We start from the raw sequence: 57,671 nt of genomic DNA, 5'->3' as shown, positions 1-57,671 counted from the left end.
TCGATTGAACGATGGCTCCTCAGTTGAGAGACCGATAACAAGAACGAACGCTATAAAAGACTCCAAGCAAAATACTCGAATAGTCTACTGGGTCTCGAACCCGCATTACGCAAGCAAGGGTTAGCTTATTATGAAAAACACAATCAATCAAAACATTAATGTCGGTGTTGATACCGGTAAATTTCAATTAGATATTTATCTGCGTCCAATTGATATCTATTTTACCGTTTCAAATGATGAAAAAGGTATCAATGAAGCGATTAGTACCATTAAAAAATACAATGTCGAGCGCATTGTCATTGAAGCAACTGGCCGCCTGGAAATGCCTTTTATTATGGCTTGTGCTAAAGCTAAGCTACCGTTTGTCATTGCTAATCCTATTCACATCAAACGTTTCGCTGGTGCCATTGGACAACGTGCAAAAACAGATAAGCTTGATGCACAGCTTATTGCGCACTACGGTGACGTGATAAAACCTAAACTATCCCAATTAAAGCCAGATACCATGCAAGCAATGAGCGATTTAGTCGCCAGAAGAAATCAATTATTAGTGATGCAAACCATGGAAAAGAACCGCTTACAAATTTTACCTAAAGAGCTAGCCATGACCATCAAACCTATCCTCACCGCCTTTAAGCAACAGATAATCAAGATTGAAAAGAAACTCATAGCACTCATTGAATCTTGTCCCGATTATCAGGCGAAGAACACAATCCTACAAAGCATGACTGGGATAGGAAAAATAGCCTCAGCATCCATTATCAGCAACTTGCCTGAATTAGGTTACATGACAAGTAAACAAGCCAGCAGCCTCGTAGGCGTTGCACCGATGAACCGAGAAAGTGGTCGGTATCGAGGTCAACGTAAAATCCAAGGAGGCAGACACCAAGTACGTACGGTTTTATACATGGCGATGATGTCAGCGATTCAAAGCAATCCTATTTTTAAAGAAACTTACCAGCGATTAGTTGCCGCAGGTAAACCTAAGAAGGTGGCAATAATTGCCTGCATTAGAAAGATGGTCGTGATATTAAATTCAATGCTTAGAGACGGTGTTATGTGGCAAGCGCCAAAAACTAAAATTTAGCTATTGACGCCATAGTCTCTTGTTAGGTGCTATTTTCTATAAGCAGGTGCCTACAGAATCAATTGAACTATCACTTAAATCGCCATTATTATCCAATTGAATCTTTAAAATGATATTCCAGTTTGAACAAGGAAAACCAATTCCAGAATCTTCAATTGCTTCAACGTTAGCATATAATATTTTTGTTTTAGGGTTCTCAATAAATTCAATCGAGTTTTTTAACGCCCATTGTTGAATTAATTCTATTGAAGTTCCCTTAGGTATATTTTTCTCGAGAGATGCTTCCCAATATCGCATTCTCTCTTCAAGTTTCTGATTGCTAATTTGACTGCAACCAGATAGAAAAATAATTATCAAAAATATGAAACTGTGCTTCATTTTACGATGGCACCTAACGCCCGGTTATGGGGCGAGTATTAGCTTGCTAAAATGGTGAGGAACGAACCTGAGCAAGCAAATACGAGTCCCATCCATAAACCGCTTGTTATGTTTCTTTTACCTTAATACTCCATACAAGTACTTATAAAAGTCCTAAATGCATAATATTCATAGATTTTTAACGTATCGTGCATGTAATTCGCCTAATTTGCTGAAGTCCTGAGTATTGCCATAGCCAAATATAACCATCCAAGCAGAACCGTCATTAAATTTAGTTGGTGTTGAAGACCAGTAAGAACGAAATTCATCTTCCACAAAAAATATATTTGCATTAATCGAAGGGTCATAACAATTAGATTCAAGTATAGTCATAAGCTCTTTCATATTTGGTAGCCTCCAGCTATCACCTTCATTCAGTGAAAATTTAGATGCCGCTATTACAGCCTCCCCCCATGTATATAAGCCTGACTCTCCTATACACTTTTTACCATCCCAAGTCTGACCAGCATTGCATCTAGACCAAATTAAGTTTGTCAATTTATCTGTAGCAGTGCCATTCCCATTCAATATAAATCGTTCATCTGGCGCTGATTTTTCTAGGTTTCCATTACAAACCATAGAATATGAAGTGTATGACAATGTAAGCGTAAACAAACCAATCAACCGAATTAAAAATATTCTATTCATTTTATTTTACGTTCCAATCCTGCAATTATTAAAACTTATTCAGATACTGTTCTTACTAAACGAGAATAATATCCAGAGTGAAAGTATCCACTACCGCTGAACCCATTTTCGTAACTAACATAAAAAATCCACGAAATATCTTTTGGGTATCTCGTCGCACTTATATAACTACTTGTAAGTGTTTCAAAACTAAAAATTTGAGTATTAGGAAAAAAATTAGTGTCAATAGTTAATTCACTTTGACCAGAACTATAATCTACTATTGATATTAGCTCCATACGAGTCGGAAGTCTCCAATCGTTATGGCCACATAACCCAACTTCATTAACTTCAGAGACAAAACTGCTAGTATCACAAGAGTTTCCTGTACATGTTCCGCCATTTTTTGTCCCTTTATTGACTCCAGAATACATTGGATCATAAAAAGAGTACGTATTGAATTTATCTCTCAACCCTCCATCAGAGCTTTTTACTTCCCACATTAATCCCGTAACGTTATCTAATACGCATGTCCATTCAGTAGACTCAACAGGAAGAGGGGTTCCTTTTTCACTAACTTTAGTAAAGCTAAATCCTGCATGTCCGTCTAGGTCAAAATTAGAATGATTATCTCTTCCAAAGTCAGCATCCTGTCCATCAGGAATATTTTCTCCATTCTCACCTAATTCACTTTCACACGATTCATTATTATTAGCTCCCGTACTACCACATAACAAAACCCCGGTATCATTTAATTTCTCAGATATTTGAGGGCTTATTGCTACTGATATTTTTTCACTATCATATAAACCTCCTTCGTCAATTACCATTAGTTCAAATGTTATAATCGTAGCTACATCAACATGCGGAACATTAAAAGTAATCACCTCTAGGTTAGGTTCACTCAACTCAATTATTAAGTTAGAGTTATCAATCTGTGACCATTCATATTTAAGTAAAGTACTTTCAAGATCATTAGACGAATTAGCTCTTAATTCTGCCATTTCACCACTTTTCAGAAATATAGTTCCTTGAGCACTTGCAATAGGGCTTGTATTATTTTTGACAACCACATCGACAGCATCTTTCGATGACTTACCTTCGTTGTCAGTAACTGTGAGTTGAAAACTTAAAGTTATCGTATCTTCAACCTGTGGGGCCGTAAATGTAGAGTTTTTTGTTTCAAGACCACTTAATTCTACCTCTGTACCTGATACTTGCTTCCACTCATATTTCGAAATACTACCATCACTGTCCGAGCCAGAACCTGACAATGTCACTTGTACGTGTTCGAATACCTCTTGGTCTTCTCCTGCACTAGAAAGCGGAGCTTGGTTAATTGTTGCAGGAGGAGTAGAGCTCTCTCCACTTCCACCACATGAAATAACCGAATGAAAAATAAGTGTGATCAATAAAAATTTACTAATAAAGGATTTATACATGCATACTCCAAACTTGCCTTTTGATTCCATAATTTCGAATTTCCACCTGAGTCTCAAACCCGATTAGCAAAGAATTATTAAATAAGTCCCCAATGCTAGAATCCTGCTTATGAAACATAACGCCACATTAAGCGGCTATTTATTGTTGGCTAAAATATGTGAGGCACGAACAAAAGCCAACTGTAAATTGTCCGATTGAATGCCTTGTTATATATTTTTTAATATGTGCAACCAAACCAGTTAGTTACACTACGTTTTACTACTATAACTGCAACACTACCGCAACGTAAACCTGAACGCGAATACTATAGAATTTACAGCTTTATTTGCCGAAGCATTGCAAAACTAAACCTAAAAATATACCCAAAGAATTCACTACTAAATGCTAATAAAAACGAATAAACCTGATAGCGTTTTATATTGAATTAGTTGCGGTATATAACGCCTCGTTAAGAGGCAAATAATATGTTGGCTAAAATAAGCGACGTAGGAGCAAAAGCCAACTGTTATTTGTCCTACTTTAATGACTTGTTAGATTTACTATCTTGATTTTCTTCTATTTTGTTTAAACCTAATATTTCACGATAATCATTTAAACGTTCTTTAAAGGGCTGTGGGTTATCTTTAATTATGTCAAGGTTCAAGCCAACACCGTTATTTTTTCGATATCTATCGAACGATTCTGCAAATCCTACCGCTGACTTAGCGTTAATAACCTCTTGTATAAATTCATTCGGTGACAATTTATAGAGATTCATAATATCAGTAGCTAAGGTGTCATCTTTAAGTTGATCAACTTGGGAAATACTAGCTAACCTAGTATCTTCAGCTTTATTATCAATTTTATACTCAATCAAAAAATCCATTTTTTTTAGAGATAACTCTTTTGAAGATATAGCGTGAGTTCTATACGTTAATAAACACCCCCCAAAAACAGCACCGAAAATCAAAGTTAATAACTGGAATATAGATTCAATTTTTTTTTCATTTAAAGAAAGGTGACTAATCAATTTTAAAGTTTGTAAGTCTTGTTCATTTATAGGACTAATTCTAGAGATTTTTAAAGCATCTTCATGCTTCTCAGTTATTTTTCCTTCATCTATAAGCTTTGAATATTTTTCATTAGAAATATATTCAAAGTCATCTTTATATCTTTTTTTATAATCGCTTACCGCAGATGCATACAATAGTTTGTTTTCATTAAGTGCCTTTCGTTCTTCAGAGAGTAGTTTGTTAGCTATATCTGGTGCGAATGTTAGAAAAAGTAATATAAGAAATGTAATGAATGCAATGAATATGATCAAAAGCATATTTGAGGCATCTTTTCGATGATCATTTATATCTTTGTCAATAATTTCTAATATATCTTTCATGAACTCTCATGCCTATGTTGAACGAAAATCTAACGCCCACATTAAGGGGCTTTTTATTAGTTTGCTAAAATTGTGTAGCGCAGCGAAACCGAGCAAACTGTAAAAAGTCCCGCTTTAATTGCTTGTTATATGTTAAACCAAGCTTTCGCGGCAATGCCGCAAACACCTGAGCATTTGATTAAACCACATAGTTTAAATTTATAAACACACTTAAAAGTTTAACCGGCTAATAGAAAAAGAAATGTGACGTTAATCCATTAACCTGATTGAGTAAATACCTTTTAAGTGTGCCCTAACCTAATGTTACTTTGAACAAATTTGTTAAACAACATCAAGTTTAAAACCTTAAATAAACCCTTTGATAAAACCACGTTAAACCTTTAACGAAGCAACCAACCATAGAATTCATGAAAACATATAACGCCCCATTCAGGGGCTTTTAATTGTTGGCTAAAATAACGAACGCAGTGAGAAAAGCCAACTGTTAAAAGTCCTGCACTGCAATGGCTTGTTAAGTTACTTTTTACCAGTGGGAAATGCTATCGGTAAGTTGAACTTTAACCTACTACTATTATTTAGTTCTTCCGAATTTTCACCATTTTTATTCAATGAAATACCTAGAGCCTTAACTCCTATTCCTTCTTTACCATTATCTTTTTTGGTTGCAGATACAGCGATATCAAATTTTAATAAATGAACAGGTCTAGTTGTTTTATCGCTATCAGAGTTTAGATACATATGGCCATAAATATCATCTCTATCATCGACACTTACGACTGAAGGGTTCGAGATTACACCTAATTCAGAAAGCTCAATATTAGTTTCATCTATTGCTTCTGAAATATCTTTGATTGCTTCTTTGATAAATTCTTTGAGTTCCATGCTCGATCTCGATTAGTAACTTAACGCCCCATTCAGGGGCTTTTAACTGTTGGCTAAAATAACGAACGCAGTGAGAAAAGCCAACTGTTAAAAGTCCCGCACTGCAATGGCTTGTATGGATAATAACAGCCAAATCTTATTATTCTTTTTAATCCTTTTCGGGTAGTGTGAGGCCCAAGCTTTGGCTGCAACCAAAGCCTTTTTATATGGTAGTTCGATGATTGGCAGGCTCCTCTATTGAGAGACCGATAACAAGTACGAACGCCATATAAAACTCCAAGCACTAAACTCGGATAGTCAACTGGGCCTCGAGCCCGAATAGCAAGGCAGAGTCAGCTTATTATGAATAACAAAAATAATCAAAACGAAATAAATGTTGGTGTTGATACTGGTAAATCACAACTCGATATTTACATACGCCCGTTAGATATTTATTTCACCGTGACTAACAACGAAATAGGTATTAAAAAGGCGATTAAGGAAATCAAAAAACATAAACCAACACGCATCACTATTGAAGCAACTGGACGTCTTGAGCAAGACTTTATTATGGCTTGCGCAAAAGCTAATTTGCCCTTTGTTGTAGCCAACCCTGCACATATCAAAAAATTTGCAGGTGCCATAGGCCAGCATGCAAAAACAGACAAATTGGATGCACAACTTATTGCTTATTACGGTGAAGCGATAAAGCCCAAACTTTCAATGCTAAAGCCCGCTACCATGCAATTGATGAGCGACTTACTTTCTCGTCGTAGACAGTTAATAGGTTTACAAACCATGGAAAAGAACCGTCTAAAAATCATGCCAAAAACAATCAGCAGTATGATTAATCCCATTTTAACTGCCATTAAAAATCAGCTCGATAAGCTAGACCAAAAACTACTTAAACTAATGGAAAGCTGTGATGATTATAAAACTAAAAACATGATAATCCAGAGCATGCCTGGTGTTGGTAATGTCGTCGCTTTCAACTTACTAAGCGATATGCCTGAGCTCGGTTATCTAACGAATAAACAAGCATCGTCATTGATTGGTGTTGCGCCATTTAATAAAGAAAGTGGTATCTATCGTGGCACAAGACAGATACGAGGAGGACGTCCCAAAATTCGAACGGCAATGTACATGGCGATGATGTCCGCAATCCAATGTAACTCAGTTTTTAAAGGTACTTACGAACGGTTATTAGCGGCAGGAAAAACCAAAAAAACAGCATTAATTGCCTGTGTAAGAAAGATGATTGTGATCTTAAATTCAATGGTAAGAGATGGTGTCATGTGGGATCCTAAAATGAGTTGAGAATTAGGAATTGACACCATAGTCACTTGTTAGTTTTTAGAACTGAAATCGAGCTTAATAGCTTTTACCAAGAATTTTGGCAAAACATCCAAAAACTTACCCGGTATATAACCTAAATAGCATACAGGACCGAAAACAATTAAGAGTAAAGCTATTTGTAAAGTAACATCTAAAGGAAGGTGATTACGCAAAGTGAAGATATTTAAAGCTAACATGAATATTATTAATATACATAACAAAGCCCCTAATCCTCTCATCAATTTACTAATTTTAATATCTGCTTCCATTCCCATTTAAACTCCATTATTGCCGTGTACGATTAAAAACTAACGCCCACATTAAGGGGCTTTTTATTAGTTTGCTACAATGTGTAGCGCAGCGAAACCGAGCAAACTGTAAAAAGTCCCGCTTTAATTGCTTGTTATATGTTAAACCAAGCTTTCGCGGCACTGCCGCCAACACCTGAGCACTTGATTAAACCACATAGTTTAAATTTATAAACACACTTAAAAGTTTAACAAGCTAATAGAAAAAGAAATGTGACGTTAATCCATTAACCTGATTGAGTAAATACCTTTTAAGTGCGCCCTAACCTAATGTTACTTTGAACAAATTTGTTAAACAACACCAAGTTTAAAACCTTAAATAAACCCTTTGATAAAACCACGTTAAACCTTTAACGAAGCAACCAACCACAGAATTCATGAAAACATATAACGCCCCTATTAACCTGCAAAAACTTGTTGGCTAAAATCACGAAATGATAGCCAGTGAGTTTTTGTCAGGTTGAATGGTTTGTTATACCTACTTTTCAATTGCGACAGCCTTTAGCTTCATGTGTTGACCAGCGCAACCGTCAACATAAAGCCTGACTTTTGAATTAGCGTGAAATGCGGATAAAAGCACTGATAAATTTTCTTCAAACAAAGGGGTTTCTGTTAACATAACTGCCGTTCCCGTACTACACCCCTCCGCATTCAGTTTTTCTGTTGTGGTTATATAAATACCTTCTCCAGTCCACCCCATTGAAACACCCACAATAGTTTGAGAAGCCAGCTTAGTGCCAGCAAATGTGGAGAACGAAACAATTAAAAAAGAGAATAAAAAAAGTTTTTTCATGCACTATTCCTTAGTAGGTATAACGCCGCCATATGGGGCGCACAAATGCTTGGCTAAACTTAGCGAAGAATGAGCGCAAGCCAAGCGTTTTGCGTCCAATTGCCATGATGGCCTTGTTATATTTACCTTACTCAATTCCTTACAATAGAGATAATTAAAACAATAACCAAAATTACTAACACTGAATAGAAAGGCATTTTATAAACTCTTGAAGTCCTAGCATCGCCTGCTACTGTAAAGATGTTTACTAGTTTTGACTTGAGGCTAATATTCTTATTTTCAAGAGAGTCACCTTTACTAACTTTGTGGATTTTCCACTCGACAAACTTACCACCATAGCAGCTTGTATCTTCGATCAATTCATTTTTTATTTTTAAAATTGCACTTTCTTCATATTTAATTAGCTTGGTAATCCTTAAATGAAAAGCACCATTTTCTAGCTTTTTGATCGATGGCTCATACTGAGATACACGTTCATAATGTTTCTTAAACGCACCTCTTAATGAAGGTAAAGACTGAAATTCAAAAACAAACATAATTGATTGCTGTGAACCTTGTTCAAATTTCAATATGACATCCTTTTCCTAAAGTCGAAGTACATGTCTTGCCAGAGGTAAATATAACGCCCTAATAATGGGCAAAAAATTGTTTGCTAAAATGTTGAGGAACGAAAACAGCAAACTGTTTTTTGTCCTTATTAATTAGCTTGTTATAAGTACTAACCTACCAAACTTATTGTTGAAATAACAATAGCTATTAAAGAAAGCGTTGTAGAAAGCTTAAACCCAGCTTGCCCCTCGTAGGATGAAAGCATTTTTTGTGCTTCATCTAAACTTGTTAAAGTTAAATTTCGAATAGAAAAAGTAACTGATAATTGACCGGATACCATTTTGACAGAAGTTATATCACCGGGGATTTTAGTATGTGGCTCTAGGCTATGATCAATCTCAGTTAGCGCTTTTCTAAAATTAGTGAGTTGAGAACTATAGCCTTTTAACTTACCGTTTTTGAAAACGTGATAAAACCGTGGAGTAAATTCAGCTAACTCATTTAGAGTTTCGACTATTTTGTTGTTTAGCTCCAAAAGCTTTCTATTGATTTCGTTCACCTAACCTCCTTGTACTTATAACGCCCGCATAAGGGGCTGATAATAGTTTGCTAAAATTGTGTAGCGAAGCGAAACCGAGCAAACTGTTAGCAGTCCCGCTTGAAATTCTTGTTAGGTTTCAGTTGCTAATAACTCCATTGCGACAGCTAGCTTTATTTGTTGGATCTTACTTAATTTATGGCGATATTCTAGAAGAGTAAAAGTATCCATGCCTGTACATTCGGGACAATCTAGCTCGACTTCTACTCTACCAACCATCCGTGATTCTATAAGTAACCAATAATAAACAATTCTGTCATCAGGAAAAGAGTCTAAAACAATGACTTTAGTTGTATCTAAGTCATTATCTAAAAAGAAGGTTTTTACGTGAGACTCAGCTGATTTTGAAAATACAGATGAAGTGTTTTTTAAAAGCTCCGACTTTATTTCCTTTTCAGTTTTAGAGCCAACCAATTTCACAACATTCTCCTTGAAACCTAACGCCCGCATAAGGGGCTGATAATAGTTTGCTAAAATGTGAAGCGAAGCGGAACCGAGCAAACTGTTAGCAGTCCCGTGCTTAATGCGCTTGTTAGGCTTACTCTACTTTATCCTTTAGGGCTTCAAAAAGCTCTAAGTAACCATTAATCCTTTTTAAAACGGTGTACTCATCACCATTTTTCATTCTCAAATAAAAACCTTTTTTATCAATCTCGTCATCTCCATCGCTATCTGGAGCTTCTGATAATTCACTTATCTCGCTCCATTTATAGAAAATAGTATTCTTTTTATAATTAACGCTAATCCCACTTTCATAAGTACTAATAACGGGAAATATATTTTTGTCTATCCAACCTAACCAGAAAAGTAACACCGTAAATAATATTGTTCCACCAACTACTAGTAACCAATCAAAAGGCGCACCTCGAAGCCAGCCTCCAATGAAGCTCACACCACCTAATAGAAATAAATATTTACCGTGATAAAAGTGCTCGAACAAATCAACCTTTTCATAATCAAAGGTTTTAATCATTTCACTGCTGTTATAAGTCATTTATAGTCACAAATTTTAATTTGATAGTGATTCCGATTGAAGTAAGCCTAACGCCCCATTCAGGGGCTGATAATAGCTTGCTAAAATTGTGTAGCGAAGCGGAACCGAGCAAGCTGTTAGCAGTCCCGTTACTGTAATGGCTTGTTATATGTTTTAACTCTGACAGACTTCGTGATCACTATCCCTGCATGCGAAAGGCTTTACGATTTCTCCAAGTTTTTCAACCAAAAAACGAGATACTAACTCAGCATCTTTAACTATCGATGGATCCGTCTTTTTCTCAAAACCTTTGTATTTAAATCCAACTGTAAATTGTGTTTGTGAATAATTGTCGGACGTATCTACTTGTGTTTTTATATTGTAAGTGATTCGTTCCTTTTCAAAAGTGCCTGCATATTTAGGAAACTTTTCATCTAAAGCTTTGTAAAGATCTTCAGTAAACATTTTCTGAGATATTTCTTTCAAATCACTTTCTGTTAAATTTACAGCCTTTACTGTTGAGAAGGTAGATTTGGTGCAATCATCGCACTCTGAACTCCAAAAATACATGAATAAACCCAATGCAAATACAACTAGTAAAAACTTCTTAAATGGCGGTGCCACGATTCCTCCTTAAACATATAACGCCCACATTAAGGGGCTTTTTTATTAGTTTGCTAAAATTGTGTAGCGCAGCGAAACCGAGCAAACTGTAAAAAGTCCCGCTTTAATTGCTTGTTATATGTTAAACCAAGCTTTCGCGGTATTACCGCCTTAACCTGAGCGCTTGATAAAACACATAAGCTTAAATATTTAAATAAACCTAAAAGTTTAACTGGAATAGAAAAGTGAGTATTGAATTCACTCCCTGAACATTAAGGCTTATTCCTTTAAATTAATGCCATACTTTAAATTCTTAACCACGTTTTAACAACGAATATTTTCAAGAATTCTGAACAACATATAACGCCTACTTAAGCGGAAAAATATAGTTGGCTACAATGTTGAGCGGAGTGAAAACAGCCAACTGTATTTTTTCCGTTTGAAGTTCTTGTTAGCTTTTTAGTAATCCACCATAACCCAAGAAGGTCTTTCGCGATCACTCCAAGCATTGCAGTCACCAGCACCTTTTACAGTGACCGATTTCCCTTGAGCTGCTGCGGATAAAAGTAATGCATACATTGCCTTACCATGATCAGTATTAGCATCAAATGCCCATTCATGACCAGGGCAGCTGGATGGTGGCGTTGTGTGATTTTGCACTGCAAACATAATGACACCCGCACCATTATTTTTTTCATGAGCATAAATACGTGTCACTTTTCCTGAACCATCTCCTGCAAATGCAGAAGGTGAGATCAACACAAAGATCATAGAAATAAATAATTTTCTCATCGGTAAATCCTAGTTATATTGAAAGCTAACGCCACATTAAGCGGCTATTTATTGTTGGCTAAAATATGTGAGGCACGAACAAAAGCCAACTGTAAATTGTCCGATTGAATGCCTTGTTATATATTTTTTAATATGTGCAACCAAACCAGTTAGTTACACTACGTTTTACTACTATAACTGCAACACTACCGCAACGTAAACCTGAACGCGAATACTATAGAATTTACAGCTTTATTTGCCGAAGCATTGCAAAACTAAACCTAAAAATATACCCAAAGAATTCACTACTAAATGCTAATAAAAACGAATAAACCTGATAGCGTTTTATATTGAATTAGTTGCGGTATATAACGCTTTGCTAAGGGGCAATTGACTGTTGGCTATACTTGCGCGAAGCGCCAAGCCAACTGTTAATTGTCCCAGTGAGTTTACGAACGAACTTGAGCAACTTGTTATGCATTCTCTGCTACCAAGTAGTTCCCAATCTCATCATCTGTTTTAAATAGCGATAAATAAGTATCTATAAACCACTCTTTAGCGCCATTAACCGCCAATACTTGTTCGCGTGTAACTTGATAACAGTCGAAAATATCGTCATTACTAAATGGAGAGTCCTCACCATTTTGAATTGTGAAAATTCGACCTTTTTCATTTGTATAGATATGACAAGTGACTGCGCAATCTTCTTGATTGGTGTTTGGCCATTCACCTGTAATAAATGAAAGCCAAATATGGCGGTCGTTTTGATGCTCAAGCATAGCAAGACAAAAAGCAGTTTCACCTTCATCACTATATTTAAACATACCACGGATAAATTTATTCTCGTGATCTCTACCGCACTTACATTTGCGATAATATTCTTTTCGATTCTCAATCATCGGCATTTTCGCCATACTTCCGTGAATGCATAACGCCCTGTTAACAGGCAAAAAATAGTTGGTTAAAATTAGCGACGACGGAGCAAAACCAACTGTTTTTTGTCCTTGTTTAACAGCTTGTTAGGGTTTCTTGTTACAAGCCCCAGCAAAACCACAATCACCGTTTATAAAAGCTAAATCAGTAATTTCTAGATTTGGATATGCTTCAGTTCTACGACCAAAGCCAATAATACCAACTTGACGATTTATTAATGTTAAATAGACCGCAGGGTAAGGCGTTTGTTGGAAAAATAGTACAACATATACGTTTTCAAATTTATGAGTAAGTAAATTTAACTCTTTAACCGTTTGTACTTTATAAGTCCCGAATTCGTCTGCCCACTCATGATAACCACGAGAAATATTATCATTTAATAATTTTATACGTAGGTTATTACCTATGATATTTATTTCTTTATCGATGTCCCAACCACAGTTTTTAGTTATGCTAATTACATCAAACATTTGTGTTCTACACTCTTGTTTTTCTTCATCAACAGAAATATTTACCGTTGTGCCATAAATTGTTGAGTACTCATATTTTTGAGCAAAGGATGTGAAAGATAGAAAAACGATTAAAAATGCTAGATATTTGATTGGAACCTCCCTGAAACCCTAACGCCCACATTAAGGGGCTTTTTAATAGTTTGCTAAAATGTGTAGCGCAGCGAAACCGAGCAAACTGTAAAAAGTCCCGCTTTAATTGCTTGTTATATGTTAAACCAAGCTTTCGCGGCACTGCCGCCAACACCTGAGCACTTGATTAAACCACATAGTTTAAATTTATAAACACACTTAAAAGTTTAACAAGCTAATAGAAAAAGAAATGTGACGTTAATCCATTAACCTGATTGAGTAAATACCTTTTAAGTGCGCCCTAACCTAATGTTACTTTGAACAAATTTGTTAAACAACACCAAGTTTAAAACCTTAAATAAACCCTTTGATAAAACCACGTTAAACCTTTAACGAAGCAACCAACCATAGAATTCTGAACAACATATAACGCCCCTGTTAAGCGGATTAAAAATGTTTGGCTATAATCGCGAAGCGATGGCCAAGCTTTTTAAGTCCGATTGAACGCCTTGTTATATATTTTTTAATATGTGCAACCAAACCAGTTAGTTACACTACGTTTTACTACTATAACTGCAACACTACCGCAACGTAAACCTGAACGCGAATATTACAGAATTTACAGCTTTACTTGCCAAAGCATTACAAATAATAAAATCTAAAATATACCCAAAGAATTCACTACTAAATGCTAATAAAAACGAATAAACCTGATAGCGTTTTATATTGAATTAGTTGCGGTATATAACGCCCACATTAAGGGGCTTTTTATTAGTTTGCTAAAATTGTGTAGCGCAGCGAAACCGAGCAAACTGTAAAAAGTCCCGCTTTAATTGCTTGTTATATGTTAAACCAAGCTTTCGCGGCACTGCCGCCAACACCTGAGCACTTGATTAAACCACATAGTTTAAATTTATAAACACACTTAAAAGTTTAACAAGCTAATAGAAAAAGAAATGTGACGTTAATCCATTAACCTGATTGAGTAAATACCTTTTAAGTGCGCCCTAGCCTAATGTTACTTTGAACAAATTTGTTAAACAACACCACGGTTTAAAAACCAAATTGAATTGTTTGATTGCACAAAGTTAACCTTAAACGAAGCAACCAACCACAGAATTCATGAAAACATATAACGCCCCATTCAGGGGCTGATAATAGCTTGCTAAAATTGTGAAGCGAAGCGGAACCGAGCAAGCTGTTAGCAGTCCCGTTACTGTAATGGCTTGTTAGCTCTTCTCTTTAAGAAGCCTTTTAACTTCAGCTATTTGTTTAGAACAACTATCGTTAGCTTTTCTATACAATTTGAGATATTTATCCTCAACGTTTTTTATTGAGCCTTCATCATGTCCTATATTTTTGTACACACTTGTTAATAAAGCAGTTGCTAATACTGGGTTTGATTTTCCACTTTCTAATTCTTTTGTAGCTATTTCATTTAAGCAATCACCTAAATTAGTCAAAGCTATTTCGATATCGCTTTGAGCAAAACTAACTCCAGATAATGGTATATATAATAATGCACATAGTTTCCAAATTTTCATCATACTTCCTTGAAGTGCTAACGCCCTAATAATGGGCAAAAAATTGTTTGCTAAAATGTTGAGGAACGAAAACAGCAAACTGTTTTTTGTCCTTGTTTATTAGCTTGTTAGGTGAACAATACACCAAACTACGCTTTCGATTGTATTTTATGCCCACACTTGCAGCAATAAAAATATTTATAAACAAACTCATTAGGTAAAAGCCAAGTTTGGAATTTACTACGATTAGATTCAAGTAGCTTAACTACAGTACCAGAATGAACTAAAGCTCGTTTATTACAACTAGGACATTTATAAAAAGCTGTAATCATGATCGCCGACCAGCCAAGAGCGACTACAAAAATTATAAAAGGGATAAACAGGTTTATTGCTATGAAAATAATAGGAAGAATAAGCCAAAACAATTTAGCTGTAATTGATGATGCTAACCAATAATAATTAAACAAAAACTTATTCAAAACACCAATCCCTGTAGTTCACCTAACGCCCCATTCAGGGGCTGATAATAGCTTGCTAAAATTGTGAAGCGAAGCGGAACCGAGCAAGCTGTTAGCAGTCCCGCTACTGTAATGGCTTGTTATATAACTTTGTTACCACAAGCCGGACAATAACATTGCTCAGATTTCTTACCAAGCTCTAAGACTATAGGCACAAGGTTAAGATTACATTTGGAACAAGTTAAATTGTTTTTACGAGCGGTACGTACAAAGTAAAAACTTAAACCAAGTACTAGAACGGCTACAATTACAATTGGAAATGCGTAATCTGGAAACCAAACTACACCTGCAAACATTAAGAATAAAACAACCCATAAAGTATTTGCCGCATTTTGATAAATTTGCTGCTCTTTTAATATTTCGTCTCTATCTTCCTGATAACTCATGAGCCTTCCATAGTTATATAACGCCCACATTAAGGGGCTTTTTATTAGTTTGCTACAATGTGTAGCGCAGCGAAACCGAGCAAACTGTAAAAAGTCCCGCTTTAATTGCTTGTTATGTGGTTAGCCCAACTCTCGCGGCACTGCCGCCAAAACCTGAGCATTTGATTAAACCACATAGTTTAAATTTATAAACACACTTAAAAGTTTAATCGGCTAATAGAAAAAGAAATGTGATGTTAATCCATTAACCTAAATAAAAAATACCTTTTAAGTACAACCTAACTTGATGTTACTTAAAACGATTTGTTTAAACAACACCAAATTTTTAATGCGTTGCGAATTATTTGATTGAGCAAATTTGATGCTTGAACGAAGTTGCTAACCAGTGAATTCTGAAAAACACATAACGCCCTGTTAAGGGGCTGATTAATGTTTGGCTAAAATGTGTAGCGAAGCGAAACCGAGCCAAACGTTAGCAGTCCCGTGCTTAAACAGCTTGTTAGGTGCCGTTTTGGTAATTATCCAATAGAGCGAAAAGCTCTTCTGATTTTTCAATATGGACAGGAATATGGATTTCACCTTTTTTACCTGCATCGACAATTACAACTGGCATTCCGTTACTATTAAATGGAAACGCTTTTTTGATTGAAACTAATTCAAAACTTCTTTTGAACAGCCAATAATTTCTACCGGTTATTACCCCATTTTCTATTGTAACTCTCGCACATTTTAATAGTACGCTGATTAAAAACGCGAAAGTTAAGCTAAAAACGAAAATGATAAGAAAAGCGATTGGAACATGAGATAACTTTATATGCTCAAAAGTCACGGCTATATCGAAACCTGTAGAAACTAGTCTAACTAGCATCAACAGAATAAATCCCACGGACAGAATAACAAACAGCTGCCGCGTCATAAATTTCGCTAGCTCTTTCCATTTAACTTCGTAGACTTCCAACTACCTCTCCTAGGCACCTAACGCCGTAATATGGGGCGTATAAATGCTTGGCTATAATCGCGAAGAATGAGCGCCAGCCAAGCTTTAGACGTCCCATCCATAATTACCTTGTTATATTGCAAAGTTTACTACTATCCATTTGATAAAATGAACTATTAAATGGAAATTTGTCAGGAAAACCACCTGTTAAATCAACAAATTCTGATTTAGTAATAACTTCACGTTCTAGCTCGAAGTACCACCACATACCGTAGAAAGCCCTAAACCAATAAAAGAAAAACACGATACCTACGAATACGAAAATCCAGTTACTCTTTGTAGACCTAGTTACTACTTTTTTGCTCAGCAATAAAAACCAAACAAAAAATAGAATAGCAATTCCGAGAAAAACAAAATAAGGATCAAAGTAGCTATTGGTAGTCAATTGCCATTTCAAATAAATACAACTTCTTAAGTCGTTCGTTAACGACAAAATTAGTTCCACTTTAAATAAGAAATAGATTACTACTATGGGACTAACGAGATAAAAAACCTCGTAATCTATTTCTTTACTGCGCTTGTTGATTTAGACGCACTCCTTTGCAATATAACGCCCACATTAAGGGGCTTTTTAATAGTTTGCTAAAATGTGTAGCGCAGCGAAACCGAGCAAACTGTAAAAAGTCCCGCTTTAATTGCTTGTTATATGTTAAACCAAGCTTTCGCGGCACTGCCGCCAACACCTGAGCACTTGATTAAACCACATAGTTTAAATTTATAAACACACTTAAAAGTTTAACAAGCTAATAGAAAAAGAAATGTGACGTTAATCCATTAACCTGATTGAGTAAATACCTTTTAAGTGCGCCCTAACCTAATGTTACTTTGAACAAATTTGTTAAACAACACCAAGTTTAAAACCTTAAATAAACCCTTTGATAAAACCACGTTAAACCTTTAACGAAGCAACCAACCATAGAATTCTGAACAACATATAACGCCCCATTAATGGGCAAAAAATTGTTGGCTAAAATAGCGACGAAGGAGCAAAAGCCAACTGTTTTTTGTCCCTGTTTAATGGCTTGTTATAAGCCTATTCACCATTTGGGATAGCTACTTTTCCAATCACATATTTATGAATTAAAATATAACTAGCAATTAATATTGAGCAACCAAGAAGTATTAAACTAAAGTTTTCATTAATTAGAATTTTACTTTCGTTAAGAAGTTCACGATACCCGATATTTTCTGATGATACTCCAAGTTGGTAACCTACCACAGTAAGAATAACAACCCAAATACAGGAGCCAAGCGAAGTAAATATAGAAAACCGGTAAAAATTCATTTTTGATATTCCAGCAGGAATTGAAATAAGTTGCCGTACAACAGGAATAAGCCGACAAACAAAAGTTGCCAAATCGCCATATTGACAAAAAATAGATTCCGCTCTTTTTAATTTATCTGAATCAATGAAAAAATACTTTCCCCAGCGATACAGGAAAGGACGTCCAAGCTTAAGAGAAAGAAAATAATTGATGGAAGCACCTATTAGTGAACCTGCTACCCCACCTAAAACTATTAAAGCAACCGCATATTCTATGTCAGTTCCTGGATAGAACTCCCCCCTCGCAGCCATAAAACCCGCGGGAATAATTACAATTTCACTTGGAAAGGGAATAAAAGAGCTTTCTATCGCCATTAAAGCTATAACGATTAAAGGGCCCCAAGTTAAACAGAGACGAGATAATTCTTCGACAAAAGGCAATAAATATTCAATCAAAACATCTACCCATGAAATTACTCCAAACTTTAAAGGCTTATAACGCCTCATTAAGAGGCAAAAAATTGTTGGCTAAAATTAGCGACGAAGGAGCAAAAGCCAACTGTTTTTTGTCCTGCTTTAATGACTTGTTATACGTTATTTTCTCGAACCCCGTTCTTTATGCCAATAGGCAGCTTCCATAGAGGTTTGCTTAATAATCTGATCCTGACTTTTCTCTTGGGGCCAAATTTCGATGAGATACTTTTGCCCTGGTACCGGCTTTTGAAAATATTCATCATCCTCTTCATCATAGTCGTAGTCGTTGTCTAAACCGATAATAGAGTAACGAACTCGATACTCACATTTCTCTAGGTTTAGAGGATATACTTCTTCGTGAGCCCACTGGCATAGAAAAACAGGTTCTTCACCTGGGCGATATGAAACTTCAACTATATCTGTATACTCTTCATTGATTTCAGGCTTTTCCGCGTAAAGATTAATATCGAGATCAATGACTGAATCCTTTGGCCTAGCTGTAAAAAATATGCGTTCTGGAGTAGCAGCACCGCAAAGCCCATTATTTTGACCCTTAAATTGTTCTTCACAAGAATCATAATCATCGGGATCTTCTGACTCTATATAGAATTGACTGTAACAAACGTCAATAAGTCCAGAGAATAATTTTTTATACTTCAGTTCTGCCATGATGTTCCTATTAACGTATAACAGCTTATTAGTAGGAATAATTCTCGGTTTCTGTCGTAAACCTGTCTACTAATAATTTCAATTTAATTGAACACACATTAATACATTAATATCTTTATATCAATAACTTATTCAAATATTACACCTACGATCTAGTTGTAGAAAGCGAGAAATTTTCTCGTTTTCTGGCGCAAAGCGGGAAAACACCTAAACTGTATATTTATACAGCAATAAAATTTCAAGGAGTAATTAAATATGCCTTCACCATTTTTACAGATGATTGCTGAAAAAATGCATACTCAACGCTATGCAAAACGCACAATTAATACTTATCTTTACTGGATAAAAGGCTATATCAATTTTTGCCATAAATTACACCCCAACCAGTGTGGTGATAGTGAAGTAGAACAGTTTCTAAATTACCTAGCGAATCAGGCAATGGTTGCTCCCAAAACTCAAGCGCTAGCATTAAATGCCTTAGTTTATATGTATAAACAAGTGATCGGTTGTCCATTGTCGATTAACTTAAGCTTTAACAAATCTAAAACCTCTCCTAATCTGCCGGTAGTACTAACAAAAAAAGAAATAATCGAGCTGCTTAACGCAGTGGATTCGAATCATGCGCTTATTTGTCGATTAATGTACGGTTCTGGATTACGTGTAATGGAAGCGGTGAGATTGCGAGTGCATGATATTGACTTTGATTACCATACAATTCAAATATGGCGCAGTAAAGGTGGCAAAAACCGACGAGTTACCTTAGCTCCCGAACTTGTCGGTGAATTGAAAACACAAATTAAACTCGCCAGAGCATTATTTGAGCGAGATAAAATGAGCCCTAATTATTCAGGGGTTTGGCTCCCCAATCGACTAGATAAAAAATATCCCAATGCCCCATTTGAATTTGGCTGGCATTATCTGTTCCCTTCACAGCGGTTAAGTATAGAAGCTAATAGCACGAAAGTAAGACGCCATCATATTGATGAAACTTGCCTGAGAAAAGCACTGAAAAAGGCTGTCGCCAAAACGCATATTGAAAAACGTGTAACTTGCCATACCCTGCGTCATTCCTTTGCCACGCATTTACTACAACGTGGGGCAGACATTCGCACTGTACAGGAACAATTAGGGCATACCGACCTCCGTACTACGCAAATTTATACCCATGTCATCGAATGTGGTGCTAATGGCGTGCGCAGCCCGTTGTCTGATATTTATTAAGAATCCTTAATACAACAAAAAAGGCTATGCATTACTACATAGCCTTTTGATGTTTCATTCTATTTATTGATTACAATAAGCTTGAAAGAATGGTATTTAAGGTTTCACTCGGGCGCATCGCTTTCGCTGCTAATTCAGCATCTGCAAAATAATATCCGTCAATATCCATAGCCGGACCCTGAGCACTGTTTAACTCAGCAACAATTTTTTCTTCTTGCTTAGTTAACGCTTGAGCAACCGCAGTAAAAGCGGTTTTAAGTTCTTCATCTGCTGTTTGCTCTGCTAATGCCTGTGCCCAGTACATCGCTAAATAGAAGTGCGAACCACGGTTATCTAACTCACCTACTTTACGTGATGGTGATTTATTCTCATCCAAAAATTTACCGGTTGCAGCATCTAAGGTATCAGCTAATACTTGTGCCTTGGCGTTCCCTGTTGTTACTGCTACATGTTCAAGTGATGCCGCTAATGCTAAAAATTCACCTAAAGAGTCCCAACGTAAGTGGTTTTCTTTATTAAATTGCTGAACATGCTTAGGCGCACTACCACCAGCACCAGTTTCAAATAAGCCACCACCGTTCATTAATGGCACGATAGATAACATTTTCGCCGATGTGCCTAATTCTAGAATAGGGAATAAATCGGTTAAGTAATCACGTAATACGTTACCCGTTACCGAGATAGTATCTTCGCCATTTTTACAACGGGCTAAGGTAAATTTACACGCATCCACTGGCGCCATAATACGAATATCTAAACCACTGGTGTCGTGATCGGCTAAATAGGTATTAACCTTTTTGATCATTTCCGCGTCATGACCACGGTTTTCGTCTAACCAGAATATTGCAGGTGTATTCGTTGCTCGAGCACGAGATACTGCTAATTTCACCCAATCTTGAATCGGCGCATCTTTGGCCTGACACATACGGAAGATATCACCTTGCTCTACGTTTTGTTCAATCAAGGTCTCTCCGTTAGCATCGACCACACGCACTTTACCGTTTGCCGCCATAGTAAAGGTTTTATCGTGTGAACCGTATTCTTCGGCTTTTTGCGCCATTAAACCAACGTTAGGCACTGTACCCATGGTCGTCGGATCAAACGCGCCGTGTTCACGACAGAAATCAACAACCGCAGAGAACACTCCCGCATAGTTACGATCTGGGATCATAAACTTGGTATCTTTTTGCTTACCGTCCGGGCCCCACATTTGACCAGAAGCACGTAATGCCGCAGGCATAGAAGCATCAATAATGACATCGCTTGGTACGTGTAAGTTAGTGATACCTTTATCAGAGTCAACCATCGCCATTTCTGGACGAGTGCCGTAAACTGCTTGTAAGTCGGCTTCAATCTCTGCTTTTTTCTCAGCAGGTAAACGCTCAATCTTAGCGTAGACATCACCAATACCATTGTTAGCATCAACACCTAACTGCTCAAACGTTTCAGCATGTTTTGCAAAGACATCTTTGTAGAACACTTTTACGCAGTGACCAAACATGATCGGATCGGATACCTTCATCATGGTCGCTTTTAAGTGCAATGAAAGTAGTACGTCTTGCGCTTTAGCGTCATCGATTTCTTTTTCGAAAAACTCAACTAAAGCATTTTTGCTCATCACTGACGCATCAATCACTTCTTTATCTAATAACGCTAAGTTTTCTTTTAACACCTTAACGTCACCATTTTCTGCAACAAATTCGATATTAACCGACATATCACCATTAATTGTGACAGACTTTTCACTGCCATAAAAATCACCTGACGCCATATGCGCTACATGTGATTTTGACTCTGTTGACCAAGCTCCCATTGAGTGAGGATTTTTCTTAGCATAGTTTTTTACCGAAGCTGGCGCACGGCGATCTGAGTTACCTTCACGTAAAACAGGGTTTACCGCAGAGCCTAATACTTTGGCGTAAGTTAATTTGATTGACTCTTCCGCTTCATTTTGTGGCTCAGCCGGATAATCCGGTAAGTTATAACCTTTAGCTTGTAATTCTTTAATTGCTGCTTGCAATTGAGGAATAGATGCCGAAATATTCGGTAATTTAATAATATTCGCTTCGGGTGTTTTGGCTAATTCACCTAATTCGCCCAATGCATCACCAATGCGCTGCTCTGGTGTTAAATATTTAGGGAAGTTCGCGATAATACGACCCGCTAAAGAAATATCGCGTGTTTCCACATTGATACCAGATGAAGCTGTGAAGGCTTTTACTATGGGTAATAATGAATGCGTCGCAAGCGCTGGCGCTTCATCGGTAATGGTATAAATGATGTTAGATGATTCTGTGGTCATTTTTTATCCTACGTTAATCAGCGAGTATGCAATAAAGTGAATACAAAACTAAAATATCAGCATAGATATTCGCTTTATGAAAATTTTTTTTGCGCGCGCATAGTATAGGATCCAGGTAGCTAACACAAGAACCGCCTATACGGCCAAATAAAAAAGCAAGCTATCCTACAACAATTCACTTAAGGTAGAAAGAGCCGACCTCGCCAGGTCGTACCTGTTATAAATCCATCAACAACCGTATACCGCAGTATTTAATTTAGCCCTTGTTAAATGATAACTAGTGCATAAATCCCAATATCGAGATTTAAGTAGCTGTTTTTTTATCCCACTTTCGAGACTCGTTTACAAAACAACAACACCTCAACCGGTTAACTCATTGTAATTTCTAAATATTGTTTATTTGGTACTCCGCATGCACTGCTAATACAAAGTTTGCATTGAGAAGCTAAATGGATATTGTCAGAAAAAAAACGAATCGCACGCGCATCTCTTATAAATCAGTAATAGTTGCATGCCTAATCATCGCGCTTAGCTGGGCATTGTTGTCGGCTGCTAGTTCACAACGTAAGGTTTCGGCAAGTAACGTCTTGCTCGATACAGTCAAACAGGGAACATTACAAATAGACGTACGCGGTATTGGGGTATTAGTGCCAAAAGAAGTTTACTGGGTGGCCGCTGAGGTTAATGGGCGAGTAGACAAAATTTATATAAAAGCCGGCGCAGCGGTTAAAAAGGGCGATTTAATCGTTTCAATGAAAAACCCTGCCCTTACCCAGCAACTGGAAGAAAGTCTATGGGAGCAGGAAGAGATGCAAGCCCAATTAAATGCCCAGCGCGTTGCACTGGAATCTCAGTTACTTGATCAAGAAACGCTGGTAGCAAACAGTAAATTAAATTATGAACGAACGCTACTAACACTCAATGCCCAGCAAACCTTGCTTAAACAAGGCATTGTTGCCATTTCAACCGTTGAGCATGAAGAAGTAAAAATTGAGGTCCAACAATTACGGCAACGCTGGCAACAAGAACAAAAACGTTTAGCAAAAGCGAAAGAAAATTTAGCCGCCCAGAATCGAGCATTTAATGCCCGGCTTAAACGGATGGAACGTACCGTTGCCCGTATGCAGCATTTAGTGGATAGCTTAACCGTCAGAGCAAGCATCGATAGCATTGTTCAGGAAATGCCCTTGGAACTTGGTCAGCAAGTATCATCAGGCACCAATATCGCAAAACTTGCCCGTAACGATGAGTTCATTGCCGAAATTCGCGTACCGGAAAAACAAATTTATCAAATAGCGTTGACACAGCCCGTCACGCTGGACACCAAGACCAGTAAAGTTTCCGGTATTATCACTCGCATTGAACCTGTAGTGGTTAATGGCACTGTTCAAGTCGATGTCGCGATTACCGGCCAACTGCCTAAGGAAGCTCGGCCTGAGCTTACCGTTGATGGCGTAATACATGTTGCCAACCTGGAAAACACCGCCTATATCAAACGACCAATGTTTGCCAAGGCTAATTCTACCGGCAAGGTCTACATGGTTGATCACGACACCAGAGAAGTCGCACTTACTGAGGTGCAATTTGGGCGTTCATCACAAACTCACATTGAAATTTTAAACGGTCTTGCTATTGGCGATAACGTGGTAATATCCGACGTATCGTCGTGGAAAGAAAAACAAATACAAGCGATACAATAAGGAACTGTTATGAAAGAATCATCAAATAACGCTTTGGTCACCCTGACCGCACTAGACAAAGTATTTTACACCGACGATGTTGAAACACACGCTTTAGAACAGGTAAACCTGACAATTAATCAGGGTGAATACGTGTCAATTTCCGGCGCTTCAGGCTGTGGCAAGTCCACGTTACTTTCCATTTTAGGTTTACTGGATACGCCAACAAATGGTCAATATCATTTATCGGGGCACGATGTCACTAGCCTGGATAAAGATCAACGGGCAGCAATTCGTAATGAAAAGATTGGTTTTATCTTTCAGGCATTTAACCTGATCAGTGATTTAACTGTGGAAGAAAATGTCGAACTGCCATTGTCATACCGTGAAGACATAGATAAATCAACACGTAAAAAACTGGTTAAAGAAGCCTTAGCACAAGTCGATATGCAACATAGAGCAAATCATTTTCCGTCACAGTTGTCAGGTGGTCAGCAACAACGTGTCGCCGTAGCCAGAGCAATTGCCGGTAAACCTGCCATTTTGCTGGCTGATGAACCAACGGGTAACCTTGATTCAAAAAATGCGGGGGCTGTTATGGACCTACTGGACAAGTTACATGCCGGTGGGGCAACTATTTGTATGGTTACCCATGACCCACGTTCAGCAAGTCGAGCCGACCGAATTATCGAAATATTTGACGGTAAAATAGTTGCTGACCAAATTTCTGAAACCACAAATGCCATTGCCGTTTAGTATTTTTTAAGGACAAAATTATGGTTTCAATAGAGCTAAAATATTCATTACGCATGTTACTGAAAAAGCCGTTGTTTACGGCGTTAACTGTGCTAATAGTTGCGATCGGCCTTGGCCTCACCGTTTACAGCTTTTCATTGCTAAACAACCTGGTTTTTAAACCTTTATATCTCAACAGTGAAACTGAAATTTTTGCTGTCGAGGGAGAATTTGACCATAGCCATTTATTCCGAACCCGTGTAGACCCATATCATGTTAATCAAGCGGTTGCACAGTCAGGCCTGTTTGAACAACACGGCTTTTACTCAAGAGGAACTACATTTATTGGGGGTGGTTCCAGCAAGCACAGTGCATTATTCACCGCTCAAAAAATGAATGCCAGTTACATAAGCTGGAATCTCGCAAGTTTTACCGGTATACAACCCCACTTTGGTCGTTTTCTAACAGCCGATGATTTTGCCGAAGGCGCTGAACCTGTCGTGGTACTGAGCTATCCGGTTTGGCAGAAATATTTTAATGCTGACCCAAACGTAATGAATCAACAACTGGCATTAGACGCTTTACCCGGACGTATTGTCGGTGTTATGCCACAAGGATTTTCTTTTCCGGATTATGCAGAAATTTGGCAGCCCTTAACTGAAGCGCTGGTTAACCCAACGAAGGCCTCTTACAACAGCTTATTTTCCTATGCAAAATTAAAAGCTGGCGTATCACTTGAGCAAGCTAAAACGGCCTTTGCTAATTTCAATAAAGAACTTGCCACCACGATAGAAGACGATTACCGATATCGTATCCCTAATAGTGGTGAATATTTACAAATCACACCATTTAAAAAAGCCAGTATCACCCAATACTACAATGTCTTTATCGCCCTTTTGTTAGTGGTATTTCTCATCTTGTTATTGGCATGTATCAATGTCAGCAATTTATTACTTGCCCGCGTAAATGAGCGTATTAAGGAAATTGCCATTCGTGTTGCCTTGGGTATTCCACGCAAAAAACTAATCATTCAGATGCTATGGGAAAGTGTTGTTATCTGTAGTTTGGGAGGAGCACTCGCACTGCTATTCGCGGCATATGGCATAGAATTGACCAATCAAATGTTTGAAGCAACCTTCGCCGTTAACCACGAAAAACCCTTTTGGTGGGCATTAACCATCGACAGTACCTGTATATTGATACTGATTGTTGCTGTGGCGGCAATGATTTTAACTACCGGCCTGATCCCGGCGATTAAGGCGTTGCAGAATGATTTTAACGCGGTAATTCGGGATGGAACTCGTGGGGCACTAGGTAAAAAAGCCGCCGCTTCGAGTAAATTGTTAGTGACTTCTGAAATCGCCCTTTCCTGTGTTGTCTTGGTGCTAGCGACGCTTTTACTGTCAACCGGCTACTTTGCCAGCATAGCAGACTATGGTGTTGAAACGGAGCAACGCCTGACAGCCGAATTACAACTTCCACCGGAGAAATACCAGTTACGCCGAGATACCGAGTTTGAACATCAGGATCGTGTCGCCCGTGCTCAACTTTTTTATAAGATCAAAGCTGCAATTGAAAATATGCCAAACTTTAAAGCGGTTGCCATGATGAGTCAGTTGCCAGGAACGGGAGAAGGTACAAGTTACTTTGAAATAGAAGGCAGAGCAGCTGAAGTATTTAATGAAAACCCTTATAGCAATAACGAAGTTATTGCCCGAGGCTCATGGCAAGCCTTAGGCATGCGGATAATTCAGGGGCGTGATTTTGATCACCGGGACGGTGAAGAAGATTTGTATAATATTATTATTAACGAATCAATTGCCCGCGATTTTTTCCCCGATGGTGACGCCGTTGGCAAGCGAGTGCGCCGTGTTCATCGTACTGGAGCAAGTGATACCTGGAATACAATTGTCGGTGTAGTTTCTGACAGCTATCATGGTTCTACCATGCGCTCTTCCAGCGCGTCATATAATTCCTATCATCCCAATGACAACATTGGTTTTATGAGCTTATCGATCGCCATTCATTATAGCGGAGATCAGGTAGAAGCCATTCGTACGCTTAACCAGGCAGTGGCAAATGTTGACCCGGACGTTGGTATTTTTCATGTGCAAAGCTATGACAACTTGATACGACAACCCGTCAAAATGCTATTATCGGTCACAAAAATATTCATGTTTTGTGGTATTGTTGCCGTCATTTTAGCGGCGAGTGGTATCTATGCCATGTCTGCGAACAGCATTATTCAACGCACACAGGAAATTGGCATCAGACGCGCCATCGGCATACCTGATAGAAAAATCATCCATATGTTTTTAAAACAGGCAGGCACTCAGCTCCTGATAGGTTTATCTGTCGGCGTTGCCTTGTCTGTTGCCATAGCAAATTATATATCTGACACCATTATCATCAATCCGGAAAGTTATGGTATTGCCCTGTTTGCTATTCCAACATTGATTTCTTTAATGGTTTTGTTAGCCACCATTATTCCAACCCAAAATGTTTTAAGGTTGGAACCTAGTGATGCTCTGCATTATGATTAGGGCGTGATAAGCTGTCAGTTGATACATGGCGAAGCACAACGATTGGCCGGAAAATGTATCAAATAAAGGCACAGCACATTCTAACAAGAATAACGGCGGTCGAATGACCGCCTGTTTTTAACGAAAATAAAAATAATTTTATGACTAATTTGCCTGCAAATATTTTAATTGCTGACGACGATTCCGATATTTTATCTGCCTTATCATTAGCGCTAAAAGGGAAACAATACCGGGTGACAACGGCCAGTACTCCCCATCAAGTGCTGACGTTATTGTCTCGCAAGCAATTCTGTTGTTTACTCATCGATTTAAACTACAGCCAGGACACCACATCAGGCAAGGAAGGTATTTCTCTGGTTCAATCAATACGTAAAATTGATAAACATGTCCCCATTATTGCAATTACCGGATATGGTAGTATTGATATTGCCGTATCGGCGATGCAGTCAGGAGCAAATGACTTTATTGAAAAGCCCTGGCGTAATAACCAGCTACTGACGAAAGTTGGGCAGCACACAGAACATGTAGCAACCCTAAGAAAAAATCAAAAACTGCTTCAGGAAAATCAGTTACTAAAACAACATAAACAAGTACCGCTTATCGCCCAGTCTCAAGCTATGCAAACGCTGCAAGAACAAATTAACCGTATCGCACTCAGTGATATGAATATTTTACTGACGGGAGAAAACGGTACTGGCAAATCATTATTGGCTTCTTATATTCATCAGCAATCTAAGCGTAACGATCACAGCTTTATTACAGTGAATATGGGCGGCATAAGCGAGAGTTTGTTTGAAAGCGAAATGTTTGGCCATGTAAAAGGCGCGTTTACCGATGCCAAAGAAGATAGAGTTGGCCGTTTTGAGCTGGCATCGCAAGGCACTTTATTCCTGGATGAAATAGCTAACATCAATATCAACCAACAAGCTAAGCTATTGCACGTACTGGAAGAGCGAAAATTTGAACGCGTCGGAAGTAATATTACGTTAGATAACGATGTACGCTTAATTTCCGCAACCAATGCAGACTTAACCGAGATGATCAATGATGGCCAGTTTCGCCAAGATTTACTGTATCGGCTAAACACCATCGAACTGCGTGTTCCACCACTAAGAGAAAGAACTGAAGACATCTTGCCATTGGCGGAGCACTTCCTGGAAAGATTATGCAATAAATACCATTTAGATAAAAAAGAATTAGCGCAGCAGGCTATTGAATTTATGCTGCTTTATCAGTGGCCAGGTAATATTCGAGAACTGCATCACACCATGGAGCGGTCAATATTTTTATCGAACAGTGAATACATAGAGTTGGCACACTTAAACTTACCAGGCGAGCAGACATTAGCTAGCAAAAACAGCCATGAACCTTCAGACTTAACATTAGAGCAAATTGAAAAAAGCGTGATCATTGAGCGATTACAACGATTTAACAATGATCCTTTACAAACCGCGCAATCTCTAGGCTTATCTCGAAGTGCCTATTACCGTCGGCTCGACAAATACCGATTAAACGTCTGCTAAATGAAAAACACGAACCGCCATGAGTCGTTTGAACGACAAATCACCAAAACCAGCCTTTATCTGTCGCTTGTGCCCGGTCTGCTGTTAGCGGTATTTCTTTATTTGGCAGAGATATCAATTTACTTAAAAATCATTATCTTTGTGTTTTGTAGTAGCGTACTCTTCATCGGCCATATATTTATCTGGCGCCGACTCAGCAATCAATTAAGAACGACCACCAATGTTATCGAATCATTAATTGTGGGAGACACTACATTAAGGCCTAATTCCGCGGTGAAAAGTGGCGCGCTAGCCGAACTCAATCAGGTGATCAATATCGCTGCAGAACAGCTGGCGGAACAAAGGCTGCTATCGAAAGAGCATCACATCGCGATGTCTAAAGTATTAGAGCATATCAATGTTGCGGTTATTTGTGTTGATCACAATGGCATCATCACCCTGCTTAACCCCAAAGCCGAACAGTTATTCCATCTTCAGGAAGAGATGATCGGCATGCCGATTGAAATGCTCGGGTTACAAAATAATGTGCTGGAGCAAAGATTTCAGCAGATTGTGACCTTAACGACGGATAAAATTCAAAAGCGTGTATTCTTGCAGAACGACAATTACCAGCTTAATGGCCAAAAGCATACCTTGTTATTCCTAAATGATGTACAGAAATTACTGCAAAATGAAGAGCGTGTCGCTTGGCAACGTTTGCTTCGTGTCCTTAGTCACGAGATAAACAACTCCCTGGCGCCAATATCCTCCATTGGTGAATCACTCACCAATATCCTAAATAATGAAACTGGCCAGTTCGAAGGTAAATCTGATATAAGCGATGGTCTCGCGATAATGACACAACGAGCACTCATGCTTAATAGTTTTATTAAAGAATACCAATCATTAACCCGACTGCCTGAACCGGAAAAATCAGTTTTTTCTTTAATGCAGCTGATAAAACAACAAGTATCCCTATTCCCCAAATTAACCGTTGATGCTAACGCGGTAGAGGATACGGATATCTACGCAGATCCAAATCAGATTGCTCAGGTAATCGTTAACTTGCTAAAAAACGCTCTGCAAGCAATGGAAGGCAATAAAAACCCGAAGGTGGCGATTACCCAGCAATTATCTGGAGAGTATTTACAACTCAATATCATCGATAACGGTAACGGTATCAGCAACCCCGACAACTTGTTCATACCTTTTTATACCACTAAAAAAGATGGTAGTGGTATAGGCTTGGTTTTAAGTAGGCAAATCATGTTTAATCATGGAGGAGATTTGTCTTTAATCAATAAGCCAACGAATGACGGTGCGATAGCAAGCATATTATTACCTTACATGCTTAAATCAAATTAAAAACATGAAATTAATCATAGGTAACAGCAGTCGTATTTTGTAAAATACCAACATGAAGCAAACTAAAAAGAAATTAGCAACCGCACAACGTCAGCACAATCGCTCACGCCCAAAAGCCGTTCACACTTCACGAAAGAAGCCGCCATATAGCAAAGCAGCCAAACATAATCAGTTAATCGTTTTGTTTAATAAGCCTTTCAATGTACTTAGCCAGTTTACCGATGATGAATCGTTAAAATCCCAACGTAAAACGTTAAAGGACTTTATTGCGATTCCTGATGTCTATGCTGCTGGCAGGTTGGATCGTGACAGCGAAGGTTTATTGCTATTAACCAATGACGGTAAATTGCAGCATCAACTGGCTACCCCAAAAAAGAAAACCGCTAAAACGTATTGGGTACAAGTTGAAGGTAGCCCGCTGGAAACTGACTTGGATAAATTACGTAAAGGCATTGATTTAAAAGACGGCCCAACAAAACCGGCCAAGGTAAAAATAATGGATGAACCAGATATTTGGCCTCGCACTCCGCCAATTAGAGAGCGCGCCAATATTCCCACCACCTGGCTAAGTATTAGTATTACCGAAGGAAGAAACCGGCAAGTTAGGCGGATGACCGCACATATCGGTTTTCCAACCTTAAGACTGATCCGTTATAGCATAGGCAATTATACCATTAATGGCATCGACAACGGTGCCTACAAAGAGGTTAACAATGATAACAACGGCTAACCCACACTCAGAACAACAATTTAAGCCTAATACTACAGTCGCTGTAGTCGTACATTGTCAGGGCAAGTTTTTATTAGTGGAAGAAATAGAAAATGGCGTACATGTTTTTAACCAGCCAGCGGGACACCTGGAAGCGAATGAAAACCTGCTAGCTGCCGCCAAAAGAGAACTACAGGAAGAAACAGGGCTGGAACTTACCCCCGACTATTGCAGCGGCATTTATTATTTTCACCGCCCGGAGCTTAACTTATATTTCCTACGTTTTTGCTTTGTTATTGAACTTAACGAGTTTCCTGATACCTGCCCGCAAGACGAAGAAATATTAGCCACACATTGGCTAACGTTAGCAGAAATTAACGCTAAAAAAGCACAATTACGTAGCACTATGGTACTTGATTGCATTAAAGATTATTTGAACGGTCAAAAAATTCACTTAACTTTATTCAAATCTAACCTTTAATCTCATAGCAGGTACTATATCCGGTTAATACTCCGTGCTATAATTTCGCGCCATTTTATTAAGACTCATAATTTTAAATGTCACCAAACGAGCAATTAGTAGTGAAAGATCCCAAAAATACCAAAGTTATCGTCGGTATGTCTGGTGGTGTCGATTCTTCTGTTTCTGCCCACTTGCTGATCCAACAAGGATATCAAGTCGAAGGCCTGTTTATGAAAAACTGGGAAGAAGACGATACCGATGAATACTGCGCCGCCGCTGAAGATTTAAAAGACGCCGAGCAGGTTTGTCAAAAGCTTGGTATCAAACTGCACACTATTAATTTTGCCACCGAATATTGGGACAATGTCTTTGAGTACTTTCTCGCCGAATATAAAGCAGGCAGAACCCCTAACCCTGACATCATGTGTAATAAAGAGATCAAGTTTAAAGCATTTTTAGAATTTGCTTGCGAAGATCTTGGCGCCGACTACATCGCGACTGGTCACTATGTCAAACGTGAATTTCGTGATGGCAAATGGACCATGCTGCGCGGTTTAGACAATAACAAAGACCAAAGCTACTTTTTATATACCTTAAGCCACGAGCAAATAGGTAACACATTGTTTCCGGTCGGTGATATTGAAAAACCACAAGTGCGCGCGATTGCTGAACAGGCAGATCTGGTGACAGCTAATAAAAAAGACAGTACCGGCATTTGTTTTATCGGCGAACGTAAGTTTAAGGACTTTTTGCAGCAATATTTACCGGCACAACCGGGTAAAATTGAATCTGCCGAAGGTGAAGTAATTGGTGAACATGATGGATTGATGTATCACACGTTAGGTCAGCGCAAAGGATTACGTATCGGTGGATTAGCCAATGCCGGCGAAGCCCCTTGGTATGTAGTAGATAAAGATCTTGATCGTAACGTGTTAATCGTCGGTCAAGGACATGATCACCCTCGGTTGTTTTCCAACGGTTTATATGGTGACCAATTACACTTAGTAAAACGTGAACCATTAACCGGGCCAATAAAATGTACAGTGAAAACCCGCTACCGTCAGCAAGATGTCAGTTGTACCTTAACTCCTGATAGTGACAACAGCGACGCGTTCACTGTCATGTTCGAGCAAGCGCAAAGCTCAGTCACACCTGGACAATCAGTGGTTTTTTATCAAGATGATGTCTGCTTAGGTGGCGGCATTATCAATACGCTTATTCGTTAAGTCTTCTTCAGGGTTTTATAATTTTTATGCAACAACTTAATGAACAAACGCTCACTTTAGCAGCTATCTGTCAGGTAGCAGAGCTAGTACAAAAGCTTGCGCGTCAAGGCCAGTCAAATGAGCAGGATTATACCAGTCTGCTTAACAGTATCATGGTTACGTCGCCAGATAATACCTTAGAGGTTTATGGTGGTGAACTCGCTAATTTATCGCTCGGTTTAAAAACATTAGTGACCCATTTAGGTAATCAGGCCAAACAAAAAGATCCTGAAATTACCCGTTATGTGGTCAGCCTGTTAAGTTTAGAACGACGATTAACCAAACAGCCGAAAAAACTCGCTGCCCTTGGCCAACGAATTGAACAATGCCAACGTCAATTGGCTCACTATGATATTAACAGTGAGACCTTAATTGCCAGCCTCGCCAGCATTTATAGCGATATTATCAGCCCGCTAGGGTCGCCAATACAAGTTGCCGGCAACCCGGAAATACTGAAACAATCAGGCAACCAGCATAAAATACGCGCCTTATTATTAGCCGGTATTCGTTCTGCTGTTTTATGGCGCCAAGTCGGCGGTAAAAGGCGAAACATATTATTTTCACGTTCAAAAATTGTTGAATGTGCCGAGCAATTGCTCAAACAGGTTTAATTTTTTACACAACTTTTTAATCGATAATTTGTAAGTTAACTCAATTAGGAACTTATTATGGAACTTTCAGCTTTAAGTGCAATTTCACCAGTCGATGGTCGTTACGGCAGTAAAGTCAAAGCGCTTCGCCCTATTTTCAGCGAATTTGGTTTAATCAAATACCGAGTCACGGTAGAAGTACGCTGGTTACAAAAATTAGCCGCAACCGCACAAATCCAAGAAGTTCCAGCATTTTCGGCCGACGCAAACGCGGTATTAGATGCCATAGTAGCAAACTTTAGTGAACAAGATGCCCTACGCATTAAAACCATTGAAGCGACCACTAACCATGACGTTAAAGCCGTAGAATATTTCTTAAAAGAACAAGTGGCTAATAATGAAGAATTAAATGCCGTCACTGAGTTTATTCACTTTGCCTGTACGTCTGAAGATATCAATAATCTGTCTCACGGTTTAATGCTAAAAGAATGTCGTGAACAAGTACTCTTACCGGTAATTGATGAGATTTTAGCGGAAATTAAAGCATTAGCGATTGAATATCAAGCCATCCCTATGATGTGTCGTACCCACGGTCAACCTGCGTCACCATCCACTATGGGTAAAGAATTTGCTAACGTTTATATTCGCTTAAAACGTCAACGCGAGCAAATTGCTAACATCGAATTTTTAGGTAAAATCAATGGCGCGGTTGGTAACTACAATGCACACCTTTCTGCTTACCCTGAAGTTAACTGGCACAACTTCTCTGAAGAATTTGTTACTTCATTAGGCTTAACCTGGAATGCCTTTACCACACAAATTGAGCCACACGATTATATCGCAGAATTATTTGATGCCGTTGCGCGATTAAACACAATTTTAATCGACTTTGACCGCGACGTTTGGGGCTATATCGCCTTAGGACACTTCAAGCAGAAAACGATTGCTGGTGAAATCGGTTCATCGACCATGCCACATAAAGTTAACCCGATTGATTTTGAAAACTCAGAAGGTAACTTAGGCATAGCTAACGCATTATTTAGCCACCTAGCACAAAAATTACCTGTATCTCGCTGGCAACGTGATTTAACTGACTCTACCGTATTACGTAATCTAGGTGTTGGTTTTGGACATTCATTAATCGCTTATGCTGCCACCTTAAAAGGCATTAGCAAATTACAAGTAAATGAAGAAAATTTACGTGCTGAATTAGATCAAAACTGGGAAGTACTCGCAGAACCGGTACAAACAGTAATGCGTCGTTACGGCATCGAAAAACCATACGAAAAATTAAAAGAATTAACCCGTGGTAAGCGTGTTAATGGCGATTCAATGCGTGAGTTTATCGACAATCTGGAATTACCAGAAGCGGCAAAAGCTTCATTACGTGAAATGACACCAGCAAGCTACATAGGCCGCGCTGTATCATTTATTGCCGAATTAGACTAATGCCTAAATGACAAGTAAATTTTAAAAGGAACCAAGAGGTTCCTTTTTATTTGCCTAAACTGATGGAAGATAACATGACATTTGCAATTAACTGGGGGGACTTAACTCCCGAGCAGTTCTTAACAGAATACTGGCAAAAAAAACCTCTCCTTATTAAGAGTGCTCTGCCAGGGTTTCAGGGCACAATTGAAGCCGATGAGTTAGCCGGACTTGCGATGGAGCAGGAAATTGAATCTCGTATCGTTGCACAAGACGAACAACAACAATGGCAAGTCAGTCATGGGCCGTTTGAAAGTTTTGAGCAATTTGGTGAGCAAAACTGGACCTTATTAGTACAGGCTGTCAATAACTGGTCACGGCAAACTAACGATTTAATTTCATTAATTGATTTTATTCCTCGCTGGCGCATCGATGATGTAATGGTCAGCTTTTCAACACCTAATGGTGGTGTCGGTCCACATTTGGATCAATACGATGTCTTTATTTTACAAGGTAAAGGAAAACGTCGCTGGCAAGTCGGTTTACCTGATACTACCTTAGCAACCCAATTGCCGCACCCAGATTTAAAACAGGTCAGTGATTTTACCCCTATCATTGATGAGATCACAGAAGCTGGCGATTTGCTTTACATTCCCCCCAATCATCCGCATAACGGTGTGTCGATTGAAAATTCATTAAATTTTTCTATTGGCTTTCAAGCACCATCAAGCCAGGATTTATGGTCGGGATTTGCTGATCAGCTAATCGATAATAATATTGGTGAACAGCGTTTTGGTGATCAACAGCGCCAAACAACTAACGAGCCAGAAATACTGGCATCGGATGATATTGCGGCCTTAAAGTCTTTTATGCTGGCAGAAGTGAATAATGAACAATTATTTCCGCAATTTATCGCCCGCTACCTGACACAAAGTCATCATGCGCTAGAGTTACTGATCCCAATGGAGCCATTTACCGATGAACAGGTCGCCGGTTTTACTGAAGATGACAGCATTCAATTTCTGCCAGTTTCAGGCATCAAAGCATTGATCTGTGACCAGCCAGATAAAAACCTTTTTATTAACGGCGATAAATTCCAACTAACTGATGAAACAGAAGAATTAGGAAAATTACTTGCAGGAAGCGCCCCTTTGACCACAAAGCAGGCAAAAAGTTTCATGGATAGTTTGAAAAATAACCAGTTGTTAACTAGAGTTTTAAATAAGGGATACTGGTATATAGATTAGAGCGATGTCGTTTAGTATTTGTCGAGTTCAGTGGGAGCAAGCCGCTCCCCTGCTCAAAGATGTCAGAGAAAAAGTATTTGTCTGCGAATGGCGCATTCCTAAAAAGGTTGAGTTTGATAAAAAGGATCGCTATGCCTATCACATGCTGGTCTGTGATGATGTCACTCAAGAACCGGTAGCAACTGGCAGGATCCTCTCCACGGGTGAAATTTCTCGCATCGCAGTATTAATGTCCTATCGTAAACATAATGTCGATCACAAGGTAATGCAGGGATTATTATCGATTGCCAAAGATATCGACTTAAACGAAGTATTTATCTATAGTCCGCTCGAATCTGTTGAATACTTTAGAAAGTTTAATTTTATCAGTGCCGGTGCTGTATTTATGGAAGCAGGCATGCCACGGCAACGTATGGTATGTTCAGTCGACAGTATCAAACAAGCCAACTATTACCTCACACATTAACGCACTATTCTAATAAATATCCCATCCATTAGACCTGTATAAATTTAGCAACAAACACGCAAATAATTGGTCGGTTTTTTTTAATTTCCAAGCTAGCTATCCCCTATTCTTAATGCTATTGTGCGCACCAAGAAATATTACAACATAAACTACATTATTAATTCTAACCACGGAGAAAACGCAGTGGCATTTTTCGATTTAGTAGATTTCGACGATCATGAACAAGTTGTATTTTGTAGCGATGAAAAGACTGGCTTAAAAGCAATTATTGCCGTTCACAGTACCACACTCGGTCCCGCAGCTGGAGGCTGTCGTTTTTGGAACTATGCTAGTGATGAAGCTGCATTAACCGATGTTCTGCGCCTTTCTCGCGGCATGACTTATAAAAATGCAATGGCAGGATTAAAACTAGGTGGCGGTAAAGCAGTCATTATCGGCGATCCTAAATCGATTAAATCAGAAGAATTATTTAAGGCGTTTGGTCATTCAGTGAACAACCTTAATGGTCGTTATTATACTGCCGAAGATGTCAATATCACCACTACTGATATGGCAACCGTTAATCAGGTAACTGATTTCGTCGCTGGCCTGGATGGTAAAAGTGGTAACCCTGCACCATTTACCGCATTAGGTACTTTTTTAGGCATTAAAGCTGCGGTTAAGTTCAAACTAGGTAAAGACGATTTAACCGGTATTAAAGTCGCGGTACAAGGTCTTGGCAGTGTCGGTTATAATCTTTGTGAAAAATTACATGCAGCTGGTGCTGAGCTAGTAGTGACTGATATTAATCAAGAAGCACTGGACAAAGCTGCAACAGAGTTTAATGCCAAAGTAGTAGGCCTTGATGAAATATACTCACAAGACGTAGATGTATTTTCTCCTTGTGCGCTAGGCGCATCGATTAATGACGATACCATAGATCAACTCAAAGCATCGATTATTGCTGGTTGTGCGAACAATCAATTGGCACAAAACAAACACGACCAGCTGTTAAAAGATAGAGGTATTTTATACGTGCCAGACTACGTTATTAACGCTGGCGGTATTATTAATGTCTCATTAGAAATTTACCCTGAACCTTATTGTGCAGAAGAAGCGACGCGTTTAGTAGAAAAAATCTACGACACCTTAATGACGGTATTTGAAAACGCAGCCAAACAAGATAAGCCAACAGGCGTTGTTGCCGATGAAATGGCACGGGAGATTATTGCTAACGCTGGCAAATAACGCCAAATATAGTTAGCTGAACGAATAAATCTTCATAAAATAAAAAGCCGGTGATACCATCGGCTTTTTTTATTTCCGGTATAAAATCATGTCATCTTTTGCCAAAAAGTGCTTGCTGAGTGTTTATCTTTTTTTCAGTGTTTGTTGTTTAAGTGAAGCTCATAATGTCGACAAAAGCTTTGCTAAACTCAATATTTTAGATCAACAGGTTTATCAATTAACAATTGAGTTTGATACCCTGCATCTAGCAAAAGCGGCGTTAGACTTTCAAGGCACAGATGCAGAATTAACAACAGAACTCACCGCTTTATCGCTCAGCGAGCTAAAACAACTGCTAGCAGCGATAAAACAGGATATTCAAAGTAACAGCATACTATTAGTCAATGGTCAGTCAACGCCACTACCCGAGTTTCACGGTTTAACCTTAGGTGAAGTAAGATCGCTGTTATCAAATAGTTCAAGGCTTAATGGCTTTATTTTACCGCTGACCACCTCAGGGCGCATTCCAAAAAATACCGAACACATTGCCATACGTTTTGCTCCTGCACTTGGTGATGTCATTTTAACCGTTGCTAGGCCCAGTAAAAGTCTGGTCAGCATGAATACCGTTAGCACGCCGATTGTACTAAAACAAGACGACCAGACTGAACAAGCCCTGTCACAGTGGCAAACTGCGATGACTTATCTCTATCAAGGCTATGTTCATATTTTACCGAAAGGTTTAGATCATATTTTATTTGTCTTGGCGTTATTTCTGTTAGCAAAAAAAGCGTCAAGCCTGCTTTGGCAAATCAGTGCCTTTACCATCGCACATACCATCACTTTAGCTTTAGGTATTTTTGGCATTGTTAACCTTCCCGCCAATATCGTTGAACCTATAATCGCGTTATCAATTGCTTATGTTGCAATAGAAAATATTTTTCAGCAAAAACTTACCCACTGGCGACTACCTTTGATTTTTGTCTTTGGCTTATTACACGGCTTAGGTTTTGCCTCGGTATTATTAGAATTAGGGTTACAGCCAGCGCAGTTTATTACCAGCCTCGTTGCCTTTAATCTTGGTGTAGAAATCGGTCAGTTAACCGTTGTTGCACTAGCCTTTGGTTTATTGTCATGGTTTTATCACCGCCCCTGGTATAGACAGCGTATTGTTATTCCACTAAGTGCCGTAATCGCGTTAACCGGTAGCTATTGGTTTATTGAACGAATTGTTTAAGCTTTGGATAAAGAAAGTAAAAAATTAAAGGTAACGCTTAGTAAACGCTTTAGGCGTTACCTTGGCAATCAACTTGATCTCTCGATACATATGCGCTTGATCGTTATAACCGTATTCAAGCGCTAACGCAGCCAGGTTCGCATCCGTATTATGTTTCAAATATTCAAGCGTCTCTTTAACTCGCCATATCCGCTGATAATGTTTTGGTGTAATATCCACCCACTGTTTAAATTGCCGCTCCAACTGACGTTGCCCAATAGTTAATTGCTGTGAAAGAGCGGCTAAAGTATCGCAGGTTTTTATCTTATTTAGTGCAACTGTTAGTGATATTGGTCTCAACTGAATATCATTCACTGCGTCACTGCACCACAGATAAAGCTGATAGATCCGGCTATAATGAAGCTGCGTGTGCAACAGCGCAAGATACAGTTGATTGAGCGCTTCTGATAAATGTTCAAGCGCCTGAATAGACTGTGGCTGACTAAAATGTTGACCTAATAAGCCAAATCCTATGCCGGAGTGAAACCTGATACCAGCTAAAACAGTACCAGGAGATAAAATCAAGGTTTGCGCTTCTTTACTGGTTGGCGAAATGACGACACCTTGGGAATAGAAAGCGTCACCAAACTTCACTTTACCAGCTAAGACAAAAGTGATGCCAGAGCAGGCATCACTTAATAAGGTGCGACACACAGCCTCTGATGCCCATTGAGGCACAGAAGCTGACCATATTCCCTGAAGGTACGGAGATAACTTTCCTTTCGGTTGAAATAAGTGAAAGTTTAACGGCGTTGCCACATTACCATCCAATCAATTAGGTTTATAACTGCCAATTTCAGGTTTAAAGATTTTGGCAAAACGATTCCAACTATTGATCGCATTAACGGCTATTGTCAAATTGATCAGCCCTTTATCACCAAAAACAGATAGTGCTTCTTGATATCTTTGCTCATCAATTCGCTCACCGGCAGTTAGCGACTCAGCCCATGCTAAAGCAACAGATTCAGCTTGTGAATAAAACGGCATATCACGCCAGGCGTTAAGTCCATATAATTTTTCTACACTAACTCCCTGCTGCACGGCTTCATGATAGTGCATATCAAGACAGAATGCGCATTGATTAATTTGTGAAACACGCATTTTAACTAGTTCCCATAAACCGACCGTCATAGGTAAACCATCAATAAACTCAGTTTTTAAATAACTCTCCTGTGCGAGTAAAATTTCCAATGCTTTCGGTGCTAATTCAACATAATTTAATCGTGCTTTCATTTGATTCTCCTGTTAAAACATTAGTTAACTGAGTAATAACACTCAGGACGATTAGCAGAATAAATGACACTTAATGATAATTATTGGATATTTTCGACATTTCTGGGCTATAACTATAAGATGCTGGCAGAAAATTTCGACCAGATAACTACCCTACTAGTCAGGCAATATAATAATGACAAATAACGATCCACTCCATACTAAAAAACAACGCCCAAAGCTATTAGCGCTGTTCATAGTTAGCATGTCATGGTGTTTATTCTGCCAGGCAGCAGAGCAAAAATTAACGAGCATTGAAATTATTACCGGTGAATACCCGCCAGCGATCAGCCAGCAAGCACCCGATAATGGCTACGTTGCGCGTTTGGTCTCTGACGCTTTTGCGCTGGCAGATATTAAAACCACGTTTACTTTTCGCCCTTGGGCAAGAGGGATACGTATGGTCAGACTGGGTAACAACCCCGTTATTATGTATTACGGAAAAACACAAGAACGATTAGATTCATTCTATTTCAGTGACCCTTTATTCCAAGAACAATGGTTTCTTTTTCATTTGAAGTCTACTCGGGTCAATTGGCAAAAGCTAATCGATTTATCCCGTTTTAAAATAGGCGCGACACTCAGTTACTCCTACACCAAAGAGTTTCATGATCTGGCAGATAAAAACGTCCTGAACGTAAACTGGGTCAGCAGAGACGAACAAAACTGGCATATGCTAATGGCAGGACATATCGATATTTATCCGGCAACGAATGCAGGCTGGTATCAATTAAATAAGCTCTATAGTAAAGAAGCAGTGGATCTTATTACTACCCACCCTAGCCCGTTTCTTACCCACTTAGCCTATTTGCTATTTTCTAAACGGCACCCACAAGGAAAATATTTAAGAGATCAATTTAACAAAGGCTTTGCTAAATTAAAGCAATTGCATCCGCTGAGCTATTACATTCCTAATAGTGAAAACCAATCATGGCCATCCGAACCAATAAATTAATCAAAGCTTAACAATCACAACTGCCCTTAGGCGAGTAAAGCTTTTAACTCATCAAGATAGGGGGCAAAGTGCTGCCACTGCTCCAGCCCTTTTCTATTAATCGGCTGTCTTACTTGCTCTGAACTTGCGGTACGTACCGCTCTATCCGTTTTATAAAATTCAAAACAACTCGCTTCCACCGGTAATTCAAGGTAAGTGAATATATCTCTAATGGTTTGCTCAGATTCAGCGACTAGCGTTTCGTAATTCACGGTAAAAATCTCGCCTGGATATACCTGATGCCAGTGCTCCATTAATGACTGATAACCTTGATAATAAGCGGCAATATCAGCAAATGAATAACTAAACTCCTGACCTTCAGCAAACAATTGCTTAAAAACACTGAAACAGCAAGATAAAGGTTCACGCCGGGTATCAATGATCTTAGCATTAGGTAAAATCGATTTAATCAGCCCAATATGTCTGAAGTTATTCGGCATTTTATCAATAAAGTAAGGTGCACCTTGTCGATAAACCTGAGTTTCAGCTAAATAACGCGCACCAAAATCGGCTATATCCTTTTCGGAAAGCTCAGCTAATATCTTGGGGTAGCGAGCATCGCTGTGCTTAAATTTACGACCATTAAGTTCCTGAACATAAGATAATATTTGAGGCAATTCTAAGGTACCGTCGATTTGCGAATGTGAAGATAATATTTGCTCGACTAAGGTTGAACCGGTACGCGGCAAACCTAAAATGAAAATAGCATCATTTGCCTTATGCCCTGACGCCTTTAATTTTTGTGCTCGCTCAGCGCTAAAAAATGCTTGTTGTAAATCAAAGTTATGTTTCATTACCCCAGCATCATAGTTAATTAACTGACGTTTAATTGTATTGCCTTGCTGATAATGAAAAAATGATTGTTCAAACTGTTTGAGATTTTCAAAGGCCTTACCCAAAGCAAAATGTAGTTGTACCTGATCATCTTGCGTTACGGCAGGTTGTTTAACAACGTGCTGCATTTTCTCGATCATCTCTGGCACAAAGCTGTAAGTTTTTAAATTGGCTAAACTCCAATACGCATCGGCTAATCCGTTATCAGCAGTTATTGCCGCCAGATAACTGTCGATCGCTTTACCCTGATCGCCGATAGTTTTATAGACATGACCCATTAATAATGGCACAACCGGATTTTTGCGATCCTGAGCCATTAGATATTGATAGTGCTCAAGCGCGCTGTCATATTGACCAATCGCCGCTTCCTGATTTGCCAAGGTTAACAAGCTAGTGTAATCATCCGGCAGTGATTCAGATAGCGCGAGTGCTTTCTGGTACGCCAGTTCAAACTTCTGACGTCGGTGTAAGACATTAATATAGTCAAATTGCACCCAGCGATTATTCGGTGCTAATTGGTAACAGGTTTTTAATAAGAATTCGGCATCATCGAGCACATGGTGTTGCTCGGCAATTTTCGCTAATAATCGCATCGCTTCAACATGTTTTGGCTGTTTCATTAAAAAATGCCGACATAACTTTTCCGCTTTATCGAGTTTATCTTCTGCAATAAAACTGCTGACACTGATCAACTCTTTCGGCAGCGTTTTTAAGTAATCGAGATTATTCGTCGCTGTGCTTAATTGTTCCTGATCCTGGCTAAACTCTTTAACTCCTAACCAGCTAGCATAAAGGGACGGATTGCATTTCACCGCTTTAAGGTAATATTCCAATGCTTTTTGTTGGTCATTGAGCGCGCGATAAACATGTGCCAACTCCTGATAACCCCGGCCATAACCAGGTGATAGCATAATTAATCGTTCTAAATATGAAATCGCTTGCTCATAGTCAGTTAAATAACGACAACTCACTGCCGCTAAATACAAGGCATCGCTATTATCACTGTGTTGTACTAATAGCTGCTGAGCGAGCTCAAGTGCCGATTTAAACTGCCCTTGTTGGACATATCGCTGAATAGTGGAAATATTTGCTGTGTGCATAGACAATTAAAAAGTCCCGCTGAGCGGGACTTTAGGTTAACTAATGTTGATTAATAATAACTGTAGCTAAAAGATAAGCCAATCGTTCGCGGTCTATTTGTCGTGACTCGCGGAATATCATCCTGATTATTAATAAATAATTCAGCGCGCTTATCCGTTAAGTTATCAATATAAAATTTCGCGGACCAGCTGTCTTTTTCAATTCCGATTGAAGCATTTAATAAACTGTAGCTATCTTGTTTTTGACGCTCACTGGCAACAATTGAACTGTACGAGCTACCGGCATATTGAGCCGCTAACTGCCAGTTAGCGTAATACTCGCCAACTTCCCAGTCATAACGTGCGCGAAGGTTTCCTTGAAACTCAGGCGTTAATGGCAAAGTACTGCCAATAGGAGCCATTTCAATCACTTCAGCTTTTAACGCCGTTAATTCAGTTTCATTGTATGAAAACGCGCCGTATAACGTTAAATTATCAGTTGCCTGCCAGGTGATGTCACCTTCAAAGCCTTTGATCTCAGAATCTGCCGCATTTTCAATAAAAGTCAAAATAGAAACATTAACCGGATCAAAACGTGATACCTGCATGCTATCCCATTCGATAAAATAAACATTACCATTAAAGCGTAATGAGTTATCCATTAACATTGCTTTCCAACCAAACTCATAGTTGGTGACATCATCGGTATCATAAGTCACTTCAACGTCTGGAAATTCTGGATTTGCCGAAGGAATTCCACCACCACGGTTAAAGCCACCAGGTCTGAAACCTTCGGAATATGTCGCATATAATAAGACATCATCGTTTGCCTGATAGCTCAGGTTGATTTTAGTGATAACATCATCGGTTTTTAATGGCTCTTTTGAATGACCACCTGATGCATCATAATCACGACCACTATCGCCATCAACGCCGGTTTGAGCAAAGTTTGAAGACCCAGTGAAATCAGATTCAATCTCATACCAACGTAAGCCACCAGTTAAGGTTAATGAATCTGTTAAATCATAAGATAACTCACCAAAAAGCGCGATTTGTTCTTCCGTTCGGGTGATATCGTTAAAGAATGCAACACCCGATGGACGTGCATTCGGATTGATACTATTTGCCGTGGAAATTGGCGCATTCGGCGCAAAACCTAATTCAGGTGTGGCAACATAAACATAATCATCTTGCGTTTTGATGTCAAAATCATCATAGAACACACCACCAATAAAGCGTAATTTTTCATTGGCGTCGGTCGCGACACGAAACTCATGGGTACTACGCTGTTGTTCTTGCTGACCTTTAAAACCTTTAGTCGGATCTAAACATTCACGATAGCTCACTTGTTCTGACGCATAACTACAGGTGTACCAAGGAATATAACCACCGCTGTTGTTATAACCGGTATAGTCAATAGACTGCTCAACTTCACGATCTAAAAATGCGCCGGTATAAACAATTTCAAGCTCATCAATAAAGCCTTTTACCGTCCAGGATGTCTGACCAAATTCATCTCTTAACTTATCTGGGAAATAACGCTGAACTTCTAACTCACCCAATTCAGGATCGTAATCAAAGACCCCATCAGCACCTAATTCTTGTTGAGTATGCTGAACTAACAATTCCCAACTTTCGTTGATCTCATATTTAAGGCCAAAACGACCGCCAGTATAAAAGCTGTCATTAAAGTCTTTTTCCACTAGGTCAGTATTATTTGCCGTATGATAAACCGTATCACTTGGTAAACCTTTCACACTGTCTGCAACATTGTGATTAATGCTTGGGTCTAAAGTAAATTCACCATAGACATTATCAATATAACCACCTTTATGAACACTGTACATCGCCGCTCTAAAAGCAATATCATTTGTTAGTGGTAAGTTGATGTAAGCTTCTACATTGTTGCTCATTTCTCCTGATTTGGTCGAAGATAAGCCAGAGGTAAAGCCTGCTTCAAAACCAGAAAGATCTGGCTTTTTAGTAATATAACGTACCGTACCAGCCTGTGAGCTAGCACCAAACAAGGTTCCTTGTGGCCCCGGCAATACTTCGATACGTTCTAAATCTGTAGCGTAAACATCCAGGTTACGACCTGGTGCCGTTACCGGTTGTTCATCTATATATAAAGCAACATTTGGGCTTGTTCCTTGAGCGCCAGATAACATCACAGTGATCGGTTGAATAGCCATACCACGAATAAAAACATCAGCCTGTCCTGGCCCTCGTCCACCAACAGTAACATTAGGCATATAACGAACAAAATCGTCAAAATTGCCTATATTATTATCTTTAAGATCTTCATCACTCATCGCCTGCACAGCAACTGGCGTTGATTGAATATTTTGCGTTCTTTTCGTTGCTGTTACTTCAATAACTTCTAATTCTTTAGTATCAGCATAAACAGATAAAGAAGTGGATAATCCCAGAGCGGAAAGTACGGCACATGTAATGGCCTTGCGTTGAAACATAGTTCTCCCATTGAACAGTTTTTGTTTTGTTACCTAGAACGTATGCGTGTTTATTACTTGAGTGTTGTTTTGTGCTCACGCTTGCAAATAACATTTGTTTGGTATTTCTAATACGCTATGGCTTGCTTTAAATCGCATTGCTGCGACGCTCAACTATCACCTCGGCCCTACAATATTCTAAAGTGTCATGCAAAAACGCATTATCTTCAAATAAATAGCAAACAAATTACTGCAAAAAAATAGACTTAACAGCTCAATACGTTCTTATAATTTCAACTCTAACCAATCATATTAGTTATTTTTAATAATCAAATTAAAGTTAATTAGTTTGTATTATAACATTTAATTCAAAAGTAAACACCTAATAACAAACACAAACTAGCGCACATTTTCTTCCTTTCACTGGTGAGTTAACGATATAATACTATGAACTCTAATTTTTAGATGTATGAATGTTTAATGAAAAAAATCAACACAACAATTAATCCTTCAGTATTTTTTACCTCGACACTGATCATAGTGTCCTTGTTAGTGATTTCTATTTATTCACCACAAGTGGTAAATAAGTTTTTTTCTAGCGCTCAGGAAAGCATCACCACTAATGGCAGCTGGTTTTATGTATTAACGGTTGGTATTATTCTCGGCTTTGTTATTTACCTCAGTATGTCTAGATTCGGCTCAATTAAATTAGGACCGGATCACGCCACGCCAGACTATAAACTCTCCACTTGGATCTCGATGCTATTTGCCGCAGGTATGGGCATAGGTTTGATGTTTTTCGGCGTTGCTGAACCCATCATGCACTATTTGTCGCCGCCAACCGCAGATAAAGGGTCACTGGAAGCAATCAAAGAAGCGATGAAAATCACTTTTTTCCACTGGGGATTACATGCCTGGGCGATTTATGCCATTGTCGCGTTAATTCTGGCGTATTTTTGCTATCGTCATCAATTGCCACTGACCTTACGTTCAGCACTGCATCCTATTATTGGTGATCGCATTTACGGCTGGCCAGGACATTTAGTGGATATTTTTGCGGTAGTAGGTACGGTGTTTGGTGTTGCAACGTCATTAGGGTTAGGAGCAACTCAAGTGAACGCCGGCCTTAATTATCTATTTTCTATCGACATCAGTCAGTCAAATCAACTAGTGATCATGTTGGTAATTACTGCAATGGCATCAATATCTGTTGCAACCGGTTTGGATAAAGGTATTAAAATTTTATCCGAAATCAACATGCTGCTCGCTATCGCTCTGCTACTCTTTATTTTCATATTAGGGCCTACGGTATTTTTACTCAAAGCTTATGTACAAAATATCGGCGGTTACTTGTCTGATATCGTCTCCAATACCTTTAATTTGTTTGCCTACGAAAAGAAAAACTGGATTGGCGGCTGGACCATATTTTACTGGGGCTGGTGGCTAGCATGGGCACCATTTGTCGGGTTATTTATCGCCAGAATTTCAAAAGGCAGAACCATACGTGAATTTGTCTTTGGCGTGATGATAGTGCCTACCGCTTTCACCCTGCTATGGATGACGATCTTTGGTAATGCTGCTATCTATCAGGTAGTTGAGTTAGGTATCGATAAATTAGCGGTCATGATCAATCAAAATTCCGCGGTTGGTCTGTTTGTCTTTTTAGAAAGCTTTCCGTGGTCGAGCGCACTAACGGCATTGTCTTTACTTATGATAGTGATATTTTTTGTTACCTCCTGTGATTCAGGCGCTATGGTAATTGACATGTTATGTTCAAATGGTCGAAGCGATACGCCACTATGGCAACGACTTTTTTGGGCGATTTGTGTTGGTGTCGTCGCCGGAGTATTAACGTTAATTGGTGGTCTGGACGCACTACAAACCATGACTATTGCCAGCGCCCTGCCTTTTTCGATAGTACTGCTACTTGCCTGTTTTGGTTTAATTAAAGCACTGCGTATTGAATCAGCAAAACGAGACAGCCTGCAAATTAACACCGTACCAACTAATTACAATGACGATGCAGATAACTGGCAGGAAAAATTAGATAATATTTTAGCGACACCAAATAAGAAAAACGTCGATATCTTTATTAAAACCCGGGTCAATAAAGCATTTGAAAAAATCATCGAACAATATCAGGTGAATGATATTAAAGCCGAGATTTCCACTGTTGCAACCGGAATAGTCTTAACGGTATTTCACGGTGATGAACAAGATTTTATCTATGGCGTTCATAAAAAGCAGCATACTCAGCCGGATTTTAATGCTGAAGAAAATAACGATAATGAAAGCTATTACCGTGCAGAAGTACACTTGTCAGAAGGTGGGCAGGATTATGATATTATGGATTGGTCAGAAACAGCAGTCATTAACGACATTATTGATCAATACCAAAAACATATGCACTTTTTACACTTGCTAAGAGAATAATTAACAAAATGAAGATCAACTCGAGATAATCGCTTATTCATTATCTCGAGTTAAACTGAACTATTCTTTGTGCTGAACTGCACTCATATGCATTGAGTTTAGTTCTAATACCGGCGCTGCATCCAACTCATTGGCATCCATCATAGTGGCAATACGTTGCATCGAAGAAAGCAATAAGGATTGCTCCCAGTCAGCTAAGTTACAAAACTGCGAAATAAAATGCTCTTGTAATAACTGAGGCGCATCAATCAATGAATTACGACCTTTTTCAGATAAATACAAACTAACACGACGTTTATCTTCTGAGCTTCGTACCCGCTCGATTAAGCCACGGTTTTCTAATCGATCTAATATATTAGTTACCGTTGCGGCACTTAAATTAATTTGCTTAGCGACCTGACTGGCAGTCACGCCTTTAATTCTAGCGATTTCCTGTAAGATCAATAACTGAGGCCCAGTTAAACCGGACAACTTATTAAGTTGCTTGGAATGTAGATCTATTGCGCGGATCACTTTGCGAATAGAAACTAGTAGTTCTTCGTATTTTTCCATTTACCCAATTTATATTATGACTAATTAAAACTAGTGTAACATTAAACCTGCCAGACAAAATATAGCGAAATGCTAACACGTTGAAAAATTGTGCTAACATCGCGCTAATTGGGCAAATATAAACCGAGCGTTATTATTAATTGCTACACTTTACGCCAGCGCTGTGCTTGTTTAATCGCGTATTGCAGTAAAGGCCAATTCAATAAACTTTGCTGATATTCACCCGCTTTACCTGCCAATTCAACACCGTAAGTCTGTAACCTGAATGCTAAAATGGCATAAAAGGCATCAACTATGCCTGATCGCTCAAACATAAACGGCAACTGCGCACTTGCAAATATCTCACTTATACGTTCAAGCTCAGCCGTCATTTCACTGGAATATGTTGTTAATGGTGTAACTTCATCGAGCGTAAACGGGCATACAGTTCTTATCTGACTAAAACCTGAATGCATTTCACTGCATAAACTTCTCGCTAATGCCCTTTCATTAACAGCTTGCGGGTAAAGTAAACCATCTGCATATTCATTAAAATATTCTACGATGGCTAATGAGTCGTGAAGCACCAGTTCATCATGAATCAATGCAGGGACCAGTCCCGTGGGAGAATACGTTAAGATCTGCCGTTTATAGTTATCAGCAGTTAAATTGATCACTTCAACATCGAATTTGATGTTAACCAATTCAGCACAAATAAGCGCTCTTAATGACCAAGTAGAATCTGTCCCCACAACTAACTTCATCTCATTATTCCTTTTGGGTTATTTATCCGCTATTTCACTTGCTATATTATCAAGCAATATTTTCCAATAAGACTTCCACTGGATGTCGAGTACTAAGCTTTCCTAAACGCTTAGTTTGTGAACGGCAAGAATAACCAGTCACCACCAGTTGCTCTTCATTGAGTTCTTTTAGCTTAGGCTCCCAGCTTAACTGATATAACCCTTTTGAATTGTCTAAATTCGATTGTTCATGTCCATATGTGCCCGCCATGCCACAACAACCAACGGAAACACTTTCAAGTGTTAAGCCAAAAAATGCAAATATCTGCTGCCATTGTTGCTCACTGCCAGCAAGTGCTGTTTTCTCAGTACAATGAGCAAACAACTTATAAACCGTGGTATTTTCGCCCGAATATTGATGATTTTTTATTTTTTGATACTCGATCACCGATAACAACCATTCATGGGCCAACAACACCTTAAACTCACCACGGCTAGCTTTCAATGACTGTTGATATTCATCACGATAGCACAGTGCTAATGATGCATCTAAACCTATCATTGGAATATTCAGCTGCTGTAATTGATTTAAAAATGCCGCGGTATTTTGCGCAGTTTTAGCAAAGCGTTTTAAAAAACCTTTAACATGCTGCGGCTTACCGTTTGGTTTAAACGGCAGTAAAACCGGCTTAAAACCTAGTCCGGTGGCAAGCTTCATCATATTTTCCACCACAGTAGCATCATAAAATGAAGTAAAAGGATCCTGTACAATAAACACATAATCCTGACGCTGTTCTGTCGACATTTGTGCAAATTTAGCTAAATCAAAGTGTTCAAAGCCTTGTTGTTTAACACGTTGTTTTAATGTTGGCACTGATAGTAATGGCGTATCAACATAGCCAATTGTCGCTTTTGAGGCCTTATCATATAACTTGCTCGACAACACCTTATTCACTAACTTCGGCGCTTTTGCCATTAACGGCGTTAAGGTTTCAACATTAGCCACTAAATGATCTTTTAACGGTCTAAAATACTTTGAATGGTACAAGTTGACAAAGCGCGCACGAAAATCGGGAACATCCACCTTAATTGGACACTGGCTAGCACATGCTTTACACGCTAGACAGCCTGACATGGCTTCCATCACTTCATGAGAAAAATCATCCTGATTGCTGTTAGTTAGTTTATTACGCACTTTATCCAGCAGCTGCTTGACCGACCAACCACTAACTTGCTGCTCAAGCGCTAAGACATCAATACCTTTATTCTCTAGCAATCGTAACCATTCCCGCATCAAACCAGCACGACCTTTTGGTGAATGGCGGCGATCCCGAGTAATTTTACTGGATGGACACATAGGGCTAGCTGCATCGTAATTAAAGCATAAACCATTACCGTTACATTCCATCGCCGATTTAAATGAGTCTTTGACCTTTACCGGAATTTGACGATCAAAAGTACCACGTTTGATACCATCAACCGAGACCAATTGCTCATGGGAATCTATCGGGGTGCAGATTTTACCTGGGTTCATTTTATTAAGCGGGTCAAAAACGGTTTTAATTTTTCTTAATTCTGTAAACAGCTCATCACCAAAAAATTCCGGTCCATATTCACTGCGATAACCTTTACCATGTTCACCCCACATTAAACCGCCGTATTTCGCGGTTAATGCCACCACTTTATCGGAGATTTGTCGCATAATTTTTTCTTGCTCGGGATCGCACATATCCAGTGCCGGACGAACATGCAATACCCCAGCATCGACATGACCGAACATGCCGTAATGCAATTGGTAGCTATCTAACAACTCTCGAAACTCAACGATAAAATCCGCTAAATTCTCAGGTGGTACAGCAGTATCTTCGGCAAAAGCTAACGGTTTTTGATTGCCCTGAGTATTACCTAATAAACCAACCGCTTTTTTACGCATCGCATAAAGCTTATTGATACTAGCAAGATCAGAAGTGACCTGATAACCAATAACGCCAGTTTCAGCGGCAATATCTTTATCCAGCTGCGCCGTAAGTTTTGCCACCTCGACAGCTAACGCGTCTGCAGATTCACCGTTATATTCCACAATGTTAATGCCATCCATAACCTTATTATCAACATCACAAAGTAAATCACTAACCGAATGCCAGATAATGTCCTGCTTGGCGAGGTTTAATACTTTGGAGTCGATCGTTTCAACAGAAGTAGCATTCGCAGCCACTAAGGTTGGCGAATGACGCAGCGCAGAGTCAAAGCTATCGTACTTAATATTAATTAAAGTTTTCGCTTTTGAGATCGGCGTTAAATTAAGTTTTGCTTCACAAACAAAAGCCAATGAGCCTTCAGAGCCAGTGATCAAACGGCTTAAATCGATAGTTTGCAAATCTTCACTAACGGCATGTTCAAGATCATAGCCAGTTAAAAAACGGTTTAAACGAGGAAACTTAGCTAATATTTGCTCACGTTTATCAATACTAGTAGCAATAACCTGCGCTAAGATTTTACCTAGCGTTGTCTCCTGATTTGCCAGTTCTTTGGCTTGTTCTAGAGCTAATGGACTAGTTGATAACAGTTCACCATTCGCTAACACTGATTCTAACGCTAAAACATGGTCTGAGGTTTTACCATACACTAACGAACCTTGTCCTGAAGCGTCAGTGTTGATCATCCCACCAATGGTTGCCCGGTTACTGGTGGATAAATCAGGCGAAAAGAAAAAACCAAAGGGACGCAAATAATCATTAAGTTGATCTTTTACTACGCCGGCTTCCACCCGTATCCAGTTTTCTTTGACATTAATTTCTAAAATACGATTCATGTATTTTGATAAATCCACCACTATACCTGGCGTTAAACTTTGGCCGTTAGTGCCAGTACCACCACCTCGGGCGCTAAATTTTATTGCCTGATACTTCTGCTGATTGGCCAATTGCGTGATCACCTGAACATCCTGCTTAGTACGCGGATGTAACACCAGTTGCGGCAATTGCTGATAAATGCTGTTGTCTGTTGCTACCGCAAGACGTGCGCTGTACTGGTTACTAACCTCACCAGTAAAGTGTTGCTGGGCAAGTGCATGAGCAAATTCTTGATAAAGCGGATCAATAAGTTCTTGGGGATCTAACCGAGGTAACATAACAGCATAATAATAGACAAATTAAAGTTGTTTGCAGTATATCACCGCTCAAAATGAAATTTTAGCTTTATAGCGCATAGGCTAAGAACTTTTTACGCTAATAGTCTGTTGTGAAGTTCTTACGGTTAAGCCAGTAATTCAGGTTAAAACTTACCGCCAATGTTTTAGCTGGCCAGAACTAAACGAACAAAATAAACGGCTTTTGTTCGCTTTAACAGCCATTGGCCATTACTACCATTCTTGAACTAAATTAATTAAGCTGAATTCGTTAAGTTAAGCCCAGCCTAACTGTTGAAGGCTAATGGTATCATTCCAAATTTTAGTCATATGATTTATCACACCACCCTCAAATTGCATGACATAAACGTAATCAGCTTTAATCGTTTTCCCTGTAGGCTCACCTGGACCTCCGGGGCCTGTTTGTGTTCCATGAAAAACGGCATAGGCCGCAACAGAATTACGTTCTTGATCTTCCGCAAAAAAACGTAACTCATAACGACCATCAGGTATTGGTGTAAGTAAACCTTTCATCCAATCAGTGTACGCCTCGAGGCTTTTTATTTCAGCTAGCGCCGCTGCTTGTGCCGAAAAAGTTGCATTTGGCGAGCAAAATGACTTACAGACATCCCACCCCTTACCGGTTTCACAGGCTTCAAAAAATAATTTGCCTTGTTCTAGCATGTGGCTCATTTTACTTTCCTCATTTGAAAAGTTAATAGACAAATTAAATTATGGCTCAACACCACGACATATCAAGCTCTCTCAAACATTTAACGCAGGTTGAATTTATTATAAATGAAACAAGACCAAATGCCTTTTCGTGTGGTATTTCAGCTATATTATCGCGATATAGATGCCGATAATAATTAATTCATTTTTGTTAACGCCTGCCATTTCTCAACCGCCTCTGGGTGACCATTTTTTGCTTTGATATAAAGGTTCAGTAACCTTAGTTCGTTGCATTGTTTTTCTTCAGTGGGTAGTGCTAAAACTTCAATTAACTGAATGCCCTGACCTTGCAAGCTTTGCTCAAATACTTTTTTAAAATCAGCAACTGTTTGGCAACAATAAGAGTGGCCCTGATATCCCTTTACTACACTATGGACATCAAATAATTCGCTGTTGCAATGATAGATACTGGAGTCGCCACTTTTACCTAAATGAAAAACATTGTTACGCATATAAATAATAGTGACGTCAGTTTGATCTTTTAAGAAATGGATCAGTTCATTTAACTGAAAATGGAACCCTCCATCACCAATGATCACCACAGCACGGTCATGATTACCAGTTGCTTTGATTTTTTTAGCGACGGCTCTGGCATAAGGCAATGCTGTGCCCATAGCGCCATACCAAGGATTGGTCAGCCAAGCACGACCTAAACTACTTTGACGAACCTTTAAACTGTAACTGGCAAAGTAGGAATTTCCGACTTCAGGCAAATAAACAAAAGGGGTTGTTTGCTGCTGTTGCAGCTCATTTAATACGGGTGCCAGATTATTAAAATCAATCGGCTCAGCGGGGTTAACTTCATCTGCCTGAGTTTTAGCTTGCTCAAGTGAAAATTCAAACGGCGTGATATTCGCATTGATTAAATGCTCAAACACTTCAATAATGTCCCGCTCTAAGACCGTGCCCCCTTTAAGTAAGGTACGATTGTCAAAATTTTCTATTTTGTGAGTGCCTGTACCAAACGCGGTATTTGTATCTTGCGCGTAAATACTAGTCGCCACATCCAACACATAATCTACCTGTTGATCTATATATTCACCACCGATAGTTTGAGTAAAGACACCGTTATAGGCTCCCAATGATAACGGATGAAATTCATCAAATAATCCTTTAGCAAACCAACTGGTAGCAAATGGAATACGATATTTTTCCGCAAACGCCAAAATCAAAGATTTTAATTTTTCATTGTGTTTGAGCTTATCGCCCAAATACAACATAGGTGCCTGTGATTGCTCTAACTTACTGATGATTTTAGCTGCGATCATTTCACTACCACACAGCACATTGTCACCCCAGTAAATTGACTCAAGCGATGGTGGCAAACGTAGCAACTGGGTTTTACTAAACACCAGATCTCTTGGCACTTCAATAAATACCGGTTGTTTGGTTTTATAGGCTTGCGCCACTAAATGAAAAAAACGATTTCCGGCAACATTCGGCTGACTGCTGGCTCTATCGCCTTGTAGACGTTCAACTTTCATCCCAAGCGCAGCAAAAGCATTTAACGCATTGTCGTATTCCGTTTTCCAGGACGCATTCGGATGTACGGTATGATGAATCGCCTGCTGATGAACCTCAACCTCACCCGGCGCACCGGAAATAAACACAACAGGTAGACCTTCGGTCACAGCTAACGCCGCGGCGCTGGTACAAGGTAAACTACCAACCGTATAAGTAGTTAAACAAAAGCCTAAACCATCAATTTCTGCCTGAGCACAGGCGGAAAAACCGGCATGCATTTCATTACTGGACGGACAGATATCTAATCGCTGCTCCATCGCAGCAATTAAATTAGCGGCAAAATCACCGCCGACGCCATAAACAGTGTTACCACCAAAAAACTCAATCACATCTGCCATAACAGCGCCTAATAACGGCAAACTGTCACTGTAATCTTTACCAAAATTTGATTCGTATGAAGTCGTCATAATGTCTTCCCAATTGAACTAATGACGACACCATAAAGTCAGCCTAAGGTCACTACCCTGATCGAGATCATATTTTCGCTATCTAGCTTGACATTGTGCTCTAGCGTAACGTAATGAAAGGTTTACAGCCGTTGTAAATAGCATAAAAAAAGCCCAACGCACATTAATACGTTGGGCCTTATTATTTAAATAAGGATGATTAAGCTTTACCGTGTTGTTCCGCTAAATATAACCAGGTCGGTAGCACCGTATCTGGATTTAATGAAACGCTATCAATACCCTGCTCAACTAACCAGGCAGCAAAATCAGCATGATCTGATGGCCCTTGCCCACAAATACCCACATATTTGCCACGGGCTTTACAAGCTTTAATCGCCATAGCCAATAACGCTTTAATTGCAGGATTACGCTCATCAAATAAATGCGCAATTAAACCAGAATCTCTATCTAAACCTAATGTTAACTGAGTTAAGTCATTAGAACCGATAGAAAAGCCATCGAAATAATCAAGGAACTGATCCGCTAATAAAGCGTTTGATGGTAATTCACACATCATAATGACCCGCAGACCATTTTCACCGCGTTTTAAGCCATGCTCAGCTAAAATTTCAATAACCGCTTGTGCTTCTTCCAAAGTACGAACAAATGGGATCATCACTTCCACATTAGTTAAGCCCATGTCGTTGCGCACTCGTTTGATCGCTTCACATTCCAGGGCAAAACACTCACGGAAATCTTCAGAAATATAACGAGATGCACCTCGATAACCTATCATAGGGTTTTCTTCGTCCGGCTCAAATTCCTCACCGCCAACTAAGTTCGCATATTCGTTTGATTTAAAATCAGACATCCGAACAATAACTTTTTCCGGCGAATAAGCCGCTGCCAGCGTCGAAATTCCTTCGGTTAATTTAGCAACGTAAAATTCAACCGGATCGCTATAACCCGCCATGTAATCGTTGATTTCTTCTTTAAGCTCGTCTGATTGCTGATCATAGTTAATTAGCGCTTTAGGATGAACACCGATCATTTTATTAATGATAAATTCTAAACGCGCCAAACCAATACCTGCATGAGGTAATTTTGCAAAAGCAAACGCTCGATCCGGGTTACCAACATTCATCATGATTTTTAATGGTAATTCCGGCATATCATCTACGGTAGAAGTGGTCACTTTAAAATCAAGCAAGCCTTGATAAATAAAACCAGTATCACCCTCGGCACAAGAGACGGTGACTTCGTCACCAGCGGCTATTTTACTGGTAGCATCACCACAACCGACTACCGCAGGGATCCCCATTTCACGGGCAATAATCGCGGCATGACAAGTTCTACCGCCACGATTGGTCACGATCGCTGACGCTTTTTTCATGATCGGCTCCCAGTCAGGGTCTGTCATGTCAGTCACTAGTACATCACCGGGCTGGATCTTATCCATTTCTTCTAGTGAAGCTAACACTTTAGCTTTACCACTACCGATTTTCTGACCGATAGAGCGGCCCTGACAAATCACCTCAGCAGTAGTTTGTAACTGGTACTGTTCCATCACATTGCCACTTTCACGACTACGCACTGTTTCTGGGCGCGCCTGAACAATATAAAGCTTGCCGTCTAAGCCATCTTTAGCCCATTCGATATCCATTGGACGCTGATAATGCTGTTCAATGATCACTGCTTGTTTCGCTAACTGCTGTACTTCTTCATCAGTCAATGAAAATTGGTTAGAAAGGTTTTCTTCAACATCCACCACTTCCACTTGCTTGCCGTGTTCCTGAGTGTTGGTATAAACCATTTTGATCGCTTTTGAACCAATATTCCGACGTACCACTGCAGGATTGCCGTTGGCTAACGTTGGCTTATGAACGTAAAATTCATCCGGGTTTACCGCCCCTTGTACTACCATTTCACCTAAACCATAGCTTGAAGTGATAAAGACCACATCTTCAAAGCCCGATTCGGTATCGATAGAAAACATCACACCACTTGATGCAATATCACTGCGTACCATACGCTGAATACCAGCAGAAAGCGCCACGCCGCGATGATCATACCCTTGGTGAACACGATAAGAAATCGCTCTGTCATTAAATAATGAAGCAAATACGTGTTTAATTGCGATCATCACCGCATCAAAACCACGCACATTTAAGAAAGTTTCCTGCTGACCGGCAAATGAGGCATCCGGCATATCTTCAGCAGTAGCAGATGAGCGCACGGCAAATGAGGCATCGTCGGAGAACTCACCCGCTAATTTTGCATAAGCTTGTTCAATATCTTGCTGCATTTGAGGTAAAAACGGCGTATCTATGATCCATTGACGAATGGTGTTACCGCATTTTGCTAAAGCATTAACATCACTAACATCTAAACCATCAAGCAGTTGATAAATTTTGTCATTTAAACCACTTTGCTCTAAAAATTCATTAAAGGCGAATGATGTTGTCGCAAAACCGCCAGGAACTTGCA

At 39.2% G+C, this 57,671-nt stretch carries 50 protein-coding genes (1 of these 50 running past the window's edge); 19 read left to right on the top strand and 31 right to left on the bottom strand.

Going from position 1 to position 57,671, the window contains the following annotated elements; all coding sequences use genetic code 11:
• The first annotated feature begins 130 nt into the window (after positions 1-130).
• Positions 131-1,087: an IS110 family RNA-guided transposase gene (locus QQK06_RS18085; protein WP_284246211.1), complete on the top strand. Its 957-nt coding sequence runs from the start codon at positions 131-133 to the stop codon at positions 1,085-1,087.
• A gap of 36 nt (positions 1,088-1,123) precedes the next feature.
• On the opposite strand, the gene QQK06_RS18080 is transcribed toward QQK06_RS18085, so the two are convergent.
• The 5 genes from QQK06_RS18080 to QQK06_RS18060 all read right to left on the bottom strand — a co-directional run bounded on the left by QQK06_RS18080 (position 1,124) and on the right by QQK06_RS18060 (position 5,828).
• Positions 1,124-1,465, bottom strand: coding sequence for a hypothetical protein (locus tag QQK06_RS18080; protein WP_284246208.1), 342 nt, complete (start codon positions 1,463-1,465; stop codon positions 1,124-1,126).
• Between the two features lie 168 nt (positions 1,466-1,633).
• Entirely contained in the window at positions 1,634-2,152 is a 519-nt protein-coding gene (locus QQK06_RS18075) for an Lcl C-terminal domain-containing protein (RefSeq protein ID WP_284246207.1), read from the bottom strand.
• A 35-nt stretch (positions 2,153-2,187) separates the two neighbouring features.
• The gene (locus QQK06_RS18070; protein ID WP_284246206.1) at positions 2,188-3,573 is read right to left on the bottom strand and encodes an Lcl C-terminal domain-containing protein; all 1,386 of its coding nucleotides are present in this window, start codon (positions 3,571-3,573) and stop codon (positions 2,188-2,190) included.
• A 515-nt stretch (positions 3,574-4,088) separates the two neighbouring features.
• Positions 4,089-4,946 carry a hypothetical protein gene (locus QQK06_RS18065; RefSeq protein ID WP_284246205.1) on the bottom strand — a complete coding sequence of 286 codons (858 nt, stop codon included), beginning with the start codon at positions 4,944-4,946 and terminating at the stop codon, positions 4,089-4,091.
• Between the two features lie 516 nt (positions 4,947-5,462).
• On the bottom strand, positions 5,463-5,828 hold the full coding sequence (locus QQK06_RS18060; protein ID WP_284246204.1) for a hypothetical protein: 366 nt from the start codon (positions 5,826-5,828) through the stop codon (positions 5,463-5,465).
• 342 nt (positions 5,829-6,170) lie between these two features.
• Between QQK06_RS18060 and QQK06_RS18055 the strand changes: the two genes are divergently transcribed.
• Positions 6,171-7,124, top strand: coding sequence for an IS110 family RNA-guided transposase (locus tag QQK06_RS18055; RefSeq protein ID WP_284246203.1), 954 nt, complete (start codon positions 6,171-6,173; stop codon positions 7,122-7,124).
• Positions 7,125-7,153: 29 nt separating this feature from the next.
• On the opposite strand, the gene QQK06_RS18050 is transcribed toward QQK06_RS18055, so the two are convergent.
• The 15 genes from QQK06_RS18050 to QQK06_RS17980 form a co-directional block, all read right to left on the bottom strand.
• Positions 7,154-7,417, bottom strand: coding sequence for a hypothetical protein (locus QQK06_RS18050; RefSeq protein WP_284246202.1), 264 nt, complete (start codon positions 7,415-7,417; stop codon positions 7,154-7,156).
• A gap of 511 nt (positions 7,418-7,928) precedes the next feature.
• A complete protein-coding gene (locus QQK06_RS18045; RefSeq protein WP_284246201.1) occupies positions 7,929-8,243 on the bottom strand; it encodes a hypothetical protein in 315 nt (104 codons plus the stop codon).
• A gap of 131 nt (positions 8,244-8,374) precedes the next feature.
• The gene (locus QQK06_RS18040; RefSeq protein WP_284246200.1) at positions 8,375-8,812 is read right to left on the bottom strand and encodes a hypothetical protein; all 438 of its coding nucleotides are present in this window, start codon (positions 8,810-8,812) and stop codon (positions 8,375-8,377) included.
• Positions 8,813-8,961: 149 nt separating this feature from the next.
• Positions 8,962-9,351, bottom strand: coding sequence for a hypothetical protein (locus QQK06_RS18035; protein WP_284246199.1), 390 nt, complete (start codon positions 9,349-9,351; stop codon positions 8,962-8,964).
• Positions 9,352-9,462: 111 nt separating this feature from the next.
• Positions 9,463-9,810: a hypothetical protein gene (locus tag QQK06_RS18030; RefSeq protein WP_284246198.1), complete on the bottom strand. Its 348-nt coding sequence runs from the start codon at positions 9,808-9,810 to the stop codon at positions 9,463-9,465.
• A gap of 118 nt (positions 9,811-9,928) precedes the next feature.
• Positions 9,929-10,363: a hypothetical protein gene (locus tag QQK06_RS18025; protein WP_284246197.1), complete on the bottom strand. Its 435-nt coding sequence runs from the start codon at positions 10,361-10,363 to the stop codon at positions 9,929-9,931.
• Positions 10,364-10,537: 174 nt separating this feature from the next.
• Positions 10,538-10,987, bottom strand: coding sequence for a hypothetical protein (locus tag QQK06_RS18020; RefSeq protein ID WP_284246196.1), 450 nt, complete (start codon positions 10,985-10,987; stop codon positions 10,538-10,540).
• 438 nt (positions 10,988-11,425) lie between these two features.
• Positions 11,426-11,758, bottom strand: a complete 333-nt coding sequence (locus QQK06_RS18015) for a hypothetical protein (RefSeq protein WP_284246195.1) — start codon at positions 11,756-11,758, stop codon at positions 11,426-11,428.
• Positions 11,759-12,210: 452 nt separating this feature from the next.
• Positions 12,211-12,651: a hypothetical protein gene (locus tag QQK06_RS18010; protein WP_284246194.1), complete on the bottom strand. Its 441-nt coding sequence runs from the start codon at positions 12,649-12,651 to the stop codon at positions 12,211-12,213.
• 105 nt (positions 12,652-12,756) lie between these two features.
• On the bottom strand, positions 12,757-13,140 hold the full coding sequence (locus QQK06_RS18005) for a hypothetical protein (RefSeq protein WP_284242518.1): 384 nt from the start codon (positions 13,138-13,140) through the stop codon (positions 12,757-12,759).
• Between the two features lie 1,340 nt (positions 13,141-14,480).
• Positions 14,481-14,798, bottom strand: coding sequence for a hypothetical protein (locus tag QQK06_RS18000; RefSeq protein ID WP_284242502.1), 318 nt, complete (start codon positions 14,796-14,798; stop codon positions 14,481-14,483).
• A 574-nt stretch (positions 14,799-15,372) separates the two neighbouring features.
• A complete protein-coding gene (locus QQK06_RS17995; protein WP_284246193.1) occupies positions 15,373-15,678 on the bottom strand; it encodes a hypothetical protein in 306 nt (101 codons plus the stop codon).
• Between the two features lie 499 nt (positions 15,679-16,177).
• Positions 16,178-16,636 carry a hypothetical protein gene (locus tag QQK06_RS17990; RefSeq protein ID WP_284246192.1) on the bottom strand — a complete coding sequence of 153 codons (459 nt, stop codon included), beginning with the start codon at positions 16,634-16,636 and terminating at the stop codon, positions 16,178-16,180.
• Positions 16,637-17,708: 1,072 nt separating this feature from the next.
• Positions 17,709-18,395 (bottom strand): DedA family protein, encoded by a 687-nt coding sequence (locus QQK06_RS17985; protein ID WP_284246191.1) that lies wholly within the window; start codon positions 18,393-18,395, stop codon positions 17,709-17,711.
• A gap of 138 nt (positions 18,396-18,533) precedes the next feature.
• The gene (locus tag QQK06_RS17980) at positions 18,534-19,082 is read right to left on the bottom strand and encodes a hypothetical protein (protein WP_284246189.1); all 549 of its coding nucleotides are present in this window, start codon (positions 19,080-19,082) and stop codon (positions 18,534-18,536) included.
• Between the two features lie 255 nt (positions 19,083-19,337).
• Between QQK06_RS17980 and QQK06_RS17975 the strand changes: the two genes are divergently transcribed.
• The gene (locus QQK06_RS17975; RefSeq protein WP_284246188.1) at positions 19,338-20,303 is read left to right on the top strand and encodes an integron integrase; all 966 of its coding nucleotides are present in this window, start codon (positions 19,338-19,340) and stop codon (positions 20,301-20,303) included.
• A gap of 70 nt (positions 20,304-20,373) precedes the next feature.
• On the opposite strand, the gene QQK06_RS17970 is transcribed toward QQK06_RS17975, so the two are convergent.
• Positions 20,374-22,605 carry an NADP-dependent isocitrate dehydrogenase gene (locus QQK06_RS17970; protein ID WP_284246187.1) on the bottom strand — a complete coding sequence of 744 codons (2,232 nt, stop codon included), beginning with the start codon at positions 22,603-22,605 and terminating at the stop codon, positions 20,374-20,376.
• A gap of 449 nt (positions 22,606-23,054) precedes the next feature.
• Between QQK06_RS17970 and QQK06_RS17965 the strand changes: the two genes are divergently transcribed.
• The 14 genes from QQK06_RS17965 (at position 23,055) to QQK06_RS17900 (ending at position 39,040) form a co-directional block, all read left to right on the top strand.
• Positions 23,055-24,305 carry an efflux RND transporter periplasmic adaptor subunit gene (locus QQK06_RS17965; RefSeq protein WP_284246185.1) on the top strand — a complete coding sequence of 417 codons (1,251 nt, stop codon included), beginning with the start codon at positions 23,055-23,057 and terminating at the stop codon, positions 24,303-24,305.
• 9 nt (positions 24,306-24,314) lie between these two features.
• Positions 24,315-25,040, top strand: a complete 726-nt coding sequence (locus tag QQK06_RS17960) for an ABC transporter ATP-binding protein (RefSeq protein WP_284246183.1) — start codon at positions 24,315-24,317, stop codon at positions 25,038-25,040.
• A 20-nt stretch (positions 25,041-25,060) separates the two neighbouring features.
• Positions 25,061-27,562: an FtsX-like permease family protein gene (locus QQK06_RS17955; RefSeq protein ID WP_284246181.1), complete on the top strand. Its 2,502-nt coding sequence runs from the start codon at positions 25,061-25,063 to the stop codon at positions 27,560-27,562.
• 140 nt (positions 27,563-27,702) lie between these two features.
• On the top strand, positions 27,703-29,085 hold the full coding sequence (locus tag QQK06_RS17950) for a sigma-54-dependent transcriptional regulator (protein ID WP_284246180.1): 1,383 nt from the start codon (positions 27,703-27,705) through the stop codon (positions 29,083-29,085).
• Entirely contained in the window at positions 29,086-30,429 is a 1,344-nt protein-coding gene (locus tag QQK06_RS17945) for a sensor histidine kinase (RefSeq protein ID WP_284246178.1), read from the top strand. It begins immediately after the preceding gene.
• 52 nt (positions 30,430-30,481) lie between these two features.
• Complete coding sequence (locus QQK06_RS17940; RefSeq protein WP_284246177.1) at positions 30,482-31,159, top strand: pseudouridine synthase; 678 nt, start codon at positions 30,482-30,484, stop codon at positions 31,157-31,159.
• Positions 31,143-31,619 carry an NUDIX hydrolase gene (locus QQK06_RS17935; RefSeq protein ID WP_284246176.1) on the top strand — a complete coding sequence of 159 codons (477 nt, stop codon included), beginning with the start codon at positions 31,143-31,145 and terminating at the stop codon, positions 31,617-31,619. Before QQK06_RS17940 ends, QQK06_RS17935 begins: the two co-directional genes overlap by 17 nt.
• 77 nt (positions 31,620-31,696) lie before the next feature.
• Complete coding sequence (mnmA, locus tag QQK06_RS17930) at positions 31,697-32,827, top strand: tRNA 2-thiouridine(34) synthase MnmA (protein WP_284246175.1); 1,131 nt, start codon at positions 31,697-31,699, stop codon at positions 32,825-32,827.
• A gap of 26 nt (positions 32,828-32,853) precedes the next feature.
• Complete coding sequence (gene hflD / locus QQK06_RS17925) at positions 32,854-33,477, top strand: high frequency lysogenization protein HflD (RefSeq protein ID WP_284246174.1); 624 nt, start codon at positions 32,854-32,856, stop codon at positions 33,475-33,477.
• Between the two features lie 57 nt (positions 33,478-33,534).
• Positions 33,535-34,905 carry an adenylosuccinate lyase gene (gene purB / locus QQK06_RS17920; protein WP_284246173.1) on the top strand — a complete coding sequence of 457 codons (1,371 nt, stop codon included), beginning with the start codon at positions 33,535-33,537 and terminating at the stop codon, positions 34,903-34,905.
• A gap of 74 nt (positions 34,906-34,979) precedes the next feature.
• Positions 34,980-36,131, top strand: coding sequence for a cupin domain-containing protein (locus tag QQK06_RS17915; protein WP_284246172.1), 1,152 nt, complete (start codon positions 34,980-34,982; stop codon positions 36,129-36,131).
• A gap of 4 nt (positions 36,132-36,135) precedes the next feature.
• On the top strand, positions 36,136-36,597 hold the full coding sequence (locus tag QQK06_RS17910; protein WP_284246171.1) for a GNAT family N-acetyltransferase: 462 nt from the start codon (positions 36,136-36,138) through the stop codon (positions 36,595-36,597).
• A gap of 183 nt (positions 36,598-36,780) precedes the next feature.
• On the top strand, positions 36,781-37,824 hold the full coding sequence (locus tag QQK06_RS17905; protein ID WP_284246170.1) for a Leu/Phe/Val dehydrogenase: 1,044 nt from the start codon (positions 36,781-36,783) through the stop codon (positions 37,822-37,824).
• Between the two features lie 88 nt (positions 37,825-37,912).
• Positions 37,913-39,040, top strand: a complete 1,128-nt coding sequence (locus QQK06_RS17900) for a HupE/UreJ family protein (protein WP_284246169.1) — start codon at positions 37,913-37,915, stop codon at positions 39,038-39,040.
• Positions 39,041-39,064: 24 nt separating this feature from the next.
• Here QQK06_RS17900 and QQK06_RS17895 read toward each other — a convergent pair whose 3' ends face one another.
• Positions 39,065-39,838, bottom strand: a complete 774-nt coding sequence (locus QQK06_RS17895) for an AraC family transcriptional regulator (RefSeq protein ID WP_284246168.1) — start codon at positions 39,836-39,838, stop codon at positions 39,065-39,067.
• A gap of 12 nt (positions 39,839-39,850) precedes the next feature.
• Positions 39,851-40,312: a carboxymuconolactone decarboxylase family protein gene (locus tag QQK06_RS17890; RefSeq protein ID WP_284246167.1), complete on the bottom strand. Its 462-nt coding sequence runs from the start codon at positions 40,310-40,312 to the stop codon at positions 39,851-39,853.
• Between the two features lie 175 nt (positions 40,313-40,487).
• Here QQK06_RS17890 and QQK06_RS17885 point away from each other — a divergent pair, with 175 nt between their 5' ends.
• Positions 40,488-41,306 (top strand): substrate-binding periplasmic protein, encoded by an 819-nt coding sequence (locus QQK06_RS17885; RefSeq protein WP_284246166.1) that lies wholly within the window; start codon positions 40,488-40,490, stop codon positions 41,304-41,306.
• 26 nt (positions 41,307-41,332) lie between these two features.
• Here QQK06_RS17885 and QQK06_RS17880 read toward each other — a convergent pair whose 3' ends face one another.
• Both QQK06_RS17880 and QQK06_RS17875 read right to left on the bottom strand, forming a co-directional pair.
• Positions 41,333-43,279, bottom strand: a complete 1,947-nt coding sequence (locus QQK06_RS17880) for a tetratricopeptide repeat-containing sulfotransferase family protein (RefSeq protein WP_284246643.1) — start codon at positions 43,277-43,279, stop codon at positions 41,333-41,335.
• Between the two features lie 50 nt (positions 43,280-43,329).
• The gene (locus tag QQK06_RS17875; RefSeq protein ID WP_284246165.1) at positions 43,330-45,729 is read right to left on the bottom strand and encodes a TonB-dependent receptor; all 2,400 of its coding nucleotides are present in this window, start codon (positions 45,727-45,729) and stop codon (positions 43,330-43,332) included.
• Positions 45,730-46,188: 459 nt separating this feature from the next.
• On the opposite strand from QQK06_RS17875, the gene QQK06_RS17870 reads away from it, so the two are divergent.
• Positions 46,189-48,141, top strand: coding sequence for a BCCT family transporter (locus tag QQK06_RS17870; protein WP_284246164.1), 1,953 nt, complete (start codon positions 46,189-46,191; stop codon positions 48,139-48,141).
• 60 nt (positions 48,142-48,201) lie between these two features.
• Here the strand turns inward: QQK06_RS17870 and QQK06_RS17865 are convergent, their stop codons facing one another.
• From QQK06_RS17865 to ppsA, 6 genes are all read right to left on the bottom strand, one after another.
• Positions 48,202-48,693 carry a MarR family winged helix-turn-helix transcriptional regulator gene (locus QQK06_RS17865; RefSeq protein WP_284246163.1) on the bottom strand — a complete coding sequence of 164 codons (492 nt, stop codon included), beginning with the start codon at positions 48,691-48,693 and terminating at the stop codon, positions 48,202-48,204.
• Between the two features lie 143 nt (positions 48,694-48,836).
• Entirely contained in the window at positions 48,837-49,436 is a 600-nt protein-coding gene (locus QQK06_RS17860) for a glutathione S-transferase (RefSeq protein ID WP_284246161.1), read from the bottom strand.
• Positions 49,437-49,485: 49 nt separating this feature from the next.
• Positions 49,486-52,545, bottom strand: a complete 3,060-nt coding sequence (ydiJ, locus tag QQK06_RS17855) for a D-2-hydroxyglutarate dehydrogenase YdiJ (RefSeq protein ID WP_284246160.1) — start codon at positions 52,543-52,545, stop codon at positions 49,486-49,488.
• A gap of 273 nt (positions 52,546-52,818) precedes the next feature.
• A complete protein-coding gene (locus QQK06_RS17850) occupies positions 52,819-53,235 on the bottom strand; it encodes a nuclear transport factor 2 family protein (RefSeq protein WP_284246159.1) in 417 nt (138 codons plus the stop codon).
• Between the two features lie 176 nt (positions 53,236-53,411).
• Complete coding sequence (locus QQK06_RS17845) at positions 53,412-55,205, bottom strand: thiamine pyrophosphate-dependent enzyme (RefSeq protein WP_284246158.1); 1,794 nt, start codon at positions 55,203-55,205, stop codon at positions 53,412-53,414.
• A 199-nt stretch (positions 55,206-55,404) separates the two neighbouring features.
• On the bottom strand, positions 55,405-57,671 hold the 3' portion of the coding sequence (gene ppsA, locus QQK06_RS17840; RefSeq protein WP_284246157.1) for a phosphoenolpyruvate synthase. It continues 112 nt past the right edge of the window; only the last 2,267 of its 2,379 coding nucleotides appear in the window; its start codon lies off the right edge, out of view; it ends in the stop codon at positions 55,405-55,407.

The sequence above is a fragment of the Thalassotalea insulae genome (genome assembly GCF_030161395.1).
Classification (GTDB): domain Bacteria; phylum Pseudomonadota; class Gammaproteobacteria; order Enterobacterales; family Alteromonadaceae; genus Thalassotalea_E; species Thalassotalea_E insulae.
Note: the sequence above shows the minus strand (reverse complement) of the source record. Positions and strands in the feature narration are given on the sequence as shown.

Excerpts from the sequence above, each read along its gene's own strand:
- QQK06_RS18085 (WP_284246211.1), top strand. The coding sequence starts at position 131 with ATGAAAAACACAATCAATCAAAACATTAATGTCGGTGTTGATACCGGT.
- QQK06_RS18080 (WP_284246208.1), bottom strand. The coding sequence starts at position 1,465 with ATGAAGCACAGTTTCATATTTTTGATAATTATTTTTCTATCTGGTTGC.
- QQK06_RS18075 (WP_284246207.1), bottom strand. The coding sequence starts at position 2,152 with ATGAATAGAATATTTTTAATTCGGTTGATTGGTTTGTTTACGCTTACA.
- QQK06_RS18070 (WP_284246206.1), bottom strand. The coding sequence starts at position 3,573 with ATGTATAAATCCTTTATTAGTAAATTTTTATTGATCACACTTATTTTT.
- QQK06_RS18065 (WP_284246205.1), bottom strand. The coding sequence starts at position 4,946 with ATGAAAGATATATTAGAAATTATTGACAAAGATATAAATGATCATCGA.
- QQK06_RS18060 (WP_284246204.1), bottom strand. The coding sequence starts at position 5,828 with ATGGAACTCAAAGAATTTATCAAAGAAGCAATCAAAGATATTTCAGAA.
- QQK06_RS18055 (WP_284246203.1), top strand. The coding sequence starts at position 6,171 with ATGAATAACAAAAATAATCAAAACGAAATAAATGTTGGTGTTGATACT.
- QQK06_RS18050 (WP_284246202.1), bottom strand. The coding sequence starts at position 7,417 with ATGGGAATGGAAGCAGATATTAAAATTAGTAAATTGATGAGAGGATTA.
- QQK06_RS18045 (WP_284246201.1), bottom strand. The coding sequence starts at position 8,243 with ATGAAAAAACTTTTTTTATTCTCTTTTTTAATTGTTTCGTTCTCCACA.
- QQK06_RS18025 (WP_284246197.1), bottom strand. The coding sequence starts at position 10,363 with ATGATTAAAACCTTTGATTATGAAAAGGTTGATTTGTTCGAGCACTTT.
- QQK06_RS18015 (WP_284246195.1), bottom strand. The coding sequence starts at position 11,758 with ATGAGAAAATTATTTATTTCTATGATCTTTGTGTTGATCTCACCTTCT.
- QQK06_RS18010 (WP_284246194.1), bottom strand. The coding sequence starts at position 12,651 with ATGGCGAAAATGCCGATGATTGAGAATCGAAAAGAATATTATCGCAAA.
- QQK06_RS18005 (WP_284242518.1), bottom strand. The coding sequence starts at position 13,140 with ATGTTTGATGTAATTAGCATAACTAAAAACTGTGGTTGGGACATCGAT.
- QQK06_RS18000 (WP_284242502.1), bottom strand. The coding sequence starts at position 14,798 with ATGATGAAAATTTGGAAACTATGTGCATTATTATATATACCATTATCT.
- QQK06_RS17995 (WP_284246193.1), bottom strand. The coding sequence starts at position 15,678 with ATGAGTTATCAGGAAGATAGAGACGAAATATTAAAAGAGCAGCAAATT.
- QQK06_RS17980 (WP_284246189.1), bottom strand. The coding sequence starts at position 19,082 with ATGGCAGAACTGAAGTATAAAAAATTATTCTCTGGACTTATTGACGTT.
- QQK06_RS17975 (WP_284246188.1), top strand. The coding sequence starts at position 19,338 with ATGCCTTCACCATTTTTACAGATGATTGCTGAAAAAATGCATACTCAA.
- QQK06_RS17970 (WP_284246187.1), bottom strand. The coding sequence starts at position 22,605 with ATGACCACAGAATCATCTAACATCATTTATACCATTACCGATGAAGCG.
- QQK06_RS17965 (WP_284246185.1), top strand. The coding sequence starts at position 23,055 with ATGGATATTGTCAGAAAAAAAACGAATCGCACGCGCATCTCTTATAAA.
- QQK06_RS17960 (WP_284246183.1), top strand. The coding sequence starts at position 24,315 with ATGAAAGAATCATCAAATAACGCTTTGGTCACCCTGACCGCACTAGAC.
- QQK06_RS17955 (WP_284246181.1), top strand. The coding sequence starts at position 25,061 with ATGGTTTCAATAGAGCTAAAATATTCATTACGCATGTTACTGAAAAAG.
- QQK06_RS17950 (WP_284246180.1), top strand. The coding sequence starts at position 27,703 with ATGACTAATTTGCCTGCAAATATTTTAATTGCTGACGACGATTCCGAT.
- QQK06_RS17945 (WP_284246178.1), top strand. The coding sequence starts at position 29,086 with ATGAAAAACACGAACCGCCATGAGTCGTTTGAACGACAAATCACCAAA.
- QQK06_RS17940 (WP_284246177.1), top strand. The coding sequence starts at position 30,482 with ATGAAGCAAACTAAAAAGAAATTAGCAACCGCACAACGTCAGCACAAT.
- QQK06_RS17935 (WP_284246176.1), top strand. The coding sequence starts at position 31,143 with ATGATAACAACGGCTAACCCACACTCAGAACAACAATTTAAGCCTAAT.
- mnmA (WP_284246175.1), top strand. The coding sequence starts at position 31,697 with ATGTCACCAAACGAGCAATTAGTAGTGAAAGATCCCAAAAATACCAAA.
- hflD (WP_284246174.1), top strand. The coding sequence starts at position 32,854 with ATGCAACAACTTAATGAACAAACGCTCACTTTAGCAGCTATCTGTCAG.
- purB (WP_284246173.1), top strand. The coding sequence starts at position 33,535 with ATGGAACTTTCAGCTTTAAGTGCAATTTCACCAGTCGATGGTCGTTAC.
- QQK06_RS17915 (WP_284246172.1), top strand. The coding sequence starts at position 34,980 with ATGACATTTGCAATTAACTGGGGGGACTTAACTCCCGAGCAGTTCTTA.
- QQK06_RS17910 (WP_284246171.1), top strand. The coding sequence starts at position 36,136 with ATGTCGTTTAGTATTTGTCGAGTTCAGTGGGAGCAAGCCGCTCCCCTG.
- QQK06_RS17900 (WP_284246169.1), top strand. The coding sequence starts at position 37,913 with ATGTCATCTTTTGCCAAAAAGTGCTTGCTGAGTGTTTATCTTTTTTTC.
- QQK06_RS17890 (WP_284246167.1), bottom strand. The coding sequence starts at position 40,312 with ATGAAAGCACGATTAAATTATGTTGAATTAGCACCGAAAGCATTGGAA.
- QQK06_RS17885 (WP_284246166.1), top strand. The coding sequence starts at position 40,488 with ATGACAAATAACGATCCACTCCATACTAAAAAACAACGCCCAAAGCTA.
- QQK06_RS17880 (WP_284246643.1), bottom strand. The coding sequence starts at position 43,279 with ATGCACACAGCAAATATTTCCACTATTCAGCGATATGTCCAACAAGGG.
- QQK06_RS17875 (WP_284246165.1), bottom strand. The coding sequence starts at position 45,729 with ATGTTTCAACGCAAGGCCATTACATGTGCCGTACTTTCCGCTCTGGGA.
- QQK06_RS17870 (WP_284246164.1), top strand. The coding sequence starts at position 46,189 with ATGAAAAAAATCAACACAACAATTAATCCTTCAGTATTTTTTACCTCG.
- QQK06_RS17865 (WP_284246163.1), bottom strand. The coding sequence starts at position 48,693 with ATGGAAAAATACGAAGAACTACTAGTTTCTATTCGCAAAGTGATCCGC.
- QQK06_RS17860 (WP_284246161.1), bottom strand. The coding sequence starts at position 49,436 with ATGAAGTTAGTTGTGGGGACAGATTCTACTTGGTCATTAAGAGCGCTT.
- ydiJ (WP_284246160.1), bottom strand. The coding sequence starts at position 52,545 with ATGTTACCTCGGTTAGATCCCCAAGAACTTATTGATCCGCTTTATCAA.
- QQK06_RS17850 (WP_284246159.1), bottom strand. The coding sequence starts at position 53,235 with ATGAGCCACATGCTAGAACAAGGCAAATTATTTTTTGAAGCCTGTGAA.
- QQK06_RS17845 (WP_284246158.1), bottom strand. The coding sequence starts at position 55,205 with ATGACGACTTCATACGAATCAAATTTTGGTAAAGATTACAGTGACAGT.